Genomic DNA, 56,289 nt, shown 5'->3' with positions numbered 1-56,289 from the left:
AAGCCGTGATAATGCCCTGGTTGTCCAGTTTGCCCTGGCTCTGGATCTTCAACGTCCCCGGCTGCTTTTTATCTATATCCGCGGCCAGCTTACCCGCTTTCTGGTTGTCTACATCGGCACTGTGGATATCAAGGAGATGACCCGCCAGCACCTTGCCCTGATTGGTCAGATTACCCGGGGTGGTGATCCTGATATCATGATCAGCGCTTATCTCCCCCCGGTTCTCCAGCGCGGCCTGATTATCGATAGTGATATCATCCGACGCCGTCATTACCCCCTGATTGACCAGCTTGCCGTGACTGTCGATGATAAGATTGCCCGGCCGGGTCAGGTTGCCCTGATCATCCGTGCCGGCCGCCAGCATCCCCTTCTGATGACTGACTAACGCGGCACTGTGAATATCCAGATGACGTCCGGCCAGTACTTTTCCGGCATTATCGAAAGTATCACGGGCTTTGAGCGTGATATCGCCACCCGAAGTGATATCGCCTGAATGATTAAACGCACCTTCATTCTCAATATGGACAGACTCGGAAGCCGTGATAATGCCCTGGTTGTCCAGTTTGCCCTGGCTCTGGATCTTCAACGTCCCCGGCTGCTTTTTATCTATATCCGCGGCCAGCTTACCCGCTTTCTGGTTGTCTAAATCGGCACTGTGGATATCAAGAAGATGGCCGGCCAATACCTTGCCCTGATTGGTCAGATTGCCCGGGGTAGTGATCTTAATATCACGATCAGCACTTATCTCCCCCTGGTTCTCCAGCGCGGCCTGATTCTCGAGGGTGATATCATCCGACGCCGTCATCACGCCCTGATTGACCAGCCTGCCGCGACTGTTGATGATAAGATTGCCCGGCCGGGTCAGGTTGCCCTGAGCATCCGTCCCCGCCGCCAGCATCCCCTTCTGATGGCTGACTAACGCGGCACTGTGAATATCCAGATGGCGTCCGGCCCGTACTTTTCCGGCATTATTGAGAGCATCACGGGCTTTTAGCGTAATATCGCCACCGGCGGTCATATCCCCTGAGTGACTGAAAGCGCCTTCATGCTGAATATGGACAGACTCGGAAGCACTGATAATACCGTGGTTATCCAGTTTACCCTGACTCTGGATCTTCAGCTTGCCCGGCTGCGTTTTATCACTCCCCGCAGCCAGTACGCCGTTCTGACCGCTTTCTAAAGAGGCACTGTGGATATCGAGGTTGTGGCCGGCCAACACCTTACCCTGATTCGTCAGCTTTCCGGGCGTGGTGATCCTGATATGACGGTTAGCGTTTATCTCGCCCTGATTATCCAGCGTCGCCGGCTCGTCGATAACAATATCTTCCGTGGCAGTCATCATCCCCTGATTAACCAGCTGACCCCGGCTGTTGAGCGTCAGTTTGCCCGGTTGCGCTTTATTCGTTCCCGCAGACAGTAACCCATTCTGACCGCTCGTTAAGGACGCACTTTGGATATCGAGATGGTGACCGGCCAACATTTTGCCCTGGTTGTCCAGCGCGCCCGGGGTTTTTATTGTCATCGCTTTCCCGGCGCTGATATCACCGGCGTTAGTGAACACCGCTTTATTCTGAATGTCGATAGTGTCTGACGCGGTCACAATACCGTGATTATCCAGTTTCCCCCTGATATCCAGCGTCAGGTTACCCGGCTGAGTTAATTTGCCGTCTTTATCCGCGCCGGCGGCCAGTACCGTGTGTTGCCGGCGATCAGCGGGCCGTTGAACATTTTTATGGCTTGCCAGCGAAGCACTGTGGATATCAAGGTGACGACCGGCCAACATCCGTCCCTGATTATCCAGGTGATCGCGGGTGTTGACGGTAATATTCTGACCCGCCGTGATATCGCCCTGATTGATGAAACTCCCCTGGTTCTTAACCTTAACCTCAGCAGACGCGTCTATCGTCCCGTTGTTGGCAAGATGACCGCCACTGTTGAGTTTCAGGCTGCCCGGTTTATGGCTGCCTGCCAATAACCGCCCCTGATTCGTTAAATCGCCCTGATTATCGACAGTCAGGTTATCCGAGGCCGCTATCGTGCCTTGATTGGTCAGGAGGCCACGGCTCTGAATGGTCAGGGTGCCGGATTGCGTCCGATTGCCATTTTTATCAACACCGGCAATCAATACGCCTTTTTCACCACTGTTTAAGGCAGCGCTTTCAATCGCCAGATGATGCCCTGCCAGCACCCGCCCCTGGTTTTCAATGTCATTGCGGGTTTTCAGCGTGATATTCTGACCCGCCGTGATATCACCCTGATTCGCCAGTACCCCCTGATTCCCGATAACCACATCCGAGGCCGCCGTTATCGCCCCGCTATTTGTCAGTTTGCCCTGGCTATCCAACGTCAGATGGCCGGCCTGCGCCCCTAACTGCCCGGCATTGCGTACCCCGACGCCCTGTTCGGTGCCGACCAGCTTAATTTTGTTGGCATACATACCGCCCACGGCCGCCACATCCAGACTGAATACGGGCTTATTTTCTTGACGCGCCGACAAAGTTTCGGTCACATTGCCCTGAACATCCACCCGGTTTAGCCCGGTTGTCACGGTTAACTGGTTGGCGTGGAGTTTAGCGTTAATATTGACGGCGCGGCCAATCAGGCGGGTATAATCACTGCCGGTATCATTCAGCCCCTGACCTTCCACGCTGATGAGTCCCCGATGCGCCTCATCCACTTCAAACCCTTTCAGGCGCCCGCCTTCCAGCAGGGTTTTCCCCGCCGCCAGCGTGGTCTGGCTGGCATTGATAAAACCACAACCCTGACAGGTAATGCCGGCCGGGTTAGCAATAATGATGTCCGCCCGTTGACCGGCAACTTCAATAAAACCGTTCAGTTGGCTGGGGTTGCGGCTGTTCACTTCATTGAGGATGATTTTCGCTTCGCCCCGGGCTAACCACGGGTTCGCGGTGATGAGACCACCCAATTCGGTTTTCGTATTGACGCTGCTGTTATTGAGGATGGCACCCTGCTGCGCCACATCAAACTGGCTGTACTGGTTACGGGAAACCCCGTCACCATTCGGCGTCTGGATATTGATTTGGGGGATACCGTTGGCCGTGGCAATGACCGAGGGCTGCTGCGTACCGGGCGCATTGTTGTCCGCCACAATGTTGGCGTGTGCACCCAGGCTGACCAGTCCCAGCGCCAGTGAGACCCCGAACACCAGGGGCGTTAAGGCCACACGGGCTGACGACAGTGAAGGCACCGATAGGCTGTCCCGTGCCTGTCCGGCCGTATGGCTGCGGACTAACTCAGACACCACCATCAGCATCTGACGGGTTTTATTAAAAATCACGCGGTAGCAATGTTTATTCATCACACAGCCCCTCTTTCAGGTAAGTCGACGGTCAGGGGATAGTTGTCCCACCATGCGGCGGCCTGTTCACGGCTGACACCGGCCCCGCGAAAACGGATCACCTGCGCCCCACGCGTTGAACCTTTGTGATAAAGCGCCCGGACACACTGATAAGGAAAAATGTCATGTTTGATTAAATCCGCCATCACACGGCTATGACCAAACGGGGCTACCCAGTCCACAATCCAGATCCGGGCACCCCGGTTCGATGCCAGGCTGCGATTATCCCCGTCATCTGTCGTCAGGTAATACCGTTCGGTCTCTTCATCAAACCGCGACCAGCTCAGGTAAAACACGGGCTGACCCTGCTGACTGACCAGCACATACTGTTGGGCTTTAATAAAAGGCAGAAGCAGGGCGGCGAGCGAACTTAATGGCGCATCCCGGTGCAGGGAGGAGTGCATCCACAACCAGGTGGCGGCACCCAGCATCTCTGTGTCATTGTCGTGCCCGCCAAGGATCAGGGGGGCACGCACGTCATAATCACCGATTAACATTGCTGCCCCCTCAGTATTGCCAGTTCAGGCTGAAATTGACGTGGGCAGAATCGGTCTTAAACCTATCCGGTTTGGAGAAGGGCGTACCGACCGACACGTCATACGCCAGATTCGCCGGGCGAATATTGCCTTTCAGACCAACAACCCCCCCGGCCAGTGTGCGCCCGATAATCATTTCTGACCCATGTCCGCCGACCCGGCCGTAATCCGCTCCCAGATAAAGCTGTTGATCCGGCACCGGAGTCTGCCATGACAGAGTATTACGCCATACCCAGCCCTCATCGGCACTGAGTGTACGTTCACCATCAAAGCCCCGCACCGTCCAGCGGCTGCCGATGCTGAACTGATCCTGCGGGGTCAGCGGGGTGTGACTCCATTGCTTCTGGTATTCAACTTTGTGCTGAAAGGACTGGCTGCCCAGCTTAAAGGGCATATTCAGTGCCACCGACAACTGGATAATTTCTGATTTTGCCGTGACATAATAGGGATCGCTTTTATTGTATCGCTCTTCCCAGGCAGGCAGCGCCCCAAACCAGCGGGTGCCTTGCTGGTAACGCACGCCGGCATCCAGTACGGCCGCACCGATATAATGGCGGTGATCCAGCCCCAGGCTCCAGCTGCTGGTGCGGCGTTTCTGGTTATCAATTTCGGTCTGTTTCATGAAATTGCGGGTTTCACGCACATTCACACCATAAGTTAATGTGGTTTTTGAACGGGCATTACGATGCAGGACACGGCTTAATTGCGCGTTCAGGTTGCGGCTTTTTCCGCGATATCGGGCATCCCCGTCGAGTTCCGGTACGGTTTGCATATAGTTATATTTGCTGCCGGTGACCGCAAACTGCCAGTAACCAAACGGCACCGAATAATGTGCGGTATAGTTGGTGGAATCCTTGCGGTGGGAAAAAGCCAAATCGCGGCTCAGGGAGACGTAAAACAGGTCACTCAGCGACATCGGGTTATCCAGTGCAAACATCAGCCCACCCTGCGTCTGCCCGGTGGTTTTGGTACCACTGTTATCGACCCAGGCACCCACATGCCAGAAACGCGACTGCTGGCGTTTAATCACGATATCGCTCTCGCCCGGCTGCTCACCCGGCACCAGCTCCATGGAGGCCTGGACATTGGGGATACGCTGGAGATTTTCCAAACCTTGTTCGATATCGCGTAGATCTAATAAATTGCCATCATGAGCCGGCATCGCGGTATACAGCGTCGCGTATTTATCCGACTCCTCGGTATAGCGCACCTGCCGGATTTTGCCGGCGACAACATGGAGTTTCAGTTCACCCTGGCTTAAGTCCTGCTCCGGCGCCAGAATGCGGGTGGTCACCCAACCGTGGGAAATCAGCCGGTTTTGCATATTGCTCATCAGGAGGCCAATCCCCTGCGTACCCAGACAGTGTCCGTTAGCCTGAGCTGCCAGCCGTTGCAATGGCACCCAGTGCGGCAACGCGTCCTGACCGGACAGCGCCACGTGATGGATCACAAAACAGGGCGATTCGGTGGGAAACGTTAATGCAGACGTGGATACCTTTTCATCCGAAAGCCGCACCGTCGGTGCCCTGGCTTCCAAACGCTGTTCCAATGCCTGTTGCTGCTGTTTTTGATGAATAAAAGGTTGGTCGTCTGCCTGCACAGGCTGAGAAGTAAATACCGCCCATCCGGCCAACCCTGCGAACAGGTTGCTGCGCGTTACCGTTGCCATAATTGAACCAGTCGAATACTTAATTATTATTGAATGATTTTGGAATAAATATGAGACAGGGTATTATGGTCGAAATTGTTTTATTTTCAATCGACCTGATCGACATATAACCAGAAAGACGGATATTTAGACTAATAAACTGTAATCAGGCAACAAAACGGCACTTAATTAACATTCATTAAACATACCAGGGATAGCATTAAGCATATTCGTCTGCATTTTATCTGCCTCAAAAACAAAAGCACGAAAAATATGATTAGTAAAAATAACAAATATGGCGTTTTTCAGAGTATTCTGACAGAACAGTGTTTCCCCTCTTTATGGCAAAAATAGGGCGTCTCAGAATTCGAGTAGAGTCGAGATGTGGCGCGGTAACTGTAGGTCCGGCATATCTGTTACCGCCTCTTTCGATTGGCGGTGCCTTACTGTCCTGACCATTATCCCGTTTCCACATCCCGCTCATCGAACCGGACGTGCGCTTCTAACGCATCCGGCTCTCGGACAGAATCATGCCTTCGCCCACGGAAGTCTTTGCGGAAGTTTCGGCAACTGGATGAGTCCCAACTGATTGTAGAAGTACTCGTCAGGGTATCGCTTTAATCCCCTGCTGCGTTGCTTATGTTTCTTACAGAGCCACCGGCGTAGCCGGGTTGTAGTGTAACGATCTATAAACCGATACGACTGTGTCACAGGGCCTAACCTGAAGTAGTTAGTCCAGCCCCCCAGTTTCTGGTTCAATCGCATTACCATCTCCCCGGCATCCATCCACTCCAGACTTCTACTCGTCTGGAGCCTGATAGATTCGATCATTCGCTTAATGCTTTTCTTCGAGGGACGAGTCCCTATGTAAGGTTTCCTCGTCCGGGCGGAATACAAGCGCTTAAACGTGTATCCCAGAAAGTCGAATTCACCTTCTGGTAGCCTACACAGGCGGGTCTTTTCTTCATTTACCGTCAGCTTCAGCTTTGCCATAAGTCCACGCATTGCTGTCATCGCCTGACTGGCGTTTCTGCCTTTGCAGCAGATAACCAGATCATCAGCATAGTTGACAATACGTGCGCCGAGGCGCTGCTCGATCCCCAACCTTTTCCAGCCCATAATGAAACGTCTCATGTACAGGTTAGACAGGAGCGGGGATATTGGAGAGCCCTGTGGTATTCCGCACTGATTATCCCGGTTTGCCGTTGTTCGCTGCACTTTTCCGTCCCGCATCTTTTCTTCTACTGGTGCTGTCAGCCATTGTTTTATCAGTCGCAGAACCTTTCCGTCCACGATCCGACGTGCGACTGACTTCATCAGTTCAGGATGAGGGATGGTATCGAAGTAGCCAGACAGATCAGCATCAACAACATCGTTATATCCTCTGGTCAGCAGGCCATGAACTTCCTGTACCGCGCTTTCTGCATTCCGGTTTCGCCTGTATGCATGTTGCTCCGGGGGCAGATCGGCTTCGAATATAGGTTCGAGTACCAGCATAGCTGCCATCTGGCAGACTCTGTCCCTCAGACACGCGATACCCAGCGGGCGGGTTTTCCCATTCGGCTTAGGTATGTGTACCCGTCTGACCGGCTTCGGGGTATATGTGCCTTCCCGAAGCTGTTGCGCCAGTTCTCCGAGCCATCGCTCCACCCCATATGACTCAATATCGTCGAAGGTCTGCCCATCCATACCTGCCGCACCTTTATTCCGGCGGCAGCACTGGTATGCATGCGCCAACACACTTCGATGGTATATTTTGTCGTACAATGCATGGAATCGAAGCTCGGATCTTTCCTTCGCTTTCGCATGTAACGTCGTCTGTAATTCCTGAACGAATTTCGGAGTTCTTAGGTTGCCCAATCTCCAATTCCTCCTCACTTTCGGCGTTGTTTCTGAACCAAGGCTCCTTTCCTCCACCGGCATTACCCGGCTTCCCCGGTACTACGAGCCTTTCCGTCATCCTGTCGTGCCCGGTCTGGCCGTCACCGGCTTCCGGTTGGTGTTCGCGTTCACCACACGCAGGACTTCCCGTGTTGCTCCGGTCTTCCTCTTGTATACATGCTGTCGCCACTACCCCGGTGGAGGTTGCAGGGTGCGCTTTTCGTTCACTTCCCCTGAAACTGGCAGCCTTCCCCAATAATTTGGTGGGTCGGCCTCCACATTGCGTTTTTCGAGGCCTGCTCAGCGTTCACTCACGTTACGGCCTGCATACTCGCTGAATCACTAAAATGACCCTATACACCAGAGGCTTCAGCCGCTTTGTTACCGCCACGACTGCTCTGATTGCTTCCGGCTGGAACGAAAGTTGCCGGGTGGGATTCGCACCCACTGAAAGACCGAGCCTTTGCACGGCGCACAAAATATCGTACGCTAGGAAATACTCAATCTAGGATTAATACGGATCAACGCATGACCTTTAGCGTTGCAACTGGTGTTCTAACCATTTAGAAACTCGACAGTTTTGATGACTTAATTGGGGTAGTGACCGGATAGCTGATCGAATAGCCCGGAGACACTTCCCCTCCAGGCCCCCACAGAACCGTACGTGAAATAGAGTAGAGCGCCAGCGAGTTACCATTTACTATGGCACTTTTCCGGATTCCCCCTCTCCAAACCGGACATGAGTCTTTTGATCTCACCTAGACGAGAGTATGAATATTCACTTATTATCTAATACTTATATTTTGCTTTTTTATAAAAAATAAGTTTAAAAAACACACAAATTAAGATGCTATTTTAAATGGCTCAATGAGTATTATATAAATATTGTTTAATTATGACTCTATTTGTATGAAATTTATCCACTCACATTCTCACTCTGGTAATTTATACTGATCCTTTGATAAATAGTTATTTGTAGGATTTGAATCACTGTAGAAGAAGTAAATACTCATACTCTTCCCCTGACCAAATACATTATAAATTTTATAGTGAGGTGTAATATTTTATTTATATTTTAACGGAGTCTGTTTTTATATTTAAATTATAAATCATTTATTGATTTTTAATAAAAATACACATTAAACAAACAGACAACAGATGATATATTTCTTTTAAAGCCAAATAATATTACTTGTATTGCCAACATGGCTTTCCTATATTGTATTTACCTTGCAAGGAAACAATATATCAATAATCTTACAATCTCTGACTGGAGGGGCGTATTATGGAATATCAACCAGTAGGTATTTAATTAACTTAATCAACTAAAATCCGGGCAGGTATAAAATAAATTTACATCTGCCCAATCATCCATTTGCATAATGGAATTTAGATGATGATAAAATACATCGGCATAGGTGCAAATGAATTTGATACATATCTGGATTATGCAATATTTAATATTATTTCGATTTATTTATTGCATGCTGAACCTTTCCAGTTAGGAATTCTGGGTGCATGTTTTGCTTTGCCTTTCCTCTTTTCCAGTTATTTATTTGGGAAAATTTTTGACAGATATGAAATTCGACAGCTAAGAATATTATTGTTTGCAGCTAATGCATGTGTAATACCGTTCATAGGCTTAGGCGGTAGTATTCTTGTACTTTATACCGCGGCTTTCATTAAAACTATAGCCAGGAGTGGGATTAATATCTCAAATATAAAATTGAACAGGGATAATGAAGAAACCAGTCAGTTTTATGAAATCTATGGATATTTAATTAGCCTCAGTAGAATCATTATTCCACTTATTGTCATCGGGACATATGATTTTTGGGGAATATGGTTTGTCGTCGGATGCTCTGTTATCTTAAATCTGGTGGCATCGTTGAGCACAGTTATTGACCATACACAGTATCTTCGTTCAGAAACTTCTCAAGTTACTGAACCGCCAGAATCATATTCATTTTTAGAAATGATGTTGAAGAAGCATGAGTTACGTGCTCTTGTTACCGCATATACGATCTCGAATCTGGCCTTTTATCTCAGTAATGATATGTTGGGAATTTTCTTTAAAGTAATAGGGCAAGATGAAAACAGTATTGGTGTTATTATTTCCTTAATGGGAGTAGGTGGTTTTGCAGGAACTAAGTTAGCTTCATTTTTGATAAAAATAATAACAGCAAGATCAGTTTTACTTTCTTCCATTCTTACCAATACGATAGCGTTTACTTGCTTTGGTTTTTTATCTTCAAATACCACCACTGTTTTTGTTTTTTATGTGGCTATAGTGATAGTAGGGATATCATCGGGAATCACTTTTTTTGCCGTACGTTATGGTGTCAGAAACATGGTGGGTTACGAAAATGTAGGGAAAACAACAGGTATAATTCAGATGTTGTCTGCTGTGGTAGCAATAATTATGCCGATTATCGGAGGTGTTATTGCTAATTATTATGGTATAGATACAACTTTCCGTATAACCAGTATTCTTTTCTGTATTACCTTAATTTATTTCATCTTATTCACTAAAAAAAATAACAAAAGGAATCATATATATGTATAACCAAAATAAGCTCAGTGAAATTAATTTTCTGAACGATAAACATTATGTTCTTTATCAGAAAGGGAAGCCACGGCAGACCTGGGACTGTGAATTGAACTGGGAATTGGCTGCTAATGACCTAATCCCCGCACATTTGCACGATACTGCTGTTACTGTCGCCAGTCTGTCAGCGCATGTAGAAATACTTGGGATGGAAAATGCGGCAGAGCTGTTATTACAATCAAACGATTTTTCTCTAAAAATAGGACTGGCTCAAGCCGTTAATGACGAAGCACGTCATTCTGAATTATTTGCCAAATACGCCATTCTAGCTAACGGAAACATTAAAGATTTGTCCAGAACGAGAGATATCTATATCGAGCACTTTGCGGAGCTAAAGACTTTCGATGAGACATTTCTGAGTCATGTTTTCCTTGAGAATGGTGCTCTGGAGCAGTTCAATATTTTTATCCATGCGTTCAGTGAGCAAAGTCTCATCGGTCAGATCTATAAAGGTGCCATGCAGGATGAAGCCAGACATGTTCAGCTAGGTATCAATTATTTTCGTCAGTTAATTGAACGTTCCCCGGAAAAAATGGAAATGATTAGGGATCACCTTACCACTTTTAAACAAATTCTGCATGTTAACAAAGAAGGTATCAACTGGCTTTCTGATATGAGTGGTATACCTTCCAGTGAAATAGGAAACCGGATTCACAATCGACATGATAATTTTATCAGTAAAATTATGAGGAATACAAATGTTTAACGGAATGTTAGTCGTTAAAAATGCAATATCTGAACGCGAAATAGATATTCTGTATCGCTACTTAGCAATCTCTGCCAATTGCGGGCTTTTGAAGGGGAATACGGACTCGGTGGAAGCACATATGTACTATGCACTTCCCTATTTTGAAGCCATGTTGAGTTATTATTGTGATTTTGTATCGCAGACAGTCGGAGAGCCTGTTTATCCCAGTTATTCTTTTCTTTGGAATTATAAAAAAAATTACCAACTTCCTCGCCATAAAGATAGAAATTCTGTTGATTATATTATCTCTCTTGGTATTCATAAAGCTGAAGAAAATGACTGGGGTATTTATATTGAAGGAAACCGGGTAGATATAGATATTACGGATATTTTAATCCTTGACGGTAAAAAACTTGAACACTGGCGTGAACCATGTCCGTATAATAACCGTTTCCAACTCATATTATGTTACACAAGGGATAAAAATCTGATGTTTGATAAAAGAAAACATTTGGGTTTTGACCCTGTTCCTGAAGTGATTACATCACCATTTAAAAATAATTTACCTATAGACGATGATTATATAGCACAGCTTGGAGCAACTCATGTCTGAAGCACTCTATTATGAAAATGCTTGTATATTTTTTGACGGGAAGGTGTTACTGCGAAATTTTAAAGGAGATACAGGACGATTAACCCTCGGGTTTATGACCATAGGTGAATACCATTGGCTTGCTGAGGAAACTGAACGTTTTGAAATAACTGAAGGTGAAGCAATTTTCTCTTATGAAGAGACAATAATATCCGTAGTTCCGGGAAATGAGGTAATAATTCCTCAAGGCACCTATTTCACAGTGAAAGTAAAACAGCATCTCGATTACAGGTGTTACTATGAGTAAGTTGGGTATTATTGGTACGGGCCTTATGGCAAGCATTATGGCAGGCGTGTGTCAGGAGTCTGGCTTTATTGTTCATTCCGTCCTTTCACGTAAAAAAGAAACCGCACAACAGTTCGGTAAAGTACATCATATTGATGATGAAAAACTCTATACAAATGCTATATTGTTCTTTTCTGATCCAGAACTTCAGGCCGTTTATATTGCTACACCAACCTCAGAAAAAACGTATTATATTGAACTTTGTCTCAAATTTGCAAAGCCCGTTCTGATTGAAAAACCGTTGCCACCATACAGTATTTTCAGTTCTTTTGTTACTAAAGCAAAAAAAGAAAATCTTGTATGGATGGATGCCACTCATTTTGTCCATAATGAATGTTATACCCTGCTTCAGGCAATGATGGACACGTGTGTAGGAAATCTGATCAGAATTGACGCAAACTTTTTCTGGCCTGAACGAGACAATGGACAAATCAAATTTTCCCCTGATTTGGAGCCTGATGGTGCATTAGGTGATATTGGCTGGTATCCGTTTAGGTTGTTTTCAGCCTTGATGTCGAATCCTGTGCTCAGACATGCAAGCGGTTTTATGATACAGAATAACCATAATGTAATCACAGAGTTCAATGCTACTGGGCTAACCCATTGTGGGGTTTCTTTCTCCCTTGCATCATCATACCGTGGAACTGTTGCTCGGCAACAATGTATCATTGCAGGAAATAAAGGAGAGCTCACTCTCAGGGATTTTGTGATGCCTTACTGCGGTTCATTTGTATATGGCAAAATACTTCCATCTACTGTGATTCGACACTCTTGGGGACTGAAGCCATTGGTCGATTATGAGGATATTTTGGTCGATTTTTTCAGATTGCAACATACTGCAATGCTGAAAAATTTCCATAATTATATTCATGGATATGATCTCAATAAGTTACACCAATATCAGGAACAGGTTCTTAGTTGTATTAAAATGATAGGAAGAGTTAAAGAAATATTAACACCACTTATTGTGTCATAATATGTTACTGGTAGGTTCATATGTTCACACATCATATAACGGAAAGTACATTTTATCAGGGGATGATTGTCCCTCTATGGTCTCGTTTAACGGTCTTTTTTTCCCCTAACCAGGGGCTATTTATTGGTTATCTTTTAACTGCATTTCTGATTGCTGTAATATATTTCTCATGGAAAATAAAAACCTGGAACCCTGTTAAATCTGGACGTAAAGTTATCTTGGTACATAAATTCACATCACAATCATCTATTGATGACTTGAAACTGTATTTTTTTGATAAAGTTATTCTTGGCTTCATTTATTCCAGTATCCTCGGATCAGCATTGTTTTTCCGGTATCAAACGATGGATCTGTTGGCCTTTATCGGTCTTCCAACGCAGCATTATGTCCCAGGCATGATTCTTAGTCTGTTGTTAACCTTGGGGGCACTTGTTGTTTTTGATTTTGCGGTTTTTTTTGAACATTATTTGTCACATAAGATCCTAATTCTCTGGGAGTTTCATAAAATCCATCACATTGCTGAACATCTCACTCCCCTGACAGCCTATCGTTCGCATCCAGTAAATCAGTCCTGTTTTATATTTCTAGCCAGCATGTTTACCGGAATTTACTCAGGGGTATTTAGATATTTTTTTGATGCTACACATGCCTATATAGTATTTGCAGGCCAGAATATTTTTATGTTTCTGCTCCTGATGCTAGGACTGAATTTACAACATTCTATGGTGTACCTAAGATATCCTAAATTTATAAGGGATATTTTTGTTAGCCCTGCATACCACCAATTGCATCATAGTAGTGATATACAACATCATGACAAAAATTTCGGTTTCATTTTTTCTTTCTGGGACAAATTATTTGGTACTCAGATGTTTCCTCCAGCTAAAGCAGAGCTTGTATTTGGTGTGGCGGGTGAGAAATATGAAAATTACTCAGGATTGAAAAATATGTATTTTACCCCATTCAGAAAGGCAAAAAAACGGATAAAAAATTTTCTCGGTAAGCATTTCTCTAACCTCATATGATGAATAATGAGGTAATAGGTACCCTTTTTCTTCAACAAATACTCTATCATCCTTTTGTTAATGAATTCAGCTTCATTATACTCTTATTGGTATATCGAGATTATTTTCAATTTAAAGAAATAGATTAGGGGATAGCAACAGTCGTGCCACCAACCACAACTTAATGAATATGGATCAGAATTGTGTCCACACCTACTTCTCGGGCTTAGCTAAATGTAGTATTTTACAGTTTCGCTTCCACTAATCCCTGTACTGACTTTGCATGTTCCATTCTCGAAAGCTGCTATCTAATTAAGCCGTCAAAATTGTCGCATTTCGAGAGAATGGACTCCCTCCTTATTTCTTATCTCCTAACATACGCTATTTTCCTTTCGACAACAGTTTCTGCATCACCATTTGCCCGAACATGCCAGCTGACTGCCTGACCTGCCCCACGCCCTGGCTCATCATGCCGGCCATATCCCCCAACCGCACCCCGGCCCAGGCCAATGCCCCCAACCAGACCATCGGCAGGACAATAAACAACGTGCCCATCACCAGCCCCATAATTAAATCATCCGAGGTATTCTGAAACCCTGCCAGATTCAACAGGCTATGGGTGTCTGAGCCATACAAGGCGTCCAGTAAATAGCTGTCCAGCCAGCGGGCGGTTTCCCACCAGAAGGTCAGGAAATTCAAAGAAAACAGGGCGAACGTCAGTGTGAGTACCGTCTTAAATTCATAGGCGGCAAACAGCAGGATCAACGGGATCAGGATATACAACGCCATCAGGATCACCGCCTGCATCATCGGCAGCGCCTGACGCACCGCATCAAACATCGGGGCACTGATCAATCCCCCGAATATCGTTCCCGCCGCCGCACCGACCCGATTACCTGTATTCAACAGGGTGAAATCGGCGTTGCCGCCGTAACCGGCGTAAACATGGCCTTCCTGAGACACCGTCAGATTGACCGGACTGACCAGACGGCGGATCACCGCTTCTTTATATTCACGGGTTTCTTTGCCCAGCATTTTGAGGGCGGCCGACAGACGCAACCATAATCCCGGATCGGCCTGGGCCAATACCCGGGCCTCCAGTCCGGTTTTGGGGGTTGACCACCAGGCTCGGCAGGTGGGATAACCGCCCTGCCCGGTATTGGGCCGGCCACTGTCCCGGTTTTCATTCCACGGAAATGACGCCCTGGGCGTTCGGGATTGCAGCGTGTGGTAATCGCCGGATAAGAAGGTGCGGCTGCCCAGCCATGCAATATCATGCAGTGTGGCCGGATCGGTGGTTTGTCCCTGATCCCGTTGTTTCCACTGATAAAGTGCCAGTGCGTAACAGTCATGGGTAAAATCCTGCAATTCTGCCGCCAGTGCCGGGCTACTGATACGGGTGTGCTGCACTTCAAAACGCAGCTGCCTTAAATCTGGCCGACAGGGAATAGAGGCCACCGCCGCTTGCGTCAATCCTTTTGACAGCCGGTGTACCACGGCCCACCAGAGGGGCACCGCCGCCGTCTGATTGTTCAGGCTGGCGATCACCGGTGCATAACCACTTTTATCCGGCGCTTGCGGTGTCCAGGTGCCGCAGCTTTTGGCGTGGGAGGGATCATACTGGAGGGTAGTAAGGCTAACATTCACCAGTGGCACGCAGCACACCACCATCACGAAGAAGGCGCCGTACAGCGTATTTTCGATCCGGGCAAGTGACTGCAACCCACCACTACCCTCCTCTTCGCCACACTCCCTCACTTTCAGCCAGACAGCGATGACCTTTATCACTAAAGGGGTTGTAAATAGCCCGGTGGCAATCAGGACTTGCCATAGCCCGTTATTGACCACCCAGCCCAGCAGGGTCAGAAAATATTCCAGATAACTGTTGGTGGTCATTGCGTTACCTCAATCGAGCCTGACAGGGTATATTCACCCAGCAGGATAAACAGCAGGCTGACCACCATCATCCGTATCAACGCGGCACGGTGTGCTGGCTGATGTGTTGCCTTTTGCCCGATTTTCCAGCTACCCCAGCACAGTACGGCATACAGGCATAATCGCCAGACTAACCAAAATTCCCCGGTTTCGGCCACCCAATGGTAAATTTCGGTGAGTTTTTCCGCCTGATGCAGTCCAGCCCAGCCTATCGCTAAACTGATAACCATCACCAAAGCGATGATCAGTAATAGCACAACGCCTTTTCTCAATGTGGGGATCATCGCTGCCATATCACCCTACCGCCGTTCACTGTTAGGCATTTCCAGCTGATAAAAACGGGCATCGGTGCTGTCCAGCACCTGCTTTTGCGGATGGGCTTCAATCCGGCGGTTATCCCGTTCAATAATGGTCAGAATGGCGTTACGGGACAGTTCCCGTTTCAGCATCATCTCATTTTTCAGTGCATTGATTTCCCTGTCCAACGCATCAATCCGTCGTTCCCCTTCGGCCAGGGCCTCCGGCTGGGCCGCCGCATTGGGTTCTGACATACCGGTGATCAGCATTCGCCGCATCAGCAAGGCCGTCTCGGTGGTCTCGGCCATCGCCAACTCGCCCGCCAGACGCGCGGTCAACGCCGCACTGTCCGGGTCTCGCTGCAATGCCTGAATGACACCTTTGGTCACGGCCAGACTGCCGGTTTTCAGTTTGGCCAGATTGGCGGCGGTGGGTTTTTCCGTGCCATTGAGGAGTTTCACCAGCTGTTCAATATTGGCTTTGGTGTCCTCTTCCAGCATCGGGGCAAAGCCCGTACCGGCCACTGTCGCGCCCGGTTGCTGAGATTCTCCCCCGCTGGTGCATTCTGCCGCATTGGCACAGGTGCGGATAGCTCGGTCACCCAGCACTTTCACCACGGCCTCCGCCGCTTCAGTGGCATTCTGGAACTGGCGACAGGCACCCCCATCACACTGTTGGTGGCTGACTGAAACCTGACTCAGTACCGGCAGGTGATTCATCATATTAAACCCCGCGCTGGCTAAATCACGGGTGGGCCGGATGGCATTCTGTCCCTTGCCGCCCTGCTTCTTCCCACCAATCCACTGATGCCCGCCTGTGCCTGTCGATTTGCTGCCGGTATTATTCACCCTCACCGCATCCGCATCCCCGCTGTTCACCCGCGTTTTGTATTCCTGCATCGCGGCAGATTGTGTCCATTTACTGTTTTGCGCAAAATCCATCATCCGTTTGGCCATGTTCTGGCAATTAAACTGGGCCTTGTCGAACGCCACATTGGCCTGCAAAACCCCATTGGTCAGCATGTCATAGAGACCCGGATTGGCGCGCTGAATGACCATGGCAGGTAAGCTGGCGACAGCGCCGGTGGCCCCCTGGATCACCTCACTCATCAGGTTTTTAAATCCGGTGGTAATGCCATTTAGCTGGTTGCCGACCGTGGTCTTCAAATCAAAATTGCCGCACATCAAATCCGAACTCCAGCCAAGTTCCAGTCCGCCTAGTTGGGTCAGGGAACTGCGGGTAGCCGGTTGTGAAATCACCGACCCGCCCCCGAGGGTATAAAATAGGGAGTCTGAGATCGCGCCACTGACATCTGCACCATAGCCCAGGGCACCGCGATTGACCTGGGGCAGAGAAACCGTCAACCCGTTTTCAGCCCATCCCGTTTGCGATACCCCACTGACCAGCAAACTGACCATCAGCCATAACGCTTTTCTTTTCAGCATAAAACGTCCTTTTTAAATATCGGTACTGCCCAAAAAGCGCTGTCCCCGGCGCTGGCAACAGCTATAGGGTTGCCACAGGGCATACGCCTGATTGCCATTGACCGCAGCAGAATGTTCTCCGTCAGGAAACACCGCACAGTTTGAGCTTAGCTGCGGTGATAACCGCTGCCACTGGTGATTTGGGGTGCCGGTATTTTCTGTCACCGGTTCGGGTGGCCAATAACCGTCAGCGCGCTGGCCTTTTAATGCCTGATAAACATGGGGCTGTCCTGCGCGAGTAATAATGTCCGCCACCCGCTGCGCCACCACAGCAGATGCCTTGTCATCATCGGTCTGATTGACAAACCCTGAGCGCGGGTAAATAGTGCCCCACAGATTGGCGGACATTTGGCTGCCCAGCTCCCGTTGACCGGGAATAAGTGCTTCCGGGTAGAACGATTCCGGCAAACCAGTGCGCCATGCCACGGTATCCAATGTGCTGAGAAAATAAGGTACCAACGGAGTGGCGGCACTGCGGCAGGAATAACCGGGAATTTGCCCGCCAATCAGGCTGGTCGCGGGATGCCCAATGGCATCAGCGTATTTGAAACGCAAACTGGTACGGCGCTGGCCTGAAATCTGGCTATTGTGGTTGCCGCCGCCGGCCGTCAGGTGGGATAACGCACCAGTGACGGCATTTTCCAGCCCACCGGATAATCGGCTGACCTGTGCCATTTCTGACCACGAATTGCCACCGGGTGCATGATAGGTGGACACCACCGCTTCGGGGAGATAATGGGTGACTTTGACCGAGGTTTTTACCGTGCAGCCATGCCAGGAACAAAACAGCCAGTAACAAATGCCACTGACCCGCCACTGAATACAAGCGGGCGAGAGGCTGCTGGCCACGATTTGCGCTGTATTGAGGGAAGCCTGCGCAAAGGGAGCAAACGCCGCTATCAGCGTGATGACAACAGGAAAAGCAAGGTGTTGTGTCTTCATGGCTGACGCAGTTCCCTGAGAGCACTGGCCTTTGCCCCATCCGCCGTACCATACACGATGTCACGGTCATCAAACACCACGGCCGGGTATTTACGTACGCCCAATTGCCAGGCTTCAACAATGGCTCGATAAGCCTGAAGCAGATGCTGTTCCTGCTCATGCCATTGGGAAGATTGCAGCATAGCCTGTGCTTGAATAGCGGCTTGCTGAGGGTCGGCAGAAAGTTGAGCGAAGATTTGTCTCTGATGTTGCTCTGCCGCATCCAGCCAGACAATTTGTGTGTCTGGGGAAAGGTTGACAGGGACGTGTTGGCTGTCAGTGTAAATCACCGTTTTGGCATAACTCGCTGATGCGGTCATCCATCCCAGACAGAATAATAATGTACAGCGCTTTCTCATTCCCACCTTCCCGTCTCTGAACACAGACGGCAAGCGTGCGGAAAAAATCCGGATAAATCAGCAAACAATTCTTTTTTGCCACAGGCAAAAAAGAACCGACACCGCCCATCACACTATCCCCTTATTCTTAAAAAGAATAACATTAACTTTTTTAATTAATAAATTTGTATGGTCAGCGGCCTTTTCTTTTAATGCATTTATTAAATATAAATTTTCTCAAAAAAATGCCGATCAATTATTCACTGTAACATGAGAGATAACAATCAATGAAAAACAACAAGGAATCTGCGCCCTTTTTCCGTCATTAATGACAAAATAATGGACATCAAAGACGAGGAATATCACATTGTTACAATGAAAAACTTTCCTGTTTTTTATCCTCAATTTTCATCACAGATAAGGGGTTCTCTGCTTAAAACCGGGCAATACTCTTGAATAGAGCAACCTCTGATTATTCCTGATTTAATTCAAACAGATTGTTTATCGTGTAAAATTAATCATGTTACAAAAATAATTATACCTCATTATTTCATGATACTTTATCTTTATAAAATAGTACCCTTATTCTATTTTTTATCAGGAGCCCTAATAATGGAAGAGCAAGCAAGCTATGATTCAATTGGAGAGTATTACGAACAGTTTTCCAATACGGTAGCCCAGCGACAGTCTGAGCTTCGGGATATACTCAACATGGTCGGTGAGATACAAGGAAAGTCAGTTCTGGATCTAGCTTGCGGGTATGGTTATTTTGGGCGGGAATTGCACCAGCGCGGGGCTTCAAAAGTGGTTGGCGTCGATATCTCTGAAAAAATGATTGAACTCGCTAAAACCAAGTCAAAACTGTATGGTGATGATATTGAGTTCCATGTACAAAATGTATGTGAAATGGAATTAGGTGAAAAATTTGATATTGTTATCGCCGCTTTTTTATTCCACTATGCAGAATCCACAGAAGAACTGGAAACGATGTTTCAGGCCGCCGCTGAGCATTTGAAACCTTCCGGCAAATTAATTGCTTATATGGCATCACCTGATTATCGGCTAGAAAGCGGAAACTGTGAGAATTATGGTTTTAAAATTTTAAGCGAAGAGCCCTGGAAAAATGGCTTCCGTCACCAGGCCGAATTTCTGTCAACCCCCCCAAGCCCGTTCACGTTTTATCGCTGGAGTCGTGAGAGCTATGAAAACGCGCTTAAGAAAGCAGGATTCGACCATTTTCGCTGGCAAAAACCAACAGTCTTGGACAGCGATTTAGTGCGTTATCCTCAAGGTTTTTGGGATAATTACCTACAAAACTGTGTCCATACCGGACTGGTTTGCCAGTTTTAAACTCACTCGCCATTCCTTTCGCATGACGGTTGAATTTAATTCAATCGGATATCAACATTTATATAAATAGACATTGAAAAAAATGCCGGGTCCAACCCGGCCCTAGCCACAATACTCACATTCTCATTTTTTATTTTTATTGATATTTATGGGTTATTCATCATTGTTATTGGATCTAATAGCAGTAATTTATCAACAGCAAATGGCGACAGGGTGAGTGAATGTGTTAATTCAGTAGACAGGACAAGTGCGGCGCAGCGTTGGGCGAAATAGACACTTTCCTTAAAATCCATACCGGCTAACGCGCAATGCACTAATCCCGCCATCATTGCATCACCGGAACCCGTGTTATTGACAACATCAACAGGAAATACCGGAGAGTGACCCGATATATAATCTAACTCACTGTAGTAAACACCGTCAGCGCCCATACTTAAAACGACCCGCTGTACCCCTTGTTCATGAAACCATGATGTGACCCACTTAGCCTCTTTTATTGAGTTAATTTTAATGCCACTGATTTTTTCTGCTTCCAGCCGATTGGGTCTGATAGTATGAATATAGGATAGCCAGTTACGTACCATGCCCGCCTTATATGACGAGACAGGATTAACAAATATGGGCACATTACCTGAGTTTTTAAATAACCATTCCAGAGCATCCTCTCTCAAATTACAGTCGATACTCAGTATGCCTGCCCGCTCAATGAGCGCTTTAGATTTATTTAGCAACTCCGGCGTGAGTTTTTTCAAAATATCCATATCACTCACGGAGGTGTACGGTTCACCATGACTATCAACGATTGAATGATAAATCGAAGTGCTTTCATCATGGAGTTTATGAGAATGGCTAAGATCAACACCGGCTAACCGGGTTTCTCTGAACAGCCTTTTTCCATATGAATCATCACCAAAAACAGAAATTAAATAACTGTCATTCTTTAACGCGGCAATGTTATGCGCCACATTTCGGGCAACACCCCCTAGCGTATATTTTGTTTTCCCTGGGTTGGAATCTTTCTTTAATAATTCAGTCGAAGCGAAGCTGGTAATATCCATGTTGGAAGCCCCCACCGTCACGGCATAATTGCCACTGGAAAAAATGTATCCTTTTCCTTTTATATGCCCTTTTTTTTGTAGGTTAAGGATATATCCTGCAACGCTTGAACGACTCACACCAATAATATCAGCGATTTCTTTTTGGGCGAGAAACGGATTTTTCCTGAGAAGTTGTAATATTCTAAACTCCAGATTATCCATTTTTCTCATATCATGCCCTTTATTGTTTTTAAACATAGTTGTTTTTATTCCATTGATGAATGACAGTAAAGCGTATTTTTATACATTATGCTGGTAGTGAGAAAGTGATCGAAAACTCAATGAGATATTGTTTATCGTTAAAAATGTGATTCTACTCTTGAATTTTTACCTGAAAAATAACCAATTAACAGAATTTTAAAAAACTTAGCGTGGTAACCATATTTTATTCTGTTTTCTTTTAATAAAAAACAATTGGTTATATGGTTATTGCATTTTTTTGGCATTTGTCTTTTCTTCCGTTTTAATTTTATTTTGCAAATGAAACAAGAATTCTCAATTACATTAAAACGTGATAATCAACACACTTTCACCAATATTAAATATAACTCCACGAGTTTATTGCAGTGTAATATTTTTTATTATTCCGTCACCATGCATGCCTTTAATCATCAATATGTTATATTATATAAATGAAATATTTCTTTTCATCACAATAACCAATATTTATTTATACTTAACTCACTTTTTTATTAGTGAGGGCGAATAACCCGTTAAGAATTGCCCAATCGATCGATATCTGTCAGTTCAGGGATGAGAAAACGTCATGCATGAAGACGGATTGCGCGAGAAAATCTGTTATTCCAAAGAAATGAGCACTTGAAGTGATAAAAATTCTTCTGGGGGAACCTGTGTCTGAATCAGGAGCACCATGGGATGTGATGCCGTATCCAAGAAAATGCATTCAACACGAAGAAAAAATGGCGGCATTTCAAGTGGCTGCTCAAACAGCCACTCATTCCATTTATAAGTAAAATAATGGAACACGCTATTCAATACTGCTACTTACCACACGCAAATCCTGTCATCGGCCAGCCATTTCGCATCCACCGATCTGTTTCTGCCCAAAACGCCCATTTCGCCTGATGCTCTGCGGAACCTGAGCTGGCAGCCAGGTAATCCGTGGAGGTCACATAAAATTCCCGCGCCCAACCATCGTAGAGATAAAAGTTCCCCCATTCCTCATATAACCGTTCAAGGGCATATTTGGAGGCAATCCGGCTGCCGAGTGATTTGCAAAGTTGTTTTGCATTAGAATAAAAGTCTTTTGTCAGGCCGGAGCGCTCAAACCAGGTGTGAACCGTCAGGGTCAGTTCGACTTGTTGCCCGGTTTCATCAGTACCCGTGAGCCTTATTCCGTCAGGATTTTGCTGTACCGTCACCACATCCCCCGATACCGTTACCGAGGGCGAGTTACTCTGCCAGCTTACCCGACCTGTATTGCCTGCCGTGATAAGGCGGAATTTCGCACCATGCCAGAGTACGGAAGGCCCCCGGAGACCAAACGATTTCTGGTTGGCATTGCCGCCCTGCCTGTCAATAGCAACGGTATCAACCAGGCGTAACGGTGTGATAAATTCCACAGAGGAGACAACCTGCTGCTCACCCACGTCAGCAGTGACCAAAGCCTGTCCGGCATGACGACTGACAAAGATTGCGGTTGCCTTTCCCTGACGGTCTGTCCTGTCTTCTGCAAAAATCATCTCGCCAAGATGGCCAGACCAGTCAACCGCTTTATCCGCAAGCTCCTGCCCATGAATATCGGTGACAGTGACAGTAAAAATCACCCTATCTTCGCCATCCGCCGCGGCACGGGTTTTATTGACCCGAAGGGTGGATAACAGCACTTCCTCAAAGAGGACAATAGGGGCAGCCACTTTATTATTGCCAACCTGGATCTGAACCTGATGCTCCCCTGCAAACGTGCTACTCAGCTGAACCTGCGCTTGTCCCTGAGGGTCAGTTTGTGTCCGTTCTGAGGACAACACGCCGTGATCTGTTTGCCAAATCACCGGCTGATTTTCCACGGGTGATCCCAGTGAATCTAACACCCTAGCCGTTAACACCACCGCATCCTGCCCATCGCCTTTAGCCCGGACTTTGTCCACCGTGACAGCCGGTTTCAGCAAACGTTCAAACATCACCGAAGCAGCATGAAGAGCTTTTCCCGACGCCTCGGCTTTCACCGTTGTCCGCCCTGCGGTGCGGCTGACTAACCGAACTGTCGCTTCTCCCTGGCTATTGGTCTGACTTTGCTTATCCAACAGTTGCCCGTTATCCGTAGACCATTGCACTTTGATGTTGGCAACGGGTCGATCTGCTGCATCGCGCACGTTCACCGTATAAAAGATACTGTCCTGACCATCGGCAATCGCCGTTTGTTTGTCCGCCTGAAGCGTGTGAGCTAACGAGTCGGTAAAGCCAATCGGAGAAGACATCACTGTTTCACTGCCAACCGCTACCGTCACTTCGGCATTTCCTGATACTTTGCTGGCTAAATAAGCCGTGGCCTGCCCTTTCTTATCAGTCATTAATGAAAATGCAGAGAACTGGCCAAGACTGGTCTGCCAGACAATGGCTTGATTCGGTACAGGTTGACCATCTGCGCTTTTGACCGTTACCGTCAGCATTACCCTCGCTTTTCCATCCGCTTTAACACGGTGCTTATCAACGGTGATTTCGGGTATCAGCACCGTATCAAACTGGACTGAAGGGGCGACCGTAACCTCGCCCGCCACGGAAACACGAACTGTGTGCAGCCCCTGCTGACGGCTGTGCAGCACGACCGATGCCTGCCCCTGCGTATCCGTGTTCTGCCGGGTTTGGGACAATGCGCCTTTATCATCACTTGACCAAATAACGGCCTGATTGGGAATGGGAGTCCCCTCCTGATCGGTGACAAGGACGGTGTAGATCACACGGTCATGACCATCGGCTTTGGCCTGCGTTTTATTCACAGAGACCTTTAACTGTTTTTCGGTCGGCAAACTCATGATCATGATTTCTGCCCGGTTGGAGCGATTACCCCGACTGTCGATGGCGATCCCCGAAAGCCGAACGGGGTTTTTTGTAGTTTTGGGCAATCGTAATGTCACTTTATTTGGTTGCTGATACAGTATTTTCCCGCCGGTCTGCTGTAATTCAACCATATCTAACTCTAAACGTGCCAGGGGATATTTGGACTGGATAACTGGCACAAAAGTAGCTTCTTTACCTTCATACCCATTAATGGATGCGGGGAAGGCCAGTGTTATCAATGTCTGTTTCTGATAATCCAGCACCATATCGCTACGCCGGTTCACAAAATCAAATTGACTGGCTCTCAGACTACGCAGTGGTGCGACCGCGTTCGGATCAAGCTGCTGGCTGAACGGCACACCCAACCGATAATTGAGGTTCAGGGTAAAACGGTTTTCACTGACACCGTGTTTACCCTGCCGAAAATCGGCGCCCAGGGTCACTAACGGCACGGGCATGTAAGTCAGCCCGGCGGTGACGCTGTACGGGTTTTTCTGGCGTTCTGCTTCACCAAATAACGCGACCTGCTGCCCATAATAATGTTCATACTTCAACTGCCCGCCCCAGTGAGGAAAAGCAGGCAACCCGGCTTCGGCCTGAATATCCCAGCCATTGGCGGGTCTTGCATCGAAATCTGTGAGCCGGGAGGGCTTCCAATGGGATAAACGCTGGTAAAGGTTGGCTGACAATTTGATGTTATCATGCCAGGCTTCTAACCCAATGCTGTAACGGTGATGCTGCTCCGGCCACAATGCATCCCAGAAGGCATTGACACCCCATAACCAATTATCGGCTAAATAGCGATAGCCAAATCCAAGTGTAGTTGTTGTCTGACCATGGTGGGTTTTTACCCCTAACTGACTGAATGCCGTACCTGAAGCTACGTTATACCAGGGTAACAGCCCGTCAAATGCAACGTCTTTTAATGAAAAATGGCTGTCGAAAGGGAGTGTGAGGCGGGCATTGCCGTATTGGTTCAACCACGGTGTCAGTGTTGATGTGACCGCAGACGATAACTGCTGTGCAGCCATTGTTTTTGCCGCTTCGTTGGGGGATTGTGACTGCGTAAGTTGCCCCCATTGGGCAGTAATTTCGGCCAGTTTTTGTGCCTGCGGGTCTTGATTTTGATCTTCTGCCATAGCCTGACTGGGAAAACTCAGTGACAGACTTAACAAGCTGATAATCAGAGATTTTGTTCTATTGTGCCAAGTGGACTGGATTGTTTGCACCACGGATTGTGACCCTTTTCATTCATGCTGAAAGGGGTAACATGCAGAAAATGCGCTTTAAATACTGTGGTTAATTCTTTTTCCGAAAAGGAAAATTTATCCGTTTATATGTCCACTCAACATAAACAAGCATTTTAATATTTATTTCAATATGCTACGAACAATTAATATCCAAGACATGTTTTAGACATCTTTACCTAAACAACTCAAGTTGCATCCTATAAAACAAAAATAGTTTGCAACTTGAAATGAGATGAATATATATGACCAATGCCTTTGCAATGCAGACATACTTTTGGGGGGAGGAAACTTCAAATGGCCTTGACACAAAGAGTCCATCTTATAGACATTTATCCAGATGCACACACGTACATTACATCAACCTTTCATGATGGATACGTAATAAACGAATTTACAATCGCTTGTCACGGACTCGCCGTTTTTCCCGGAAGAGTGGAAAGCCTTATGATAAACGGCCAACTCTGGACTTATGACGTAGTAGCCAGATACATTCAGTCACAAACAGCAGTCAGTCGATTGCATAAAATCCATCTTCTTGCTTGTCATTCAGCGAATTACGATATCGCTTCTCTTGCAGCAAAAGTATCAGCAAATATACGAGGAACTGAAGTCAAAGGATATGTAGGTTCCGCTTATATAAATTTTAGACATAACAATGTTTATCAGCTTTATCTGAATAGTGGGTGTAACAGAGCTTCTGTCGAACGGCATATTGAGCAAACGGGTAGGGTTCGAGTGCATACTAATAATGCTCCCCACTATTATTGCATAGTATTCAAAAATGGCATTATGGAAAGACAAGATTATTTATAAATTTGAAAAGTTTTATGGACAAAAACTCTTATCCCTATTCTTTTATTACAAGGGAATAAGAGTTTCTGTCTCCGTCAGGAATTTTTATTAAGAATATTCAAAATCGGCTTTCAATCCTCGGGCTATATCCATCCGCCTTGCAACTAAAACCGCCGCTTCCAGTTCACTGCCTTGGTGCTCGCGCATTAACGCCCGCCGTTCGGCCTTTTCTTCTTTTTCCGTCATCCCCAGCGCCAGATAAAGGCTGGGTGGCACCACCCGAAACAACGCTTCGATTTTTTTCGCCAGCACTACCCCTTCGGTATAACAACGGGGCAGTTTACTGGCGGAGAGCAACACGGCTTTTTGTTCTTCCGTCAGTTTTTTAAAACGGGCGATTTGTTCCACTTCATCCGGCGGCATGGTCAGGCACAGCCACCATTCGGCCATATTCAGCATTTTTTCAGCGGTATCCGGGTAGTCAGCGAGGTTTTGGGTGGCGAGCCACAGCCAGGCGCCCAGTTTACGCCACATCTTAACAACCTTGGTCATATAGGGGGAGAGTAGTGGGTTGGTGGTGGTGATATGCCCTTCATCGATCACCAGTTGCAATTCGCGATCCTGATATTGATCCCGTTCCGCCAGATTATTGACAGTATTAATCAGTGACACCATCGCCAGCGCCATCTGTGCTGAGTAGTTTTCCCGCGCCAGTGTACCCAAATCAATCAGGGTGACATCCACTTCCGGCCACGGAGTGCCGGGACGGTTAAACAGTTCTCCTTCAAAACCCTGGGTAAACATCGACATGGCACCGGCCATTTCATCCGCCCGTGCCCGGCGATGTGCCGTGATCAAGGGCTGGCCGTGCTCATCCTGTTGATGATTACGGGCGATGGCATAGAGGGCATTCTGTAAGTCTGAGGCCAGCATCTGGCGTTGTTCTTCATGGCTGGTGTGAGCCGCCATCATAATGGCTTCGCGGATCAAACCGCGATCTGAGCGGGTCAGGCGCTCTTCTTCTTTTTTCTCGCCGCCGGTGATCATCAGCCGGGCAGCAATTTCCATCTCGCCCAGAATATCGCGCTGTTCGTCACCGTCATCCTGCGATTCATCGGTATCCGGAATATCATCTTCATGAATACGCCATTGTTGGGGGCTGAGTTGCAGCAACTGATGGGCATCGGCAAACAGCGCCAGACTCACCCCACAACCTGGCTTGATACCGATTTTATTAACGGTCAGCCCCAGACTGGCGTAATAATCGGCCAGTAAACCAAAACTGTTCCCCGCTTCGACAATAAACAAACGCGGTCGGTGGATAGCCATCAATTGAACCAGGGAAGCACACAGGGTGGCGGATTTGCCTGCGCCTGTCGGGCCAAACAGCAATAAGTGCGCATTCTGGGTGCGATCCTGTTTGTTCATCGGATCGAAGGTCAGCGGCGCACCACCGCGATTAAAGAAGCTGAATCCCGGGTGCCCGGTGCCGATTGCACGCCCGGTGACTGGCAATAGTCCCGCCAGATGCTGTACCCAGCTCAGGCGGGTAAACCAGTGTTTTTTATCCTTCTGCGGGTTAAAACACATGGGTAAGGCGCGTAAATAGGCATTCAGTGGGGACACACTGAATTCCGGTCGAACAGGCTGTAATCCAGCCGTCAGCAGGGTTGACGATAACTGATGTACCCGCTGGTTCAGGTCCGTGACATCGTTGCCGCGCACCAGAAAGGTCAGCGCACTGCGGTACAGTTTATGGCGTCGTCCCAGTAAGGCCTTGACCTCCTGCACATCCTGCCGGACACGCGCCGATTCGGTATTTTCCCCCACCGCATTTTTTGCCAGCCGGGTAAAGCTCTCTTCCAACGTATCCTGTGCCTGCGCCACAATGGTCAAAGAAACCACGGTGCCTTCCGGCATCATATCCATCAGGGCATTGATATTATCCCCCCGTTTCACTTCGCCCGTCAGCGTGCCCGGCTCTGGTGGGCGGCGCAGGCGTTCAACCGGAATGGCTTTATGCGGCAGGCCATCAAACCACCAGAGTCCGTTTTCCGGATCAGACACTGGCGGCGTAAACCACAGGCTTTCAGCAAAGTCATTATGGATCGGAAGCTCGAGCTGCATGGGCGTTTCATAACTCACCGTGTGATAAAAATCGGCTTTTTCCATGCCCCAGTCCGGTGCCGGGTTAAAATGACGTAACAACCAGCTATGGATCTGCTCGCCATTCTGCCGGACAGCCACAATACCCGCCGCTGCCAGTGACGACACCAGACGCTCGCAGACCTGATTGAGTGCGGCAACGGAAGATAACGTCGGGTGGTTTGCCTGCGATTTGTGCGCAGGCAGCCAGCGATAGACGGCCATACGCGTCTGGCGCTGTTGTCCCCGCCACGGTTGCCCGGTAATTAAACTGTCGTGAAATATCCCGTCAGGCTGGGCAATACTGTTCAGGTGGCGTTCAGATTCGGCCAGAAAGGCCTCCGTAAACGCGGTACCTTGCGCCCACGGTTTTACATAGTTTCGTAACGTGTTGAGGTCACTGACTGGATCATCCTCATCCTGACAAAAAAACTGCACCACCCACGGAGAAATATCATCTTCCTCCAGACTGTCCTGGATCGCATCTTCCAGCTGATCCCGAATTTCAATCAGCCGTTCCATTGGACGCCCTTCGGTGGCCACGGGTTCAATGCGATAGACCGCCCCCACGGAAACACCATCATCCAGCAACAGGCATTGCCCGTCTTCCAGATATTCCACCCAGGGCAGGTAGTCAATAATGGAGGGATTGGCCCGGTAAATCGCGGCTTCATCCGTTTCACGCAGCTTGCCGGGGCGATGCAGTGCCTTGGGATTTTTCATTACAGGCCCTCCGTGCGTTCACCCGGCAGGGCGTACTGTATCTGCTGATAAAACGGGAACACGGTGCTGTAACCCGGTATCGGCATATTTCCGGCGGCCAGATGCGGGAAGATATACATCACCATATCGGGATTGGGAAGACGGGGAAACTGCTGGCTGATTTCCTGCGCAGCCGAACGGCTGTAATAATAAGGCTCTTCCAGCGATCGTCTCCGCTCGGTATCAGTCAACATTCTGCGCAATGCGGTTCTGGCCTGCACGGCAGTGTGACCGGCTTTATTGCCCTGCCACATCGCCAGCACTGTCTGCTCACCGGCAGGCAGCAACGTGTCTTTCGAGGTTGAACAACCTGCCAGCAGCCCAGTCAGACACAGCACGATGGAATAGGTTATTTTCCGCATACTTCGGTCTCCGTAGTGCCAATAGCCGTAAACGTGGCAAATTCGGGGTGTACCGCCAGCTCCGATATCGTAAACGGCAGACGTTCCCACTGTTCAGGCTCAGCCCTGGCTTTGCCTTCAATCACCGCCTGCCACTGGATTTCTGTCAGACGAAAAACAGTAAAATCACCGTCACTCAGTGGCCGGCATTCCCTGTCGGCTGACAGATATAATCGGCGCTTGCTTTTGCGCACAGTCCGCCAGTCAAGCTGAACCCAGGTCTGTTCAGCGCGGAGGGGAGTATTGACTTGCAGGCAATAAGGCGGGCTGGCACTGAACAGCCATTGAAAGACAGGCTTTTCCATTAATCTAAGGCTTCCTGAGTATCATGTTGAACGGGTTCACTAAAGTCGTAACGCACCTTACGGCCTTTCGTTTCGTAATCCATCGCCAGAGATTGGGTGATATGCACCACAACACCGGCACCGGGCGGGACGTAGACCGCATCAAACGTCTGACTGTAACGTTGTTTGAGCCATTCGGTGATGTCATTCATGCCACCGGCCATGGCTTTGCCTAATGCCGCTTGTCCGGCGTTACCCGTTAACGCGGAAGTGATGCCGCCCGCGCCGTGGGTTTGGGCGGTTCGCTGGCTTTCGTTCAGGGCATCGCCGGCGGAATTCATGGCCGAAAGGGCAAACAGCGTCGGCAGATAGGTGCTGGCGTTGGATTTACGTTCGCCGCTGATACAGGGGATGCCATTTTCATCAGACAACCAGCCGATACCTTGCTGATTCTGCCCTTTGCCCGGCAAGATGCGCACGGTGCCATCCTGAAACACAAAGGTGATGGAATTGACCTGCCCGCGTACACAGGAAAGTGTCCAGTCACCACTGGCTGAACCGGAAACCACCGCCCCTTCCACTTCCGGCAACCCGATGCCATTGGCGGTCAGGTTATCTTTGCCAATCAGAATCTTAAACGGATAAGGGTCCGTCACGGTGCCATTGACCGGCACACGGCCTAATAACGCGGTCATCGCTTGACTGCCAACCAGCGTGGCATTTTCCGGCAAGGTATAGACCGGGGTTTCGTTCTTTTCCTTCAGCGCGGGCGCGTTCTGCACTTTTTGCCCGGCTGTCGGTTGTTCGCTTAAAAAAGAAGTGGGGTATTGCGGTGTCGATTGACCATGACCCATCGCTTGCAACGCTGCCGGTTTTTCATCAGCGGGATTGACCCAGATAAATTCATCCTGCCCCCTGACTGGATTGGCCGCATACTGACTGCCTGTCAGCCCCAGTCCAAGCAGCATCTGGCTGTCCTGCGAAGGCAACGGCGCTGAATTTAATCGTTCCGTCAGAAAATCAATCTGAGCCAGCAAACTTTGCTGCTCATCCTGTAACCCACGTCGGCGCTGTTCATCGTCCTGACGGATGGCGGCAACCGCTGCATCTATCTGGCCGGCAACATCAAGGCGCTGGTGCTTTAACTGGTCATTTTCTTTCAGGATATCGGTATTCTGCTCACTTAAGCGTTTCTGCTCTGCCCGCACTTTATTGAGCGAACCTATCAGGGTACGCAGGGTATCTTCCGGCGTATCACCACCGACACCCAGCGCCTGCAACTCCTCCGGAGACAGCGTGGCCAATACATTATTCGACGTCGTGTTGGGCGCGGCACCTTCCGTTGAACTGCAACTTTTGATGCCAATAAACCCGCCGATAAGCAATACCGTCGGCACCAGTATTTTCACCAACGCATTGGACTTAACCTCCATGACGGCCTCCCGGTTTCACCGATACCGGCTCAGGGATAAAGGCATTATCCAGCGGTACCTTAGTGACGAGGTACAATACCGTTGTATCCTCCGGCGACCCCGTTTCACCCAGCCAACGATGCTGGAACGTGGCGGCCACAAACTGTCCCTGTAATCCTCGCGGGTCGAGGGTGATAGTGCGTTTGGCCGTATTGCGCAGTTTCAGCGCGATGACCGTGTGAGGGTGTAATCGCCAGCCTGCCAGCGGGGAAATGGCTATCGGCTCTGACGGGTAGAGTGTGGTGATGAACGGGGGAAAATGCAGATTCACCGGCTGGATGCCGGCCACCGGCTCGACGGTACGCAACGGGGCATACAGTTGCTGCGCGGCATAACGGGTTAAGGCGACCGGAACGGGCGCTGATAATTCAGTTCTGTTCTGGGATTGAGATTGTTCTTTTGGGGTTGCTTGTTTTTCATTCGGGTAAATAATCCGTATCGGCTCTGTTGGCCCCACTTTGGCCGCCGTAATATCCAGTAAAATGATTTCGCCATTTTCGCTGTCCTGCAATTGCAGGCGAGTTGGCGGGAAGGCTTTGTTGGCTTTCAGGTACACCGCCCCGCCGGCACTTTGTACCCGCAATGTCTCACTGAGTGACGGCGGCAAACCAATACGGACATTCCGGTCAGCAAAAATAATGCGTTCCTGCCCCACTTTGAGTGAGATGGATAACGGAATACGTTCCCACTTCATCAGTTCATCAGCTTTTGCACTGGCGTTTAACAGCAAGATGCTGGCCAATCCCAGCCAAAAATTGCGACCGCCAAATGACACTCTGCTCATTGAAATACGCCCTTTTTCTCTTCCTGTGGTTGCGGCATGGCTTCCAACCGCTGTGGCATCCCGTCGTAACAATCCAGTGCCAGCCCGAAGGGATTACGCTCGGCATCCCCTTCCCAGCGCACCACTTTCAAAGGATAACGCACCAGTGCCCGTTTGACCGGTTCGGCGTGATAGTATTCATCGGCCACCAAATCCAGCCGGACCACCCAGTTATCCCGGTCACGCACCGTCACACTGCGTGTCCCATAGCCCCGGCCGGGAATTTCATACACCACCCGCACCCGGTCAAGCAGCTCGCCACTGTCAGCACGGATTCTGGCATCTTCACGCAGAAAATCCTGACAGGCCGGCGTCAGATAAGGGGAAAGCGCATAGATTTTCGCCGGATAGTCCTGTGCCCCGTTTTTCGGCCAGGCATTCAGTTGCTGGAAAATATAAAAGGCAAAGCTATAGACGCTGGGTGTCGGCACTTCCCACCACGGGCGCGTACTGCCGGTGCGTAAGTCTGGCGGGTTATGGATAGTGAGATTGCGCGGTGACGCCATCCAGCCCGTCAGGCTCAGCAGAAAGACCAGCACCAGAATGCCGCACGCCACTCGCAGGGTCAGAATATGCTGGTCCCGGTTTTTCACCGCATGACGAAACCGGCTCATCGCGCGCTCCTGCTTCGACGCAACGACCAGCCCCGGGCGACAATAATCAAGGTTGGATCACCGAGACCCAGCCGGCGTTTTTTCTCTTCCAGTTTCAACCAGAGATAATTCTCCGGCTTGCCACGTTTAACCTGCGCAAGCCAGCGCCCGCCAAAGCTAATCAATAACAAGGGCATCACCAACATGCCAGTCGGAAGTATGACCCAACCGGCTAACGGGATCAGGGGAAGACTGACGACCAGTCCAAGCACAATCCCGGCCAGTGCGGCCAGTCCCATCTCCGGCGTGGTGAACCCGCGAAATACCACCGGTTCGACGTTTAAACGGTCAGGTAAGAAAGCGATCGTTTGCATGGTGACGGCCTTAAAAGATGATACTGGCCGATTTCGACAGCAGCCAAATCACGGCAACCAACAGCACCACGCCGACCACGACGATGGCGCCAAACTGGGTCCAGGTCGATTTGCCATCCCGCACTTCGGAAAAGGTTTCGACGGCAGCCGAAGCAACCTTAAAGAACGCCACCGCGGATAAAATCAGCCCGCCAATCACAATGCCATCCTGCGCGTACCCTTTCGCCTGTCCCAGCAATCCGCCACCACCGCCACTTTTCGGTGGCTCGATAGCGGGTAAATCCGCCCAGGCTGATTCACAGGAAAGGCTGCATAATAAAAGAAAGGCGTTTATTCTGGCCATCAGGCTCGTACTGATACGCTGGCAGACGGTAAAAATGTGTTTCATATTGACTCTGTTCCTTTTCATCGTATTCTCTGCATTAACTGGCAAACATCCAGATAGCTACGACCAGCAATACTGTGATTCGAATGGCAAACTGGCTGAGGGTCTGATTACGCACTTTTTCATTCGCCCAGCCACTCCAGACATCCACCGCAGCCCAGGCCGCCCAGAAAAACAAGGTAGCCAGGAAAAACCCGACGCACACCAGATACAGAAACGTGATATCAAAATGCCCAGAGGCCACTTCAAAAGCATTGCGTTGTGCCTGCGTCATTGCGGGTTTTCCTGACGGTAATGGCCGGATAACGCGCCGGATTCATGGGGCTGGTCGCGGGAAGGCGTGAGGTAGTGATCGATACCGGCTTTGAGGGTGCTGAGATCAGCCTGGATGCGCTGATAATCAAAGTCATAACGAGGAAGTTTTGAGGTATCTGATTGCTTTTCTGCGATGCTGGCGCGCTCCAGTGCCATTTGCACCTGTTCAATCAGACGCTTTGCACTCGCCAGTTCGTCTTTTTCGGCCGCATGGGCAAGCGGCATACACAACATGGTCAATCCCAGCAGGCAGGCAGAACAGGATATCGAAAAACCACCGCGCATAAACACTCCCCTTATGATGGGTTCCAAAATGCCAAGGATGCGGCGTTTTTTACCGACGGTCAGCAATAAACTCTTTATACTTTGGTGAAAATTAGCTAAATAGTCTGACTAACGTATTTAGCCAAGACTTAACCATGAAGAATAAAGGAATAATATGCTGCGGATTGATTTAAATGTCCCCGATGAAGAACACGAGAAGGCACGCAAATTGGGCGCACACTGGGATGCAGCCGCCCAAATTTGGTATATCGACGACAGTTTTGACCCGACCCCGTTTATGCACTGGTTACCGTTCTACAATGTGCATGCGGCCTTTTGGTATCTCGCCCAAACCCGGACGCCGTGCCCACACTGCCATGAACACACCACCGTCACCGCATTTATGTTGCCTTCCGGGCATAAAATGCTGGAAACGGATGATGACGATGAAGAAGATGACGACGACGAAACCAACGCTGAAGTTGACTACTCAGAGCAGGACAGCCCGGCGTTTCTCTTTTATGTCGCCGACATTCCCACCACCGTGCGCAATGTATTATCTGGCTTTCACCACACTTTGCGCAAAACAGTGGGGCGGCGAATACGCCGAACACACTGGATAAACCACTGCGAACATTGTGGTGCACAACAGGATGATGCGGACATGTTTGCGGAGGTCGGCGGGGCGTTTTTTCCTTCCTCCAGAAAGGAAGCCGCCGCCATTCAGCTTCATCGTATCGACGAGCCTTTTATGGGCTATTGTCAGGATATCTCGCACCAGCGTTTTCATATTGATATGGAAAATACGGTGCTGAGCGCAAACAAGGGCGCCTATACTGCCGGAGATTGGTTTGAATGGATGACGCAGGTAGTCAATGCGCCATCAAAGTATCCGCATTAACCGGGAAGACTGACGCGCCGCCAAGCGGCTTGTCTGCTGACGATGACATACAAAACAAAAACCCGTTTTGCCTGCCATCGTCCAGCAGTTTAAATGTATTTTTTAAACATCGAGGTGGTGATCACGACCGCCATCCCCAAAAGTAATGCTGCCGGCAACAGTATTACCGCCGGATACACCACATCCGGCCACGATAGATACAGTACACAAGGAAGGGTGCAGGCCGGCTTAATTCCTCGTTTGGCATGATGATAGACAAAACTCGACTCATACCCTGCGCCATAACGGCGTAAATCCCGCCGTCCCAGCCCGTCAACCCCTGCGACTAAAACCACCATCACAAACAGCGGAACGGATAACAGCAGGATCGCTATCCGGATCAACGTCACCATCGTGATAAACACTGTGGCCAGCCCATATTCCTGCAAATAGCCTGATACCCCCTGTAATACGGCATTGAATTCACGCCTAAAATCATTGCTGTGATTGAGTGGATATTGCCGCTGCCCCTGTATCCAGTGCATAAAACCACTGTCCACAAACAGCCATTGATACGCTTCTACCAGCCAGTGAGAGATTGTTTTTGAAGGTTCTGACAACAGCAGGCTCTGGGTAAATTCCGTGGATAAAAATTGCAGTTCGGTGTTCATCATTGTCTGGCTGTGAGAGGCGCCTTCATCCTGCCAGAGAAAGGTCATCCCGAGATACTCCAGTAACAGGCTGAATAGCCACGACATCATAATAAAGCCGATGAGTTGCCACGGCCATTCCCATAACACACGATACAGCAGGCCCTGCTTGCGCGGGGGTTGAGTGGATTGACGGGAAGCCGGTTCTGACTGCGCCATTATGCTTTCTCTTCCCACCAGGCTTCACCGGTACAGTAGTGCCGTCGCATCTGTTCGGCGATTTTCTGCAAACTCGCCGGCATCAGGGCATTGTCGTCATCCCCGGTGGGCAAGGGCATGCGAATTTTCCACAACTGACCGCCCTCCAGTAAGGCAAAGGCTTGTCCTTTTGGCAGGTTAATCATCTCAGCAGGGGTGATCAGCGGCGTTTTGATGGTGCCTACCCTGTCCTGCGTGGACGAGGTAAAATCCTGTCCCTGTTCGACATCCGCAATATCCGAATGCCCCGAGACCAGGGTCTTACTGTAAATTTCCACTTCAGGCAACTGGCTGGTGAGCAATTCCGCCGTCCGGTTATCCCGCACCCGCAGCATAATCAGGGTATTGAAGTTACCGATCACCTGCGCGGTTTTCGCCGGGCTGCCGATACGGGCTTCGATATCGGAGGAAGTCTGGGTATAGGCCGTGACCTGCATACCGGCGCCACCGCCTTTATTGATGAGCGGGATAAATTCATCCCCCATCAGCTCATTGAATTCGTCACAATGCAGGTTAATCGCCAGCTTGCCGTCATGGCGAACGGGCAAGCCCGCATTCATGCCATATTTATAAATCTGCCCCGCGACACTGACCAAATCGGCAAACATGCTGTTACCCACAGCTGAGGCCACATCGCTGTCAGACAGCGCATCCAGCCCGATATAGACGATACCGTTTTTGCGGATCACCTGTTCCCAGTCGAAAATGGGGCGCAAATCTGACATATTGAGATAATCCGGCGAGAGTAATTCTGAAATTTTGCCGGTGGTCAGCTTTTCAAGCAGCGGCAGCAGAGAGGCAACAATTTTATCAAAATAGGTGCGGTCATAACGCACGGCAGAGCGTAATCCGTCCAGAATGGGATCATAGAGTTGTTTGCCTGCCTCCGAACTTAGTGTGATTTCCATCGCCCAGAGTCGCAGCGCATCCGGCTGCCCCTGCATATTGCGCGGGATATCTTTTTCTTTCAGTTTGCCAAGGGACTGACTGATTTGTGCCAGCAGTGCGGGTTGTCGCTCTGCCAGCATTTTCGTGGCATAGAGCTGATACAGTTCGCTGATATTATTGACGTAACGGGTAATCAGCGTGTAATCCGGCCGATGCCCCAGTGCCACCAACGCACGGGCAACGATATTGACAAACCGCCAGGCAAACTCACGGAATGCGGCACTATTGCCTTCACCACTGAGCTGCCCCGCCAGACGGGAAGCCACTTCTGATACCCGGCCAAACCGCCCAACGGCATTATAACGCGCGGAAATTTCCGGCCAGCCCAGATGAAAGAGGGAAAGTTCATTGCCACGCCCTGCCCGGTGCGCTTCCGCCCAGATGCGCCTTAACAGATCCGCATCCCCTTTGGGATCAAAGACAATCACCACCTCACCGCGCCGGATATCCTGGGTTATCAGCAATTCAGCTAGCCGGGTTTTTCCCACGCGAGTCGTGCCCATCACCAGTGTATGCCCGACCCGTTCGCGCAGATCCATAAACACTTCAGCTTCCTGTGGCTCAATACCGTGGATCATGGGATTGCCGCCAACCGGTGGCAAAGGGCGCACCGGATTAAGTGGCGAATCTTTGCGTAACAGATTTGAGAACGTCGGCCAACGGTATTCAGTTCGGTGCTCCAGTAAACGGGCCAACTGATAGCGCCGGGACGGTTGCACAAAGCGTTCGACCTCCGGCCGCCGTGTATCCTGCAAACGCTGGGTATGCTTCTGCTGCCAGCGAAATCCCTTACCCAAAAACAGGTGCTGATGGCTGACGGGGATCTGTTTTGTGCTCATCTGGTAACGTGGCAAACGGCGCAGGTTTCTGCGATAGCGGAGTACCTGAATGCCCTGCCACGTGCGTATCATCGCTAATACCGCAAAACCGCCTGCCATCACATCACTGACTGAGGGTGCCAGTGCAATGGCCCAGGGTGCCCGGATACAGACAAACGCGGCAACGGCGGAAACCACCGCGGTATTCAGCTCGACGGCAGGACGTAGCAGGGCTTCGACAACATAACGGCGGCTCATGGTGATAACTGTTGAGAGAGCACAGTTTCGGTGATTAACACCGGATAATGTCGCAATTGCAAACGGCGAGCCAGCTCTGTACCGGAAGCGGGTGATAACAATACATCCGGCGCTAATGCGCGCAGTGACTGTAAGCCTGCTATCTCACTGACATTAACGACCAGACCCACGGCGTGCAATTGCTTAAGCCGTACAGCATGTTGGCTTAACCACTGACGTGAATCAGCGTCATCACCCATCAGAAATAACGCGCCAATGCCCGGCAGTTGCAGTGGTCGGCTTGTCACTTTTCCTGGTGTCAATTCCGGTGTTTTCACCGGTAACATGGCAGCTTCACCGGCCTGCTCGGGTGAAAAATGCTGTGGCGGCAAAGTGACATTATCTGACTGGGCATGAATACCTGCATAAAAGGGTGCAGCCTCTTTGCCGCCTAAATCGGCAATCACGTTCAGTTCAGCCTGACAGGCACTCATCCATAACAGACCGACAATAGGTAACAGGCTCAGCCGTTTTATTGTAATGATGTGATGTGCCATCCCTGCTCTCCTTGCCTCAGTAGTACTGGCATTAGCCCCTTGCCAAACCGAAACCAGTACCCCGCATCATGATTCAGCGTGATTTGCCGGTGACGTACCCGCTCAACAGGGATATGATAGTTTTTGGCCCATTGGCGTAATGTGTCGTCATTACCCTGACTGTCAACCAGATAAATATCGACAGGCTGGTTAGCCGCCAGGACTTCGGTCAAACGGGTTTCACAGGGTGGGCAATCTTTGACTCTGACAAACAACGCCAGACGGCCACTTGTCTCGCGGGATGTTGTCATATTGACCGGCAACACATCCGGAAACAGACGTTGCCACGCCGCATCCACTTCCCGCTGGAAGCGCAACTCTTTCTCTGTACGGACGAATTCCGCCCTGACCCACTGTTCGGCATAACGGCGGCGTTCGGTATCACTGTCGGCTTCAATGCCTAATGTGGTCAGCGGATCAAGCCCCGGCGACTGGATACCCCGTGGTCCCTTCATCAGTTGCTGGTAACGCTGGTATTCATCGACACTTAACTGCCACTGTTCAGCCTGACTTTTCAGGGAGTGCTGCTGGCTTTCTGTCGATTGTGTCTGCTGCGAAGCTAACGGTGTCGATGTTGCCGCCCAAACCGAATTGCTCAGCAACAACCATGTCAATAGACCGATTCGGTTAAATATCATGAAACGCCTTCCTGCTGTGATGGTTTAGCCGGAATTGGTAACTGATAGTCCGGCCGCAGATGGTGGCACACCATACGCTGCACCTCATCGACGTCCAGTTGCCAGGCCGGACCGGCCATAATTTGCAACGCGGTACGCAAACGGACAGCGTCTAACTGATGGTGCACCGACGGCAACGGCTGGCGGTATAAGATGGCATTGGTTTTTCCCGGCGTACATAACGAATAACCCGATTGACGCAATGCATAGCGCATGGCATCAGCAACCGTGGGATTCTGGGAAACGGGGAGCTGAATATGAATCCGTTGGGAAAGTGGGTCACGTTGTGCCGCTGTCGGGTCGGTACTCACCAGTAAATAACGCCCGTAGCGGACAACTTCAGGCATTGGCTGATAAATATCCGGTGAAACCGGTTGAACATTGCGTGTCAATGTGACGGAAGACAAACTATTTTGGGAAGGCTGAGGTAACGGTTGTTCTGCGGGAGTCGTGCATCCCGTCAGTATTACCGCCATTAAGCCGATTAACACCGTTATTTTCATACCAAATAGGTTCCTGCTCAGTCGTAAAATCATCCTGACTATGCAAGGAACCCTGTGCTGTATTCAATGAACAACTCAACTGTGTTTGCTGAAAATAAAAATGGCGTAATAGGACATAATGGATAAACCCTGAATCGGGATTATCGTATTACGTGTCATGGGTGATAACGGCACATTATTCAGCCACCGATTTACGCGCTTTTCGTTCAAGCAAATTACCCTGGCGATCAAAGTAGCGACTGGGCCAGATTTCAGACGGTGCCACCTCCAGCGCGGTGGCAATAATATATTCACCTTTCGGCCATGGGCGGGACAGGGCGTTTGCCAGTGTAGAAGAACTGAGTCCCGATTCGCGGGATAATTTGGCGAGAGTCATACCACGCTTGCGTAATGCACAAATAATTTCGGCTGGGTGCCAGTCTGGTTGAGTGTGAGTCATACCTGCTTCCCCTTCTGTTGATTATTGGTGGTAGTTCAGACAGGGATTCTCAGGTACCGGGAACTATCCACCGGCGAGGCCGAAGCCTCCCCTGCCTGAACCGCCATTGAAGGAGCGATAGCAGACACACTGGTAGAAACATCCTACCAGTGGATAGTTCTTAGAGGCCTGAGATTCCTCACTATCGGATTTTGCCGATAGCATTTTCACTTTAACCGATTGAGTTATCGAATTCAATAATCGAACAGGTAACTTTAACAAGTAAATTAGGCAGTTAAGGTAATTATTTTAGATTATTATGCTGCCATATCAGTAAAGTACCACTCATTATACTGCCCTGATAATTCCAAATAACGAACAGAAAAATAAATAGCTATCAATAATCGCTGGCATACTGTAAATCAGGATCAAAAAAGGCTCCTGAAGGAGCCTTTTTTGAAAAATATTCTCCACACTCCGACCGTCACGATGAGTAGGGGCGGGTGCTTACACAAGTAGAGTTTCCTCTGACTACAGATTATACATCACGCAATAAAATGGGTCAACGTGTGTTCTTGCACCGTGTATATCTAAATAAAACAACGGTATACTACACTAAATTCACAAAGGACATAGTAACACAATGACTATTGAAGCAATTACTAAATCGCTATCTGCTTCTAGATTTGCCACCTATCAGTCTCCTATCCTTGGTGGAACATCTTCTGAACAGTGTCTGGGCATTTATCTGTGGAATAAACAGCTGGCCAGTGTTTTCTTACCTGCGTTGCAGGTCATTGAGATTTCACTACGTAACGCCATCTATCAATCTTACATCCAGTATGAAGAAAAACATATTGAGCACAAGTTTGCCAGCCATGTCTGGGAAGAAAAAAAGTCCAAAATAGATCGTAGTTGGTTCGTTACGGCTTTCACACAACAGAATAACCCAGGTGCTTATAAAGGCATTCAAGCAGCACTGAAGCAATTAGATCAAGAAAAAAAGCCGCATACACCTGAAAATATTATCGCCAAGCTGACATTTGGTTTTTGGGTATCGATGGTAAGAAATGAATTTGACGTTCAAAAAAAAACTTACTTAGTTCTTTGGCCACATTTGAGAGGGTTGGTTTTCCCTAAGGCCTTGAATACACAAACAGGCCGCCCATTATCAATTAACAGTATTGGTAATGAGCTAAAGGAAATTAATAAAATTCGCAACCGACTTTCTCACCATGAACCATTATGGCGTGATCAAAGAGCTTATCAAGTTGAAGATATTATCAACAAAGTTATTGAGCACTATGAACGCTGTTTAAAGGTAATCTATTGGATAAATCCTTCAAATATGAAACTGTTGGATATTATCGAAAATAATCAAAAAATGGCAGAATTATGCAGTATCCATGCACTCTGGAAAAATAAACAACTTCCTATTGGCATACCCTCATTACCAATCAATAAAGAATGGGGAAAAGCCATAACTTTAGACTCTTCTCATATTGGTGAAATTATTCACATTGCTGATAATCATATATTGATAAAAAGCAAAAAAGATAAGGCGATATTTTTTGGAAGAAAAGAAGAACTTCATGATGGAATTGGTGCATATCAACAACATGATTTAGTGAAATATTACCCAGAGTCAAGCACTGGACGTTATCCCAATGCAAAAAGGATCACCAGAGCGTAAAATTTGACTCAAAGATCTATTAGCACACGGTGATTTATAACAAAGTTCAATCTGTAATCATGCTGTTTTCAATACTTGATGGAGAAATGCAAATAGTCGATTTAATGAAGTTATTATTTAAAATTGAATAATCAATTCTTATCATAATAAGAAATATTCATTACATTGACATAGAGAAAAAATTTGTGAATTAGTTAAAAAAACAAAAAAATATCACATGAATTTTATGCAAACTCATACTATGAAGTAACCTATCTTTACTTACAACATCTGAGAAAAGGCGTGTTATGTCGTTCATAAATGAAACAAAAGAATTATCAAAAAGCATTGCTGAGGGAAACATTTCTTTAGTCATAATAATTATTTTTATCCTTTTATTCATGAAAAACAAAGAGATTAGAGAGCTACTTTCTTCATTTAAAGACCTGGCATTAAATAAATACAAAAAATATGGTGACGATTATATATCTTTCTCCAAAGAAGAAAACACCATTGAATTTAATTTTATAAAAAGAAAAACAAAAGATATTTTGCTCATTAAATTGACAGGAATACGAGATTACAATAGTCGAAGAATTTATATGTTTTTATTATCTAAGCCATATAGATGCGATATTCTTGAAGGCCAATTAAAAGAAATAGTGACATACATAAATCACGAAGATAAAAAATTTTCCATAGATTTCCAGCGATATACAAAAGACCGGAGAACATACCTTTTTATATCAATAATTTCATTGCTATTAATGTTATCATCAATCTGTATATCGGTATTTCAATTCTCTTCAAAACCCGAAACAAGTCATATCTTTCCCTATGTACTAGTAGCAGTAACAGAACTTTCATGGCTTTGGTTTTATAATAAGCTACCTAAAAGAAAAAAAATGCAAGATTACGCTAATAAATTAGCACAAATAGATGCGAGTGAATTCAAATAAATAGCGTTATAGAAAACAAGCCCTGTTATTACAGGGCAATCTGTTAATGATAAAAAACACTCAGAACGGGATCTCCGAATCCCAATCCATTTCCTCTTCTTCCGGTAATGCAGCAGGTTGCACTGCCGGAGTCGCCTTTCTTTCCTTATTGGCGGGTTGGGAAGGCTGTGGCTTCGGTGCTGGCTTATGCCCCACCTGCTGAGCAGCCGCCTGTTTTACATCGCCACGACTTCCCAGCATCTGCATCGTGCCATTGACACTCACTACCACTTCGGTTGAATAGCGATCCTGCCCTTGTTGATCCTGCCACTTGCGCGTTTGCAACTGGCCTTCAATATAGACCTGAGCGCCTTTTTGCAGGTATTCCGCCGCGATTTCCGCTAACTTGCCGAAAATTACCACCCGGTGCCATTCGGTTTTCTCCCGAATTTCGCCCGTTTGTTTATCCCGCCAGTTTTCGGAGGTCGCCAGTGACAGCGTTGCTACAGTGCCACCGGTAGGCAAGTAGCGGATTTCCGGAGCTTGCCCCAGGAAACCGACTAAAATCACCTTGTTAATTCCACGTGAAGACATACCCATTTCCTCTCTGTTACGATGACTGACGTTGTGTCCAGCGCCCTTGTTTCAGGGCAAACTCCGCCTGTTCACGGCTGGCAAAATATTCCATAGACTCACGGGAGCAGGGTACGCCGCCCTCTGTCGTGCCGATATAAAAGCCCGCACGGGTTTGCAACACCGTTAACGGTAATTGCTTATGACAATATTGCAGTGCCAGAAAACCAATTGGTGCAACATTCATAGCGGTATCCTGTTATTTGATAAAGGGACCTGCCCTGAATACGACGATTCAGGGCAAGTCAAAGGGATAACAAATATCAGAAAGAGTTTTCTGCATATTCTGTTTGTGAGACACCGTTCTGTGGCGGTGTCGAGTCGGGCTGTTCGGCCTGATAGACTTTGTTCTGACCGATTTTAATCCAGTCCACCTTGATCAAACGGGCTTTCAGGCTAACGCGCTGTTCACCAGCATGATCCCCGCGTTTCAGGGTGAAAATATCGGTAGACGGGTTGCTTAAGGTGAAGCCCAGCAACACTTTTTTGTCCTCATCCACCGATTTCTGGCAACGGGCGATCAGACTGGTCGCCTCCTTGCCGACCACGGTAATATCAAAACGCACATAGACCGGATTATCACTGGGACCATTTAACGCATTGATCACGCAGCTCAGGAACGTGCCATTGGCCGTGCTGACATGGCGGATATTATTCAAATAGCCCAACCCTTTAATATTCAGGTTGAAATAGTCATTTTTGGTTAACGAAGTTGCGTTCTCAGACATACGATTTTCTCCATGGAGGTAAAGAATAAGGTGCAACGGAGAAAATCCCCTTCCCTGACGGGAATGATTTTCCCCGCCGGGTGTCAGACAGGTACGTTGCTGACGTTCTGATAAAGAATAATGAACCTTCATTGTCGTTGGACTGACAATATCTGCTTCCAAAGGTGGGCAGATGTACCGCGTTGAGGCACTCCCTTTCAGGCTACGGGAGTTTTACAGCCACCCGGAGGCGATCGTTACAGGCTCCTCGATCATTTAAGAAACAGGTTGATTCTTAAAGCATCCCGTCAGCACGTCAATCAACAACCAGATCTTCATGTCCGTTGATTTGCCCGCCTGACTTTGCGCGATTGCGTGACCGCTTTGTCATTCAGCATGCCTTTACAGGCTGGATAGTTCACGCAACCCCAGAACGGCGAGGTTTTTCCCTGCCGTTGCCGCATCCGGCCGCCACAGTTCGGGCAGGCCGGGGTTTTCGGCAACGTCAGATGAAGGGGTTGTGCCTTACCCCGTTCGACTAAATGCAAAATCCACTGCGCCTGTTTTTGCATAAAAACCGCCAGTGATGTCTTACCCTGCGCAATATCCTCCAGCGACTGCTCCCATAACGCGGTCATGCCTGGATTGGTCAGTACCTCTGGCAATCCGGCAATCAGTTCCTGCGCCAATGGCGTCGCGTGGATCGCTTTCTTTTTCCGCTCAATTAACTGGCGTTTAAACAAGGTATCCAGGATCCCAGCCCGGGTCGCTTCTGTACCTAACCCGGCACTTTCTCGCAAGATTTGTTTCAGTTGCGGATCACTGACCAGACTGGCGGCATTTTTCATCGCGGCAATCAACGTCCCTTCAGTAAACGGTGCCGGCGGTTTGGTATGGAGTGACTGAATGTTCGCCTCAATCACCTGACACCGGTCGCCCTGATTAAGGGCCGGTAGCGGTAAATCGGCTTCCTTTTCTTCCTCCTTTCCATTCTCTCCCGCCTCATCGGTAAACAGCGCTTTCCAGCCCGTAATCACATTAACCCGACCTTTTACCCGGAATAATTGCCCGCCGATATCCAGCGTTACCTCAGTTACATCGGTTTCCTGAGCAGGAAGAAATTGTGCCAGGTAATACTGACGGATAAGCTGGTAGATTTTTAGCTCATCGGTCGTTAACCGGATGATATCAAAGACGTGACGCGTGGGAATAATGGCATGGTGAGCCGTGATTTTTGTGTCATCCCAGACACGGGAGACGAGTTGTCTATCCAGTTGGCTGATAATAGCGGTCATAGCCGGGTCGGTTCGCGCCAATGCTGTCAACACGACAGGAATATCAGCCTGCATGGACACGGGCAGATAGCCGCAATCCGTGCGCGGATAAGTGGTCGCTTTATGGGTTTCATACAGGGACTGGGCAATCGCCAGTACCTGACTCGCCCCCATGCCCCAGTGACGGGAAGCGGTCTGCTGCAACGTGCCCAAATCAAAACACAGTGGGGGCGGGGTTTTCTCCCGCTTTTTGCTGACATCCATCACGGTGGCCTGCGTTACCTGCTGACAACGTTGTTGCACAGCCTGCGCCACGGCCTCCCGGATACAGCGTTTCTCTTCATCGCCATCATCCGCTGTGGGCAGCCATTTAGCCTGAAAGCGGAGGTTCTCTTTTTCCAGCTTCGCCGTAACCTGCCAGTAGGATTTTGGCACAAACTGATTGATGGCCTTATCCCGGTTCACCACCAGTGCCAGTGTCGGGGTCTGCACCCGCCCGATGGACAGTACCTCACCAAAACCCAATGCCTGCGCTTTCAGGGTATACAGGCGGGTCAGGTTGATGCCCGTCAGCCAGTCGGCACGTGCCCGCCCCAGTCCGGCCTGATAGAGTGCTGCCGTCTGCTCACCCGGCAATATCGAAGCCAGTGCCTGCCGGATACTGGTTTCATCCAGCGCCGACAGCCACAGCCGCCTGACCGGACCGGTGAAACGGCAATATTCCAGCAACTCGCGGGCAATCACTTCCCCCTCACGGTCGGCATCGGTGGCAATAATCACCTCATCGGCCTGTTTCAATAATTGCTGGATCACGGCAAACTGTCCGGCGGTCTCTTTTTTTACCGACCATTGCCATTGAGCGGGCAACACCGGCAGTACATCCATCCGCCACGGCGGACCAAATTGCTCGCCATAGTGTTCGGGCGCAGCGACCTCCAGCAAATGCCCGATGGCCCAGGTGACAGTAATACCGGAGCCGAAGAGAAATCCCTGCCCGCGCTGTTTCACACCCAAAACTTTGGCAATGTCTTTGGCCTGAGAGGGCTTTTCACACAAATAAAGCGGCATCTTTCCACCTCCATTAACCTTGTTCTGTGGACCGTAATGGGGAGGAGAACGTTGAACGCTGCTTACCTGACAAAATATCGGGATGCGGTTCACCCAACAGCTTAACCGCCTCAAGCCCTGCTGACGTTTTTTCCGCAATATCATGCCGGGTGACAGCCAGTGAACGGTAGGAACGTACAATGCCGTAAATCTGGCGAATGGCACGGCTGCCATTGTGCAGAAAGGCATCACGCTCTACCCGTGGAATCAAACCGTAATGGAAAGCCTGAAACGTTTTCATGGCGAGCTGGTCATAGCCAACCAGCAGCCAGACACAGCGATAACCCAACGGGGAGTGGCTGTAGACGCCGATATTCAGCGGTTCGACAGAGGAAACAGAGGATAAGGTGATCTGCTGTGGTACAGCATTCAGGGTATCCTGCAAAGTGGCAATACTCTGCTGGAGGTTGGTGAAAGCCGACTCCAGCGCGTGTTCCAGCTTCACCAGCCAGGTATCGGCATATGGATTATCGGCAGCAGAATCCACACTAATAGTGCCCGCGCGTTTGATCACCTGCGGCATCCCGAGAATACCTGAAAATTTTCGTGGATTGCTGATCTCTTCCCGCCTGCGCCCTGCCCAAAGCCGGATCGCATAGTGGGTATGCAGTTCAATCGTTAATGAGGAGGTTAAGACTCCAGCGCGTAAACGTGGCTGGGAGGGTGATTTGTCTTCTGAATCAGACATGCACAAAGACTCCTGTTTGGCCTTGATAGGTCTGTGGAACTATCAGGGCAAAGGAGGCTGTAACTCAATGGATAACCAGTTATGGGCAACGGGAAAAAGAGTGAATTTTATTGAACATGAAAAAAGATTGTTTTTTAGTCACTGTTGGCAGTGCCAACAGTGTGCAAATTTTAACCGGAATTTATGGCAATTCGTCTGTACTATCGTGAGGCCCCAAAAAACGATCACCGTTAAAATGGATCATGTGATCAGGATTATCTGCAATCCAGACCTCCGTTTCCCATGCAATATCCGCTGCATTCTTTTTAAACTCAGTAGAATCAGGGAAAGCCGTTACATATACCAACCCCACTTTGCATGTTGTCAGCACGTTTTCCAACTCCAACTTGCGCTTTGGAGATATTGGCCCATGGCTTGTTACCGCTTCAATCAAAAAAAGCCATTCTCTTTTTTCATCGTAAACAACTAAATCTGGAAGTTTATCGTGAGACATAGGAGGAACCCCCAGCATTTCCAGTATGGTGGTTTCCAATATCATTAATTTCCCTCCCTCTTCACGACTACTCGCTGTATCTCCTATGTACAATACCTTGCCACCTTTTCCAATAAATCGTGGACAAAATTCATGTACAATATCAGCATGTAATTGGTTGTGTTTACCAGGCGATAATTTAATTTCTTGGCCATTAGGCAGTGTGACCGGAATTTTCAATAAATCCAAATTACGCCGATAGAGTTCCTGAAGGTTTGGCAATACAGCTTTATATTCTTCAATTTTTTGTTTCCAACTACCACTTGGAAATTCCTGTAATATTTCCAGGATAGGTTTATTCAAGGAATAATTGTTATCCTTACTGTTTGTTGCTCTTGAAGGATTATCTCTATTACGATCAACAATACGAGCCTGCTCAAATTGGTGAAGAGTTTGACGACGTATTGTTTCTCTACTATTAGGCTTATAATCTTGTCCATAGTTTTCGCGGATAAATTGCATAATATCCACAGTAGGTAATAAAGGTGCTTGTGCCCGGTGCCAATCATCATGAGGTTTGATATTGGCCAAAGAAAGGAATACCCAAGCAGAACGATCATTGTATTGTGCTTTTGGCATTCCCAGAGCTTGAAGAAGTATCTTAGCCTGCTGTAGCTTTTCTTGTTTCTTGTCCATCTTTGATGATATTCCTATATTTTTAAAAAATACTCTAAAAGTGTATCTATCTGTTCTTGAATGATTGTTTCATTAGATCGGAATGACATGCCTATCTTTTGAATAATGTCACGCGTTGGCAATTTTAACAGCCTGATCTCTGTAGCATTCACTTGAGTATTTCCCGACATGCACCGGAAATATTTATCCAACAAAGTAGAGTTAAACAACACGGCTAGACCATAAGCCTCTGCTTGACTCAGTGGCCCGTCTTGATGCCCTATATAGTTTAAATGATTTTCTAGAGCTATCCGCTTTCCAGGCATATGACTAGGATCATGCACTCCAGCAACCAATCTGCGTTTTTCGTCCTTAGAACTAAAACGTTTTAAGATGACATATGGCTGGTTTTTAGAGGTATGTTTCTCATGACCATCAAGCAACATGAATCGGGCATCTTTTTTATTTTCTCCTGTCCACTCTGTCTTGAACGCTTTCACGTTATGCATTCTCAGAAGAGGAATACTGCCGTGGATGTTGTCTGATTCAATGATAAATTCCTTGGTTCGATGCTCTACTACTGGACCTGTTGAGATAAAATAACCATTATTCTCAAAACTGGATGGCCAGTATTCTACATCAGTCAAAATTTGGGCATCTTCCAGACTCTCTGGTATTCGGATGATCTCATAACCATTCGATGTGTCTATCAATTGGGCAGCTGGATAAGTATTGTTTTTATCTTTATTAAGATCATCATAGCCCGTTGAAGTGTAAACTTTGATAGAAGCGTTTTGAGACGCTTTACGATAAAAGCAGATAATATTCTCTTGCAGTACCGCCTGTTCCCGAAATAGCTGACTGCGAGAGCGGAAAATGTGAATCCTCTCAAGGCTCATTGTCCTATTCAAATAATGGCGAAATCCCTTAAAATATAATCCATTAGTGAAGCTACGGGGGACAATAGCAACCATTTGTCCATCATCTTCCATACAAGAAGCTACTATAGCCATAAAAGAAGCATAGATATTAGGATTACCTGCATATAGATCTGCCGTAGCACCAGCATAGGGAGACGTTTTAGTATTATATTTAAAATATGGAGGATTGATTAAAGACACATGAAATGGCGCTTCTTTACGATCAGGCCGTGCCAAGACAAAATCTTCATATCGAATGTCAAAAGTAAATATACCATCGGCTTCTTTGAAGGTCTCAGCTACTCGCTGCATATTTGATTCTAATTGAGATAAAATACCGCTATCAATTTCATACAAAACAGCATGAACCTGTTTGTTTCCCTGAGCTAAACATCGCATAGCGGCATGGATGGTCAGAATTCCTGCCCCAGCTCCCGCATCAAGTAAACGTACAATTGGGATATCCACAAAAGTTAACATCGATGCCATATAATCAGCCACAGCGCTACCAGTGAAATATTGGCCAAACTCTTTTTTCAAATGTTCAGGTTTAGCAGTTAAGTAGTCAGACTGTTTAAGTTCTATTGCTTCAATCATTAAAGTGGCCTTTCAATCACAAAACATGGGGGATACTAGACTGACATGATGTTTCATTCAATTGTATACGTAGGTTTACACTTAAAAACCCAGCGATAAAGTAAGAATTCACTCAATAATCAGTGCAAAAAGAGCATTTTTTATTCGCTATTCGCAGTATTAATAGTAATTAATTTTCAGTCACAATTGATACCGCCAACAATGTACAAATTTCAATCTCTGTTGGCACTGCCAACACCGTACAATTTTTATTCAGCATTACCCTGATTGTATCTCACTAAATTTAGCCGCTGACGAATATCCTTCACTACACTGCGCACATGTTCTTGCGAGGATGGTGATACTGAACGGTGAGCTTCATCAATCAATTCAACATGCTGCCTTGCAGATTCAGCAACGGTAACAACGGGGTCAGACTGACCGGACTGAGCATACAATTTCCCTTCACGGGCTCGCTTCATCATCGCCAACAGCCATCCCACCGGATTACTGATTTTTCCTGCTCTTAAGGCCTTGCCCAGACTGCTTAACATCGCTTGTCCCTGCTCTACCGGCAGAGCTTGCAGCTGATGGGTTAACATCACCGCATCTTCTGGCTCCAGCTGCCTGCAAAGCCCTTCTGGCAGAGAAATGGCTGATTGCTGATCAACGTACGTTTTTTTATTCACACTCTGTGTGAAAGAACGTACGTTACCGTTCGGTTTAGCTGATCCACTATAAGACGTTGATTTAAGACTGAGTTCGGATACCGAATTCAGCTCAACCTGCCCCGTTAGTGGACTCAGTTCGGTTTCCGAACCCAGCTGAATTCCCCTGAGTTCGGTTTGCACCGCTTCCTTTCGCAACTCAGATCCCAGCTTCTGGCGCATGACGCTTTGCTGCGGCGTCTGTACGGCATTCAATCTTTCTTCCAGCAGGCGAATATGACTGTGACGATGGCGCATCAGCGGGTCGTCTTTAATATCGGTCAGGACGTCCCAGGCCGTCTGGCTGATGGTGCGGTTTTTACTGCGACAGGCTTCCGACACGGTATCCAGCCAGTGGGGATCGAGAATTTCGGCATCACGGCAGGTCAGCGGCTCATCGTGTTGGGCATAGATATTGCCCCGCACCCGCCCGTGTTCATCGCGGATGCGCTTGCATAAACTCAGCCAGCCGGTGATTCGCAGCATCAGTAATACCCGGCTGACGGTTTCACGGGACGCCTTACCTTTATAGGGTGAAGCCAGCAACACCTGCAATTCATCATAGCTGGGGAAAACCGCCCCTTCATTTTGTTGTGCATACAGGCGGATCATCATCCAGCCCGTTTTATCCAGCGGCGACAGGCGGTTATCCAGTAACAGGCGGCGGGGATAGGCATCCTGCATATTGCCCATAAACAGCAGACCACTGCGCAGTTGTGAAACGTCATCGCCCGCGCGTTGTTCCAGACGGATTTTCATCTTAGCAATGGTATGTGCAATTATGCTGTCTGCGGACAGGTTTATCATGATCCCATTTCTCCGGCGTTAAGCCTTAAAAAATAATGTCAGGGCTGCACCCTGTAACAAAGACAAGGTGCAGAATGACACGACTTCAATATTTACGATTTACGAATTTCATTGTTGTAACGTTCATGGAGCATCAGCTCCCACGATTGCCCGTTATCACGGCTTAACAACCGCCAGAACAACCCCACATTGATTTTCAGATACCTGTTGCCTTTTTCTTTCAGCCGGACGTAATTGCGCTCGCCCCGCTGGTAGCATCGCACCTGATGTTGCGCCTTGCGACGCAATGACATTGATGCCGTCAGGGGCACATGCAGGCCGGGCATCATTTCCGTTAATTTTCCTGACATCGTTTCCTTCATTCCCTGTTTTATGCCTGTTTTTTTACCGGCATCGCTTCACCCCTCTGCTGCCAGTCCTTCACTGCACGCCAGACAGACGTCAGCGAGACCGCATGGTGTTCAGCCATCTCCATCATGATATCCAGCCCTTCGGCACTGTCCGCATCGGCAATCGTTGCCGCCTGCCAGCGCTGCCACAGGTCACGGTTTTCATCTTCCGTCAATGGCGAGCCGCGCCCCGGCCGGACTGCCATGCCGGCGATGCGTCGCCGGGCGGCGATTTCCAGACTGGACAGGCCAAAAAAATAGTGCATCAGCTCAATAGAGCCGCCTAATTCCAGTGCCCGGTCAATCCGTTTCATCCGCTGCTGCTCGATACGTGCCTGTTGTAAGAGACGCACCAAATTAGTGTGATGAATATGGACATTCAGCACCGACACCGGGCTGTTGCCTAAGTAATGCAAGTCTTCAATCGTCAGGCTCTGCAACATCAGCATCTCTGCGGGTGCCAGCCCCAATGCCTCGCAACGGCGGATATAGCCGTTCTTCAAATCCATCACCAGCTGCATCAGCAGGCTGTTGGTGGCATGCGATAAATGATTCATACACTTCCTCCATTATCAGGCCAGTCAAAACGCAATGAATGAACAACACACTGAAAAACAGGCACCCCGCACCGACATCACTACATCGTCAACGTCTCCGGTACAATCTCACGCTGAAGCTCACGCAAGCGGCGAATAACCCGGATAAGCCGCAGAAATTTCACGGCCTGGGTATCATCCAGCAGAGGCGATTCTTCCCGCCAGGCGGTGCCAATCAGGACAGCCTTCAGCGTCAGTTCACTGCTGCCAGCTGTGGTTTCTCCGGTCAGGGTGTGCAATAAACGCGAAAAAGGATGGGCATTTTGCGTATTCACCAGACCAAATCCCGCCGAACCCACCTCCGATTCCGACAGCAAATCGCTGTCACAGCCCATCACTTCCGCCAGTTCAAACGCCAGCCGGAATGCCATGTTTTGCAGGTGCTCGATATCATCCTGCATTGGGGAAATCTCCCAGACCGAACTGACCGGCTCCAGCCCGGTTTGGGCAAGATGCAGACATTCACCTTCAGGAACAGGCAAGCCCGGTTCAGACAGGTTATTCGTGCTATCCGGCTGATAAGGCGGAATAACCGGATTTTTTCGGGAAGACGTGGCTGGCGTTTGTGCTTTATCGACCGGAGCGTGTTCTACTTCAGGTGCCTGCACCTTATCAGTGTCGGGTTGAGCAATTATTCGTGGATTCGATTCCCTGTTTAGCACTCGAACCTGCGCCGTGTTATCCGTCTCAGATTCTTCCGGCATCGGTACACTCTCAAACGCCGTAGCCTGCTCGCCAAAGAGCTGCCGACGGTTACTTTCCTTCGGATCTAATTCCAGTACCCAGCGGTCGTAATTGAGTAACGGGTGTGGCAGGGCCTGCAATAAATCGCCAATCAGCTCATCCCGAAACATTTCCGGTGACCAAACCTCCGGCGCATCAAACTTGCGGCAGCAGGCACCAAAAACTTCATCAAAGGTCAGGGTAGGCTCCGTGTTTATACTGGTGACATGCTGTTGCCAGACCATATCTGCATTTTGGCGTAACACCAATAAAAGGCGTATCTGCGGTGTTCCCAGCCCAGAGCCGAGCAAATTAGACATCCACGGGTACAGGTACTGCACGGTATCTTCCATCCGGCTGATATGGCTGGCACTGACGGGGAAACCAGCTTCACTGAGCAGAGCGGATAGTTCCCGCAGAGAGATTTTCTGCTGTTTCTGTTCCTCGTAAATGGCCCTGGCCTTGCAGACGCCCAACGCTTTTTCAATAAAGCTGAGATCGCCCCGCAGTTCGTTTTCCGCCAGATGCCCGATCACACACTGTAAACGCCCCGGCCATGGCTTAAACAGGCAATGCACCCGATAAAAACGTTCATCCCCGGTTTCCTGCCACAGCTCGGACAGAATTTGATAGCGCGTATTCCCGCCATCACTGAAGATGTAGGCCTCGTCACCGTCCGGATCACGCGTCACTTTCGGCACCGTATCCAGCCCACGGGCTTTGATCGACGCCTTGATATCGTCATAACGCGGGTTGCGACTGGTGCGGGGGTTATCCGGATTGGGGCGTAGCTGATCTAATGTCAATACCATCGGCATTTCCGCCATCGGCGGGCTGTCATTAAGGGTAGCCACGGCCTGTCGCCCCTGCTGTAACAAAGCATGGCCTAAATTCAATGTATTGCGTCCCATCATTTACCTCCTGTAGCCATCTAAATCAGAAAAACGCGTATATTGGCCGTCAAACCGCACACGCACCGTGCCTGTCGGTCCCTGACGCTGCTTACCAATAATGATTTCGGCAATCCCAATATCCGGGGTTTCCTCGTGATAGGCTTCATCGCGGTAAAGATGCAATATCAAGTCAGCGTCCTGCTCCAGTGAGCCGGAATCGCGCAGATCCCCATTATTGGGACGTTTATCCGGGCGATTTTCGACTTGCCGGTTAAGCTGGGACAGCGCCAGTATGGGACAACCCAGTTCTTTGCCCAACGCTTTCAGGCTGCGGGAGATATCGGCAATTTCCTGAGTGCGGTTTTCCTGTCCGGGGGCGCACATCAACTGGACGTAATCCACCATAATCAAGGCAGGTTTACCGTATTGGCGGGTATAGCGGCGGGCACGGGCACGCAATAGCGCGGGGGTCTGGTGACTGCAATCATCGATAATCAGCCGCTGATCCCATTGCGCAAACTGATCCAGACTCTGGCTGATGCGTCCCCACTGTTCATCATCCAGCAGGCCACTGCGCAGCGCGGTTAATGCCACACTACCTTCCATGGCGGACAGACGCAGCATCAGCTGAGCCGTCGGCATTTCCAGGCTGAAAATCTGTACCACCGCATCATCCCGATGTCGCAGTGCACCAAGACAAAAGGCCAGCCCCAGCGCGGTTTTCCCCATGGAAGGACGGGCAGCCAGCAAAATGAGGTCACCTGCCTGTAAACCACAGGTCATTTCATCCAGTTGCTGAAATCCCGTTGGCGTACCGGTAATCCCGTTGCTGCCCTGTATGCGCTCCAGATGGGAAATCAGGGCATCTGCGCCTTGCAGAAGAGTCACAGCCTGATGTTGCCGAACGGCGCCTTTTTCCGCCAGATTAAACAGCTGACTTTCTGCCTGCTCAATCAGGGTTTCTGACAGAATATTGGGCTGGAAGACTTCCGCGCTGAGGGATTTACCCAGTGCCAGTAACTGACGTAACCGGCTTTTTTCTGCCACAATGCGGGCATATTCCTCAATATTGGCGGCACTCGGTGTGTTCTTACACACTTCCGCCACATAAGCAAAACCACCGACGCTGTCTATCTGCCCCCGCTGTGTCAGCCTGTCGGTCAGGGTGATCAGATCAAACGGACAGCTTTTTTCGCTCAGCTCCGCAATAACCTGATAGATTATTCGGTGTGCCGGGAAGAAAAAATCGTCGGCTGCCAGCAGCTGAACAACGCTATCCCAGCGATCATTTTCTAGGACCAGTCCGCCAATCACGCCCACTTCGGCATAAGCGTAGCTAGGCTCCGATTCACTGATGGCTTGTAACGCATCATGATCCCGATTCATTGGTCACCTCCCTGTTGACGGTATTCCAGATAACATTCATTGCGCGTTCCCCGTCGGTTGGTTGACCAGCACAGCATCAAATTTCGCAGCCCATTCGGGGAACAGTTCACAGGCCAGACTGTGCATGGTCTGGGCGGCGGCGGGACTTTTGCGGGGAGTTTTATATTCCAGGCGATGAACGGGCTGGGCACGAACATGCCCCAGTTTGTAGATATCCAGCAGATCTATCCGGGTTTTCAGCAACTGGTAAACCTTTCTGCCACCCAACGCTGACGCATCATACCGTTGCTGGTCGATAATATCGGTCAGTTCATTGAGCGTGTCCCGATCTAAATTAGTATTTTCAATGCCATTGGCCAGTATCTGGATCAACGGTAGCTGAATACCGTAATTTTCAAAGGATTGTAGTCGGGTCAGCATCCGCAACGTACCGCGCAGGAACTCCCGTACATCCGGCAGGATGGGTTTAATTATCCCCAGCACATACTGAGTTGCAGTCAGTACCACCAGCTCCGTCATCACGCCGGTCGAGCCTTTGGAGTCAATCAGAATGACGTCATATTGTTGAAAGAGCGGATGTTGCAGAATATTGCGCAGACGCAAACGACCATCCGGGGCGTGTAGCATCGCGGTCGGCAGGAGTTCATCGGGATCATTGGAAACAAGGATATCAAGGTGACGGATCGTCGAGCGGGAAATGATCCGCTTCGATTCCCTTAGATCCACCGTCTGCATTAACAATTCATACAGCCCTGCCGGGGCTTCATAGTCCAGGTTAAAAATACTGCTGGACGTGGGTTGTGAATAATCGGCATCAATCAGGAGAGTGCGTAGACCGGAATCAGCAAAAAATCCGGCTAAGTTCGCGGCGTGTGTGGACTTACCTTCGCCGCCTTTGGGGGAAATGATGGGAAGTATCTTCATTTGTACACTCATTAAAGTTAAGCGTACAAATCGGGCAAATTAGGAGATTTTACATTGAATTAACTTACGATGGGATTGAAAATCCCCGTGTCGGTGGTTCGATTCCGAGTCCGGGCACCACTTCAACTTCCAGTGAAGTCCAGCCCAGTAAAACAATTTCTGTCAAACCTAGCAAAATCAACACCCTTTCTTATTTTTACGTCTAGTTTCGTCTGTTGCA

General features: G+C 48.6%; 51 protein-coding genes. 11 read left to right on the top strand and 40 right to left on the bottom strand.

Annotation, left to right across the window (positions count from 1 at the left end; translation table 11 throughout):
• The 4 genes from IQ209_RS12950 to ltrA all read right to left on the bottom strand — a co-directional run.
• On the bottom strand, positions 1–3,319 hold a 3,319-nt coding region (locus tag IQ209_RS12950), incomplete at its 3' end, for a filamentous hemagglutinin N-terminal domain-containing protein (protein ID WP_193851695.1).
• The gene (locus tag IQ209_RS12945; protein WP_193851694.1) at positions 3,319–3,855 is read right to left on the bottom strand and encodes a toxin-activating lysine-acyltransferase; all 537 of its coding nucleotides are present in this window, start codon (positions 3,853–3,855) and stop codon (positions 3,319–3,321) included. The genes IQ209_RS12945 and IQ209_RS12950, both read right to left, overlap by 1 nt.
• A 10-nt stretch (positions 3,856–3,865) precedes the next feature.
• Positions 3,866–5,563 (bottom strand): ShlB/FhaC/HecB family hemolysin secretion/activation protein, encoded by a 1,698-nt coding sequence (locus IQ209_RS12940; RefSeq protein WP_193851693.1) that lies wholly within the window; start codon positions 5,561–5,563, stop codon positions 3,866–3,868.
• A gap of 507 nt (positions 5,564–6,070) precedes the next feature.
• On the bottom strand, positions 6,071–7,279 hold the full coding sequence (ltrA, locus tag IQ209_RS12935; RefSeq protein ID WP_255528781.1) for a group II intron reverse transcriptase/maturase: 1,209 nt from the start codon (positions 7,277–7,279) through the stop codon (positions 6,071–6,073).
• A 1,537-nt stretch (positions 7,280–8,816) separates the two neighbouring features.
• Between ltrA and IQ209_RS12930 the strand changes: the two genes are divergently transcribed.
• From IQ209_RS12930 to IQ209_RS12905, 6 genes are read left to right on the top strand one after another with little or no spacing between them, the layout of a single operon-like run.
• Positions 8,817–9,989, top strand: coding sequence for an MFS transporter (locus IQ209_RS12930; RefSeq protein WP_193851691.1), 1,173 nt, complete (start codon positions 8,817–8,819; stop codon positions 9,987–9,989).
• Positions 9,982–10,737: a ferritin-like domain-containing protein gene (locus IQ209_RS12925; protein WP_193851690.1), complete on the top strand. Its 756-nt coding sequence runs from the start codon at positions 9,982–9,984 to the stop codon at positions 10,735–10,737. Before IQ209_RS12930 ends, IQ209_RS12925 begins: the two co-directional genes overlap by 8 nt.
• On the top strand, positions 10,730–11,332 hold the full coding sequence (locus tag IQ209_RS12920) for a hypothetical protein (RefSeq protein ID WP_193851689.1): 603 nt from the start codon (positions 10,730–10,732) through the stop codon (positions 11,330–11,332). The genes IQ209_RS12925 and IQ209_RS12920 overlap by 8 nt, the downstream gene beginning before the upstream one ends.
• Positions 11,325–11,618, top strand: a complete 294-nt coding sequence (locus IQ209_RS12915; protein WP_193851688.1) for a pyrimidine/purine nucleoside phosphorylase — start codon at positions 11,325–11,327, stop codon at positions 11,616–11,618. Before IQ209_RS12920 ends, IQ209_RS12915 begins: the two co-directional genes overlap by 8 nt.
• Positions 11,611–12,633: a Gfo/Idh/MocA family protein gene (locus IQ209_RS12910; RefSeq protein WP_193851687.1), complete on the top strand. Its 1,023-nt coding sequence runs from the start codon at positions 11,611–11,613 to the stop codon at positions 12,631–12,633. The genes IQ209_RS12915 and IQ209_RS12910 overlap by 8 nt, the downstream gene beginning before the upstream one ends.
• Positions 12,634–12,653: 20 nt before the next feature.
• The gene (locus tag IQ209_RS12905) at positions 12,654–13,658 is read left to right on the top strand and encodes a sterol desaturase family protein (RefSeq protein WP_193851686.1); all 1,005 of its coding nucleotides are present in this window, start codon (positions 12,654–12,656) and stop codon (positions 13,656–13,658) included.
• A gap of 360 nt (positions 13,659–14,018) precedes the next feature.
• On the opposite strand, the gene IQ209_RS12900 is transcribed toward IQ209_RS12905, so the two are convergent.
• The 5 genes from IQ209_RS12900 to IQ209_RS12880 are packed head-to-tail and all read right to left on the bottom strand — an operon-like array spanning position 14,019 to position 18,693.
• Positions 14,019–15,533, bottom strand: coding sequence for a conjugal transfer protein TraG N-terminal domain-containing protein (locus tag IQ209_RS12900; protein WP_193851685.1), 1,515 nt, complete (start codon positions 15,531–15,533; stop codon positions 14,019–14,021).
• Positions 15,530–15,865, bottom strand: coding sequence for a hypothetical protein (locus IQ209_RS12895; RefSeq protein WP_193851684.1), 336 nt, complete (start codon positions 15,863–15,865; stop codon positions 15,530–15,532). The genes IQ209_RS12900 and IQ209_RS12895 overlap by 4 nt, the downstream gene beginning before the upstream one ends.
• A gap of 6 nt (positions 15,866–15,871) precedes the next feature.
• A complete protein-coding gene (locus IQ209_RS12890) occupies positions 15,872–17,287 on the bottom strand; it encodes an integrating conjugative element protein (RefSeq protein ID WP_370588419.1) in 1,416 nt (471 codons plus the stop codon).
• 39 nt (positions 17,288–17,326) lie between these two features.
• A complete protein-coding gene (locus IQ209_RS12885; RefSeq protein ID WP_193851682.1) occupies positions 17,327–18,295 on the bottom strand; it encodes a TIGR03756 family integrating conjugative element protein in 969 nt (322 codons plus the stop codon).
• A complete protein-coding gene (locus IQ209_RS12880; RefSeq protein WP_193851681.1) occupies positions 18,292–18,693 on the bottom strand; it encodes a TIGR03757 family integrating conjugative element protein in 402 nt (133 codons plus the stop codon). The genes IQ209_RS12885 and IQ209_RS12880 overlap by 4 nt, the downstream gene beginning before the upstream one ends.
• A 591-nt stretch (positions 18,694–19,284) precedes the next feature.
• On the opposite strand from IQ209_RS12880, the gene IQ209_RS12875 reads away from it, so the two are divergent.
• Positions 19,285–20,022: a class I SAM-dependent methyltransferase gene (locus IQ209_RS12875; RefSeq protein WP_193851680.1), complete on the top strand. Its 738-nt coding sequence runs from the start codon at positions 19,285–19,287 to the stop codon at positions 20,020–20,022.
• Between the two features lie 146 nt (positions 20,023–20,168).
• Here the strand turns inward: IQ209_RS12875 and IQ209_RS12870 are convergent, their stop codons facing one another.
• Both IQ209_RS12870 and IQ209_RS12865 read right to left on the bottom strand, forming a co-directional pair.
• Entirely contained in the window at positions 20,169–21,317 is a 1,149-nt protein-coding gene (locus tag IQ209_RS12870) for a PfkB family carbohydrate kinase (protein WP_193851679.1), read from the bottom strand.
• Positions 21,318–22,120: 803 nt separating this feature from the next.
• On the bottom strand, positions 22,121–25,369 hold the full coding sequence (locus IQ209_RS12865) for an inverse autotransporter beta domain-containing protein (protein WP_193851678.1): 3,249 nt from the start codon (positions 25,367–25,369) through the stop codon (positions 22,121–22,123).
• Between the two features lie 312 nt (positions 25,370–25,681).
• Between IQ209_RS12865 and IQ209_RS12860 the strand changes: the two genes are divergently transcribed.
• Complete coding sequence (locus IQ209_RS12860) at positions 25,682–26,200, top strand: hypothetical protein (protein ID WP_193851677.1); 519 nt, start codon at positions 25,682–25,684, stop codon at positions 26,198–26,200.
• A gap of 87 nt (positions 26,201–26,287) precedes the next feature.
• Here IQ209_RS12860 and IQ209_RS12855 read toward each other — a convergent pair whose 3' ends face one another.
• The 10 genes from IQ209_RS12855 to IQ209_RS12810 form a co-directional block, all read right to left on the bottom strand.
• On the bottom strand, positions 26,288–29,047 hold the full coding sequence (locus IQ209_RS12855) for a conjugative transfer ATPase (RefSeq protein ID WP_193851676.1): 2,760 nt from the start codon (positions 29,045–29,047) through the stop codon (positions 26,288–26,290).
• Positions 29,047–29,448 carry a TIGR03751 family conjugal transfer lipoprotein gene (locus tag IQ209_RS12850; RefSeq protein WP_193851675.1) on the bottom strand — a complete coding sequence of 134 codons (402 nt, stop codon included), beginning with the start codon at positions 29,446–29,448 and terminating at the stop codon, positions 29,047–29,049. The genes IQ209_RS12855 and IQ209_RS12850 overlap by 1 nt, the downstream gene beginning before the upstream one ends.
• A complete protein-coding gene (locus tag IQ209_RS12845; RefSeq protein WP_193851674.1) occupies positions 29,436–29,792 on the bottom strand; it encodes a hypothetical protein in 357 nt (118 codons plus the stop codon). Before IQ209_RS12845 ends, IQ209_RS12850 begins: the two co-directional genes overlap by 13 nt.
• Complete coding sequence (locus IQ209_RS12840; RefSeq protein WP_193851673.1) at positions 29,792–31,204, bottom strand: TIGR03752 family integrating conjugative element protein; 1,413 nt, start codon at positions 31,202–31,204, stop codon at positions 29,792–29,794. The genes IQ209_RS12845 and IQ209_RS12840 overlap by 1 nt, the downstream gene beginning before the upstream one ends.
• Positions 31,194–32,027 (bottom strand): TIGR03749 family integrating conjugative element protein, encoded by an 834-nt coding sequence (locus IQ209_RS12835; RefSeq protein WP_193851672.1) that lies wholly within the window; start codon positions 32,025–32,027, stop codon positions 31,194–31,196. Before IQ209_RS12835 ends, IQ209_RS12840 begins: the two co-directional genes overlap by 11 nt.
• Positions 32,024–32,680 (bottom strand): PFL_4703 family integrating conjugative element protein, encoded by a 657-nt coding sequence (locus IQ209_RS12830; protein WP_193851671.1) that lies wholly within the window; start codon positions 32,678–32,680, stop codon positions 32,024–32,026. The genes IQ209_RS12835 and IQ209_RS12830 overlap by 4 nt, the downstream gene beginning before the upstream one ends.
• On the bottom strand, positions 32,677–33,033 hold the full coding sequence (locus tag IQ209_RS12825; protein WP_193851670.1) for a TIGR03750 family conjugal transfer protein: 357 nt from the start codon (positions 33,031–33,033) through the stop codon (positions 32,677–32,679). The genes IQ209_RS12830 and IQ209_RS12825 overlap by 4 nt, the downstream gene beginning before the upstream one ends.
• Positions 33,034–33,043: 10 nt before the next feature.
• Positions 33,044–33,376: a TIGR03745 family integrating conjugative element membrane protein gene (locus tag IQ209_RS12820; protein ID WP_228005871.1), complete on the bottom strand. Its 333-nt coding sequence runs from the start codon at positions 33,374–33,376 to the stop codon at positions 33,044–33,046.
• Positions 33,377–33,455: 79 nt separating this feature from the next.
• Entirely contained in the window at positions 33,456–33,692 is a 237-nt protein-coding gene (locus IQ209_RS12815; protein WP_193851668.1) for a TIGR03758 family integrating conjugative element protein, read from the bottom strand.
• Positions 33,689–34,018, bottom strand: a complete 330-nt coding sequence (locus tag IQ209_RS12810; RefSeq protein ID WP_193851667.1) for an RAQPRD family integrative conjugative element protein — start codon at positions 34,016–34,018, stop codon at positions 33,689–33,691. The genes IQ209_RS12815 and IQ209_RS12810 overlap by 4 nt, the downstream gene beginning before the upstream one ends.
• 154 nt (positions 34,019–34,172) lie before the next feature.
• On the opposite strand from IQ209_RS12810, the gene IQ209_RS12805 reads away from it, so the two are divergent.
• Positions 34,173–34,898 carry a DUF5710 domain-containing protein gene (locus IQ209_RS12805; RefSeq protein ID WP_193851666.1) on the top strand — a complete coding sequence of 242 codons (726 nt, stop codon included), beginning with the start codon at positions 34,173–34,175 and terminating at the stop codon, positions 34,896–34,898.
• A gap of 89 nt (positions 34,899–34,987) precedes the next feature.
• Here IQ209_RS12805 and IQ209_RS12800 read toward each other — a convergent pair whose 3' ends face one another.
• The 6 genes from IQ209_RS12800 to IQ209_RS12775 all read right to left on the bottom strand — a co-directional run bounded on the left by IQ209_RS12800 (position 34,988) and on the right by IQ209_RS12775 (position 40,003).
• Positions 34,988–35,746, bottom strand: a complete 759-nt coding sequence (locus IQ209_RS12800) for a TIGR03747 family integrating conjugative element membrane protein (protein WP_193851665.1) — start codon at positions 35,744–35,746, stop codon at positions 34,988–34,990.
• Positions 35,746–37,809 (bottom strand): type IV conjugative transfer system coupling protein TraD, encoded by a 2,064-nt coding sequence (gene traD, locus IQ209_RS12795; RefSeq protein ID WP_193851664.1) that lies wholly within the window; start codon positions 37,807–37,809, stop codon positions 35,746–35,748. Before traD ends, IQ209_RS12800 begins: the two co-directional genes overlap by 1 nt.
• Positions 37,806–38,345 carry an integrating conjugative element protein gene (locus IQ209_RS12790; RefSeq protein ID WP_193851663.1) on the bottom strand — a complete coding sequence of 180 codons (540 nt, stop codon included), beginning with the start codon at positions 38,343–38,345 and terminating at the stop codon, positions 37,806–37,808. Before IQ209_RS12790 ends, traD begins: the two co-directional genes overlap by 4 nt.
• A complete protein-coding gene (locus IQ209_RS12785) occupies positions 38,321–39,022 on the bottom strand; it encodes a TIGR03759 family integrating conjugative element protein (protein ID WP_193851662.1) in 702 nt (233 codons plus the stop codon). The genes IQ209_RS12790 and IQ209_RS12785 overlap by 25 nt, the downstream gene beginning before the upstream one ends.
• Complete coding sequence (locus IQ209_RS12780) at positions 39,019–39,564, bottom strand: PilL N-terminal domain-containing protein (protein ID WP_193851661.1); 546 nt, start codon at positions 39,562–39,564, stop codon at positions 39,019–39,021. The genes IQ209_RS12785 and IQ209_RS12780 overlap by 4 nt, the downstream gene beginning before the upstream one ends.
• A 175-nt stretch (positions 39,565–39,739) precedes the next feature.
• Positions 39,740–40,003, bottom strand: a complete 264-nt coding sequence (locus IQ209_RS12775; RefSeq protein WP_193851660.1) for a helix-turn-helix transcriptional regulator — start codon at positions 40,001–40,003, stop codon at positions 39,740–39,742.
• Positions 40,004–40,625: 622 nt separating this feature from the next.
• On the opposite strand from IQ209_RS12775, the gene IQ209_RS12770 reads away from it, so the two are divergent.
• Both IQ209_RS12770 and IQ209_RS12765 read left to right on the top strand, forming a co-directional pair.
• Positions 40,626–41,675: an Abi family protein gene (locus tag IQ209_RS12770; protein ID WP_193851659.1), complete on the top strand. Its 1,050-nt coding sequence runs from the start codon at positions 40,626–40,628 to the stop codon at positions 41,673–41,675.
• 287 nt (positions 41,676–41,962) lie between these two features.
• Positions 41,963–42,613 carry a hypothetical protein gene (locus IQ209_RS12765; RefSeq protein ID WP_193851658.1) on the top strand — a complete coding sequence of 217 codons (651 nt, stop codon included), beginning with the start codon at positions 41,963–41,965 and terminating at the stop codon, positions 42,611–42,613.
• A gap of 60 nt (positions 42,614–42,673) precedes the next feature.
• Here IQ209_RS12765 and ssb read toward each other — a convergent pair whose 3' ends face one another.
• The 13 genes from ssb to IQ209_RS12700 all read right to left on the bottom strand — a co-directional run bounded on the left by ssb (position 42,674) and on the right by IQ209_RS12700 (position 56,069).
• A complete protein-coding gene (ssb, locus tag IQ209_RS12760; RefSeq protein ID WP_193851657.1) occupies positions 42,674–43,186 on the bottom strand; it encodes a single-stranded DNA-binding protein in 513 nt (170 codons plus the stop codon).
• Between the two features lie 16 nt (positions 43,187–43,202).
• Entirely contained in the window at positions 43,203–43,412 is a 210-nt protein-coding gene (locus IQ209_RS12755) for a hypothetical protein (protein WP_193851656.1), read from the bottom strand.
• Positions 43,413–43,488: 76 nt separating this feature from the next.
• Complete coding sequence (locus IQ209_RS12750) at positions 43,489–43,953, bottom strand: STY4534 family ICE replication protein (RefSeq protein WP_193851655.1); 465 nt, start codon at positions 43,951–43,953, stop codon at positions 43,489–43,491.
• Between the two features lie 314 nt (positions 43,954–44,267).
• Positions 44,268–46,274: a DNA topoisomerase III gene (locus IQ209_RS12745; protein WP_193851654.1), complete on the bottom strand. Its 2,007-nt coding sequence runs from the start codon at positions 46,272–46,274 to the stop codon at positions 44,268–44,270.
• 13 nt (positions 46,275–46,287) lie between these two features.
• Positions 46,288–47,001 (bottom strand): PFL_4669 family integrating conjugative element protein, encoded by a 714-nt coding sequence (locus IQ209_RS12740; RefSeq protein WP_193851653.1) that lies wholly within the window; start codon positions 46,999–47,001, stop codon positions 46,288–46,290.
• A gap of 181 nt (positions 47,002–47,182) precedes the next feature.
• A complete protein-coding gene (locus tag IQ209_RS12735) occupies positions 47,183–48,169 on the bottom strand; it encodes a BsuBI/PstI family type II restriction endonuclease (protein ID WP_193851652.1) in 987 nt (328 codons plus the stop codon).
• A 14-nt stretch (positions 48,170–48,183) separates the two neighbouring features.
• Complete coding sequence (locus tag IQ209_RS12730; RefSeq protein ID WP_193851651.1) at positions 48,184–49,665, bottom strand: Eco57I restriction-modification methylase domain-containing protein; 1,482 nt, start codon at positions 49,663–49,665, stop codon at positions 48,184–48,186.
• A 248-nt stretch (positions 49,666–49,913) separates the two neighbouring features.
• On the bottom strand, positions 49,914–51,158 hold the full coding sequence (locus IQ209_RS12725; protein WP_193851650.1) for an STY4528 family pathogenicity island replication protein: 1,245 nt from the start codon (positions 51,156–51,158) through the stop codon (positions 49,914–49,916).
• Between the two features lie 92 nt (positions 51,159–51,250).
• A complete protein-coding gene (locus tag IQ209_RS12720) occupies positions 51,251–51,508 on the bottom strand; it encodes a hypothetical protein (protein ID WP_193851649.1) in 258 nt (85 codons plus the stop codon).
• A gap of 20 nt (positions 51,509–51,528) precedes the next feature.
• Complete coding sequence (locus IQ209_RS12715; RefSeq protein WP_193851648.1) at positions 51,529–52,104, bottom strand: DUF2857 domain-containing protein; 576 nt, start codon at positions 52,102–52,104, stop codon at positions 51,529–51,531.
• Between the two features lie 80 nt (positions 52,105–52,184).
• The gene (locus tag IQ209_RS12710; protein ID WP_193851647.1) at positions 52,185–53,777 is read right to left on the bottom strand and encodes a ParB family protein; all 1,593 of its coding nucleotides are present in this window, start codon (positions 53,775–53,777) and stop codon (positions 52,185–52,187) included.
• Between the two features lie 3 nt (positions 53,778–53,780).
• Positions 53,781–55,145, bottom strand: coding sequence for an SPI-7-type island replicative DNA helicase (gene dnaB-PI, locus IQ209_RS12705; RefSeq protein WP_193851646.1), 1,365 nt, complete (start codon positions 55,143–55,145; stop codon positions 53,781–53,783).
• Positions 55,146–55,181: 36 nt separating this feature from the next.
• Positions 55,182–56,069: a ParA family protein gene (locus IQ209_RS12700; protein ID WP_193851645.1), complete on the bottom strand. Its 888-nt coding sequence runs from the start codon at positions 56,067–56,069 to the stop codon at positions 55,182–55,184.
• Positions 56,070–56,289: the final 220 nt, after the last annotated feature.

The sequence above is a fragment of the Xenorhabdus sp. BG5 genome (genome assembly GCF_015163665.1).
Taxonomy (GTDB): domain Bacteria; phylum Pseudomonadota; class Gammaproteobacteria; order Enterobacterales; family Enterobacteriaceae; genus Xenorhabdus.
Note: the sequence above shows the minus strand (reverse complement) of the source record. Positions and strands in the feature narration are given on the sequence as shown.

Bases quoted from the DNA above. Each gene is read 5' to 3' on its own strand.
- IQ209_RS12945 (WP_193851694.1), bottom strand. From the start codon at position 3,855: ATGTTAATCGGTGATTATGACGTGCGTGCCCCCCTGATCCTTGGCGGG.
- IQ209_RS12940 (WP_193851693.1), bottom strand. From the start codon at position 5,563: ATGGCAACGGTAACGCGCAGCAACCTGTTCGCAGGGTTGGCCGGATGG.
- IQ209_RS12930 (WP_193851691.1), top strand. From the start codon at position 8,817: ATGATGATAAAATACATCGGCATAGGTGCAAATGAATTTGATACATAT.
- IQ209_RS12925 (WP_193851690.1), top strand. From the start codon at position 9,982: ATGTATAACCAAAATAAGCTCAGTGAAATTAATTTTCTGAACGATAAA.
- IQ209_RS12920 (WP_193851689.1), top strand. From the start codon at position 10,730: ATGTTTAACGGAATGTTAGTCGTTAAAAATGCAATATCTGAACGCGAA.
- IQ209_RS12915 (WP_193851688.1), top strand. From the start codon at position 11,325: ATGTCTGAAGCACTCTATTATGAAAATGCTTGTATATTTTTTGACGGG.
- IQ209_RS12910 (WP_193851687.1), top strand. From the start codon at position 11,611: ATGAGTAAGTTGGGTATTATTGGTACGGGCCTTATGGCAAGCATTATG.
- IQ209_RS12905 (WP_193851686.1), top strand. From the start codon at position 12,654: ATGTTCACACATCATATAACGGAAAGTACATTTTATCAGGGGATGATT.
- IQ209_RS12900 (WP_193851685.1), bottom strand. From the start codon at position 15,533: ATGACCACCAACAGTTATCTGGAATATTTTCTGACCCTGCTGGGCTGG.
- IQ209_RS12895 (WP_193851684.1), bottom strand. From the start codon at position 15,865: ATGGCAGCGATGATCCCCACATTGAGAAAAGGCGTTGTGCTATTACTG.
- IQ209_RS12890 (WP_370588419.1), bottom strand. From the start codon at position 17,287: ATGGTCAGTTTGCTGGTCAGTGGGGTATCGCAAACGGGATGGGCTGAA.
- IQ209_RS12885 (WP_193851682.1), bottom strand. From the start codon at position 18,295: ATGAAGACACAACACCTTGCTTTTCCTGTTGTCATCACGCTGATAGCG.
- IQ209_RS12880 (WP_193851681.1), bottom strand. From the start codon at position 18,693: ATGAGAAAGCGCTGTACATTATTATTCTGTCTGGGATGGATGACCGCA.
- IQ209_RS12875 (WP_193851680.1), top strand. From the start codon at position 19,285: ATGGAAGAGCAAGCAAGCTATGATTCAATTGGAGAGTATTACGAACAG.
- IQ209_RS12870 (WP_193851679.1), bottom strand. From the start codon at position 21,317: ATGTTTAAAAACAATAAAGGGCATGATATGAGAAAAATGGATAATCTG.
- IQ209_RS12860 (WP_193851677.1), top strand. From the start codon at position 25,682: ATGGCCTTGACACAAAGAGTCCATCTTATAGACATTTATCCAGATGCA.
- IQ209_RS12855 (WP_193851676.1), bottom strand. From the start codon at position 29,047: ATGAAAAATCCCAAGGCACTGCATCGCCCCGGCAAGCTGCGTGAAACG.
- IQ209_RS12850 (WP_193851675.1), bottom strand. From the start codon at position 29,448: ATGCGGAAAATAACCTATTCCATCGTGCTGTGTCTGACTGGGCTGCTG.
- IQ209_RS12845 (WP_193851674.1), bottom strand. From the start codon at position 29,792: ATGGAAAAGCCTGTCTTTCAATGGCTGTTCAGTGCCAGCCCGCCTTAT.
- IQ209_RS12840 (WP_193851673.1), bottom strand. From the start codon at position 31,204: ATGGAGGTTAAGTCCAATGCGTTGGTGAAAATACTGGTGCCGACGGTA.
- IQ209_RS12835 (WP_193851672.1), bottom strand. From the start codon at position 32,027: ATGAGCAGAGTGTCATTTGGCGGTCGCAATTTTTGGCTGGGATTGGCC.
- IQ209_RS12830 (WP_193851671.1), bottom strand. From the start codon at position 32,680: ATGAGCCGGTTTCGTCATGCGGTGAAAAACCGGGACCAGCATATTCTG.
- IQ209_RS12825 (WP_193851670.1), bottom strand. From the start codon at position 33,033: ATGCAAACGATCGCTTTCTTACCTGACCGTTTAAACGTCGAACCGGTG.
- IQ209_RS12820 (WP_228005871.1), bottom strand. From the start codon at position 33,376: ATGGCCAGAATAAACGCCTTTCTTTTATTATGCAGCCTTTCCTGTGAA.
- IQ209_RS12815 (WP_193851668.1), bottom strand. From the start codon at position 33,692: ATGACGCAGGCACAACGCAATGCTTTTGAAGTGGCCTCTGGGCATTTT.
- IQ209_RS12810 (WP_193851667.1), bottom strand. From the start codon at position 34,018: ATGCGCGGTGGTTTTTCGATATCCTGTTCTGCCTGCCTGCTGGGATTG.
- IQ209_RS12805 (WP_193851666.1), top strand. From the start codon at position 34,173: ATGCTGCGGATTGATTTAAATGTCCCCGATGAAGAACACGAGAAGGCA.
- IQ209_RS12800 (WP_193851665.1), bottom strand. From the start codon at position 35,746: ATGGCGCAGTCAGAACCGGCTTCCCGTCAATCCACTCAACCCCCGCGC.
- traD (WP_193851664.1), bottom strand. From the start codon at position 37,809: ATGAGCCGCCGTTATGTTGTCGAAGCCCTGCTACGTCCTGCCGTCGAG.
- IQ209_RS12790 (WP_193851663.1), bottom strand. From the start codon at position 38,345: ATGGCACATCACATCATTACAATAAAACGGCTGAGCCTGTTACCTATT.
- IQ209_RS12785 (WP_193851662.1), bottom strand. From the start codon at position 39,022: ATGATATTTAACCGAATCGGTCTATTGACATGGTTGTTGCTGAGCAAT.
- IQ209_RS12780 (WP_193851661.1), bottom strand. From the start codon at position 39,564: ATGAAAATAACGGTGTTAATCGGCTTAATGGCGGTAATACTGACGGGA.
- IQ209_RS12775 (WP_193851660.1), bottom strand. From the start codon at position 40,003: ATGACTCACACTCAACCAGACTGGCACCCAGCCGAAATTATTTGTGCA.
- IQ209_RS12770 (WP_193851659.1), top strand. From the start codon at position 40,626: ATGACTATTGAAGCAATTACTAAATCGCTATCTGCTTCTAGATTTGCC.
- IQ209_RS12765 (WP_193851658.1), top strand. From the start codon at position 41,963: ATGTCGTTCATAAATGAAACAAAAGAATTATCAAAAAGCATTGCTGAG.
- ssb (WP_193851657.1), bottom strand. From the start codon at position 43,186: ATGTCTTCACGTGGAATTAACAAGGTGATTTTAGTCGGTTTCCTGGGG.
- IQ209_RS12755 (WP_193851656.1), bottom strand. From the start codon at position 43,412: ATGAATGTTGCACCAATTGGTTTTCTGGCACTGCAATATTGTCATAAG.
- IQ209_RS12750 (WP_193851655.1), bottom strand. From the start codon at position 43,953: ATGTCTGAGAACGCAACTTCGTTAACCAAAAATGACTATTTCAACCTG.
- IQ209_RS12745 (WP_193851654.1), bottom strand. From the start codon at position 46,274: ATGCCGCTTTATTTGTGTGAAAAGCCCTCTCAGGCCAAAGACATTGCC.
- IQ209_RS12740 (WP_193851653.1), bottom strand. From the start codon at position 47,001: ATGTCTGATTCAGAAGACAAATCACCCTCCCAGCCACGTTTACGCGCT.
- IQ209_RS12735 (WP_193851652.1), bottom strand. From the start codon at position 48,169: ATGGACAAGAAACAAGAAAAGCTACAGCAGGCTAAGATACTTCTTCAA.
- IQ209_RS12730 (WP_193851651.1), bottom strand. From the start codon at position 49,665: ATGATTGAAGCAATAGAACTTAAACAGTCTGACTACTTAACTGCTAAA.
- IQ209_RS12725 (WP_193851650.1), bottom strand. From the start codon at position 51,158: ATGATAAACCTGTCCGCAGACAGCATAATTGCACATACCATTGCTAAG.
- IQ209_RS12720 (WP_193851649.1), bottom strand. From the start codon at position 51,508: ATGTCAGGAAAATTAACGGAAATGATGCCCGGCCTGCATGTGCCCCTG.
- IQ209_RS12715 (WP_193851648.1), bottom strand. From the start codon at position 52,104: ATGAATCATTTATCGCATGCCACCAACAGCCTGCTGATGCAGCTGGTG.
- IQ209_RS12710 (WP_193851647.1), bottom strand. From the start codon at position 53,777: ATGGGACGCAATACATTGAATTTAGGCCATGCTTTGTTACAGCAGGGG.
- dnaB-PI (WP_193851646.1), bottom strand. From the start codon at position 55,145: ATGAATCGGGATCATGATGCGTTACAAGCCATCAGTGAATCGGAGCCT.
- IQ209_RS12700 (WP_193851645.1), bottom strand. From the start codon at position 56,069: ATGAAGATACTTCCCATCATTTCCCCCAAAGGCGGCGAAGGTAAGTCC.